This window comes from Pseudomonas sp. efr-133-TYG-5, assembly GCF_030209175.1.
Lineage (GTDB): Bacteria > Pseudomonadota > Gammaproteobacteria > Pseudomonadales > Pseudomonadaceae > Aquipseudomonas.
Window position 1 is genome coordinate 55456 of the sequence record NZ_JARVSM010000008.1, and the last position, 57671, is coordinate 113126.

The window sequence follows — 57671 nt, forward strand, 5'->3', positions numbered from 1 at the left end:
ACTGCCGCACTCGGCGATTTCCACGAAGTAGCGCAGTTGACGGGTCGAGAGCACCAGGTATGCCTTTTTCAGATGGGTGAGCGGCTTTGAACATATTAGTCGCAACGCTGGCCGCTGGCTAAAGTCATCACAGGCTTATAGAGGGAGCGGATTGATGAGTGTGCTGGGGTTGTTGAGTGAATGGTCGTGGGGGCCGGGTGGCTGGGCGCTGGTCGGGCTGGGTATTGTGCTGGCCTATATCGTGTTCGGCATTGCCGGGTTCGGCACGGCGCTGGTGGCGGGGCCGATGCTGATTGTGTTCATGCCGTTGTCGAAGATCGTGCCGTTGCTGGTGCTGCTGGATTTCGTCGCCGCGTTCGGCAACCTGTTGCCGTCGCGGCGAGACGTGGCCCGGCCCGAGTTGCTGCGGCTGCTGCCGTGCATGGCGGTGGGCTGCACGCTGGGGGTGATATTCCTGCTCAACCTCAAATCCGATCTGTTGCTGCTGTTGATGGGGCTGTTCATCAGCGCCTACGCGGTCTACAGCCTGTGGGTGAAAACCCGGCCGGCACAGCTGTCCGCCGCCTGGGCGGTGCCGATGGGCACCGTGGGCGGTTTGTTCGGCGCGTTGTTCGGCAGCGGCGGCTTTCTATATGCGATCTACCTCAACAGCCGCCTGCCGAAGGAGGCGGCCCGGGCCACGCAAAGTGCCCTGATCAGTTGCAGTACCGTGGTGCGCCTGAGCCTGTTCGCCCTCGCCGGCGTGTATGCCGAGCTACCCTTGTTGATGCTCGCGCTGTGCCTGCTGCCAGCCATGGCGCTGGGCCTGTGGATCGGCCGGCGGCTGACCCTGCGCCTGTCCCGCGAGGCCTTCGTGCGGCTGGTGACCTGGCTGGTGCTGGCCAGCGGCATCGCGTTGATAGTCCGCTACCTGAGCACTTGACCGGATTTCGTCAGGGATTAAGCTGCCGGCCGCAATTCCTTTTGCAGCTCACTTCTGCAAAGGTTTATCTCGGTATTTGCAGCAGGCTTGCACCATGAACTCGCAAAGCATCATCGTCCCGAAAATCTCCACCCTGCCGGTCCACGAGCCCCGGGCCCGGGCGATCGTGCGCTGGCTGGTGCGCAAGAACATCGTCGAGGAAGAACTGACCACCTGCGGCCGCACCGGCAATCGCATGGCGCATGCCCTGGCGGACGGTGCGCGGGCGGTGGTGTTGCATCCCGAGGCGCTGCCGTTCGGTGAACCGGTCAATGGCCTGGAGATCATCACCAAACGCTGCATCTATACCCCGGCCAAGGGGTTTCTCGAAGAGGCCGGTTGCGCCGAGTGCCGCCGCGAAGTCGGCGAGGCGCTGTTCGAAAGCCTGGAAGACTGGATGCCGGGGCGTACCGATAACTTCACCTGCCCAGAGTGCGGCCACGAAGACGACATCAACGGCTTTCTGTATTTGCAGGAGTGTGCGTTTTCCAACCTGGGATTCATCTTCAACAACTGGCTGGAAGCCGGCTTCAAGCAGAGTTTTATCGACGAGTTCGCCGATTGGCTGGATCAACCTGTCTCCTGGGTCAAGGTGGAGCTGTAGCGGCCGCGGTTCCCGTACATCAGCAACATCGATAATAGACAGAGTTTTACATTGAACAGCAGGGGGTGTCTGACTATAATGGCGCGCTTCCATTTTCCCGCTCGGGAGCCCCCGCGATGCTGCGTATCAGCCAAGAAGCTCTGACCTTCGACGACATTCTTTTAGTGCCCGGTTATTCCGAGGTTCTTCCTAACGAAGTCAGTCTCAAGACCCGCCTTACCCGTGGCATCGAGCTGAACATTCCTCTGGTTTCTGCCGCCATGGACACCGTTACCGAAGCCCGTCTGGCAATCGCCATGGCTCAGGAAGGTGGCATCGGCATTATCCACAAGAACATGACCATCGAGCAGCAAGCTGCCGAAGTGCGCAAGGTCAAGAAGTTCGAAGCCGGTGTGGTCAAGGACCCTATCACCATCGAGGCCGATGCCACGGTGCGTGATCTGTTCGAATTGACCCGCATGCACAATATTTCCGGCGTTCCGGTGCTGCACGATGGCGACCTGGTCGGCATCGTCACCTCCCGTGACGTACGTTTCGAAAGCCGTCTGGACGCCAGTGTGCGTGAAGTGATGACGCCCAAAGAGCGTCTGGTCACGGTCAAGGAAGGCGCCGACAAGAACGACGTCCGCGAACTGCTGCACAAGCACCGCATCGAGCGCGTGCTGATCGTCGACGACAAATTCGCCCTCAAGGGCATGATGACCGTAAACGACATCGAAAAAGCCAAGGCTTATCCGCTGGCCAGCAAGGACGATCAAGGTCGCCTGCGCGTGGGCGCCGCCGTCGGTACCGGTAAAGACACCGGTGACCGCGTTGCCGCCCTGGTCAATGCCGGTGTGGACGTGGTGGTGGTCGACACCGCCCACGGTCACTCCAAGGGTGTGATCGACCGCGTTCGCTGGGTCAAGGAGAACTTCCCGGAAGTGCAGGTGATCGGCGGCAACATCGCCACCGGCGCAGCCGCCAAGGCCCTGGCCGAAGCCGGCGCCGATGCCGTCAAGGTCGGTATCGGTCCTGGCTCGATCTGCACCACCCGTATCGTCGCCGGTGTCGGCGTGCCGCAAATCAGCGCCATCGCCAACGTCGCCGCCGCCCTTGAAGGCACCGGCGTACCGTTGATCGCCGACGGCGGTATCCGTTTCTCCGGTGACCTGTCCAAGGCCATCGTGGCCGGTGCCTCCTGCGTGATGATGGGCTCGATGTTCGCCGGTACCGAAGAGGCCCCGGGCGAGATCGAACTGTTCCAGGGCCGTTCGTACAAGGCTTACCGCGGCATGGGTTCGCTGGGTGCGATGTCCCAGGCGCAGGGTTCCTCCGACCGCTACTTCCAGGACTCCTCGGCAGGCGCCGAGAAACTGGTTCCGGAAGGCATCGAAGGCCGTGTGCCGTACAAGGGCACCCTGAGCGCGATCATCCACCAGCTGATGGGCGGCCTGCGTTCCTCGATGGGTTACACCGGCAGCGCCAACATCGAAGAAATGCGCACCAAGCCTGAGTTCGTGCGGATCACCGGTGCCGGCATGGCCGAATCCCACGTCCACGACGTACAGATCACCAAGGAAGCGCCAAACTACCGCGTAGGTTGAGGCTTCAAGCAAATCATCAAGCAACCGGGGCTGTTTTATTCAGCCCCGAGTTGTTTCTGAATCAAGACTGTTTCTGAATTACTTAGACGAGACTGAATCATGGCCCTCGACATTCACGCTCACCGCATCCTGATCCTCGACTTCGGTTCCCAGTACACCCAGCTGATCGCCCGCCGCGTGCGCGAGATCGGCGTGTACTGCGAACTGCACCCGTTCGACATGGACGAAGATGCGATCCGCGAATTCGCTCCGAAAGGCGTCATCCTCGCCGGCGGTCCCGAGTCCGTGCATGAAGCCAACAGCCCTCGCTGCCCGCAAGCCGTGTTTGACCTCGGCGTGCCGGTCTTCGGTATCTGCTACGGTATGCAGACCATGGCCGAGCAACTGGGCGGCAAGGTCGAAGGTTCCGAGCTGCGTGAGTTCGGTTACGCCCGTGTCGACGTGGTCGGCAAGAGCCGCCTGCTCGACGGCATCGAAGACCACATCGACGCCGACGGCCTGTTCGGTCTCGACGTGTGGATGAGCCACGGTGACAAGGTCACCAAGATGCCGGAAGACTTCCACATCCTGGCCAGTACCCCGAGCTGCCCGATCGCTGGCATGTTCAACGACGAGCGTGCCTACTACGGCGTGCAGTTCCACCCGGAAGTGACCCACACCAAGCAGGGCGGTCGCATCCTGTCGCGCTTCATCCTCGACATCTGCGGCTGCGAAGCGCTGTGGACCCCGTCGAAGATTGCCGAAGACGCCATCGCCAACATCCGCGCCCAGGTCGGCACCGACAACGTGCTGCTGGGCCTGTCCGGCGGTGTCGATTCCTCGGTGGTTGCGGCGCTGCTGCACAAGGCCATCGGCGATCAGCTGACGTGCGTATTCGTCGACAACGGCCTGCTGCGCCTGCACGAAGGTGAGCAAGTGATGGCCATGTTCGCCGAGAACATGGGCGTCAAAGTGATCCGCGCCAACGCCGAAGAGCAGTTCCTCAGCAACCTGGCCGGCGAAGCCGACCCGGAGAAGAAGCGCAAGATCATCGGGCGTACCTTCATCGACGTGTTCGATGCCGAATCCTGCAAGCTGGAAAACATCAAGTACCTGGCCCAAGGCACGATCTACCCGGACGTGATCGAGTCGGCTGGCGCGAAAAGCGGCAAGGCGCACGTGATCAAGTCGCACCACAACGTGGGCGGCCTGCCGGAAGAAATGAACCTGAAACTGGTCGAGCCACTGCGCGAACTGTTCAAGGACGAAGTCCGTCGTCTCGGCCTGGAGCTGGGCCTGCCGTACGACATGGTCTACCGTCACCCGTTCCCGGGCCCGGGCCTGGGCGTGCGCATCCTCGGTGAAGTGAAGAAGGAATACGCCGACCTGCTGCGTCGTGCCGACCACATCTTCATCGAAGAACTGCGCAAGGCCGACTGGTACCACAAGGTCAGCCAGGCTTTCGTGGTGTTCCAGCCAGTGAAATCGGTGGGCGTGGTCGGCGACGGCCGTCGTTACGCCTGGGTCGTGGCCCTGCGTGCCGTGGAAACCATCGACTTCATGACCGCGCGTTGGGCACACCTGCCTTACGAACTGCTGGAAACCGTTTCCGGCCGCATCATCAATGAAATCGAAGGCATCTCCCGCGTCACCTACGACGTGTCGAGCAAGCCGCCGGCGACCATTGAGTGGGAATGATCCCGCGCCAGCCCTGATGGCTTGAGCGTCTGCTCTGCAAAAGGCCGCGTGAACAGTGTTGTTCACGCGGCCTTTTTGTTGGTGCTTACAGCGCGCCTTTCCAGCCGGCCAGGGTCATTCCCCGGTCATTCAGCGCCTTGAGCAGGGCTTCGAGGCTGGTGAAGCGTTTCTGGTGCAGCGTCGGCCAGGCGGGGCGTTCGATGAAGTAGCGCCCGGATTCAAAGCGAATCGCCGTATCCGCCAGCAGATTGTCACGCCCGCGATGCACCAGCGACAGTGCGCCGGGATCGTTGCGCAAGGTGTACATCCCCGGGCGAGCCAGCAATTGCTCGATTTCCTGCCGCGAGCGGCTGTTCCACGGTGTTTCCACCTGCAGGCGCAGATCGCTCCTGACCGTACCTGTAGGCTTGCCACTGTCGCTGACGAACGTTCTGCCGGGGTCGGGCTCGAAGCCGTGCGCCTGGCCCTGGTGCACGTCCTCGACGCGCAACCCAACGGCGTCCTCCAGCTCACTGACCCCCGTGACACCCTCATAGGTATTGGCGTGGGAATTGCCCATCAGCGACACCCATTTGTGCGGCCCGCGTGCCGCCTGGTCGGCCTCGATAATGGTGTGGGCGAAGTAGTTCATCATCTTCTGCCGGACCGTGGGATCGATTGTCGACATGCCTTCGATGCGGTAACTGGCCATGCAGTCGATCGCCTGGATGCGGATGCCGTTGCGATTGGCTTCCTTCACCAGTTCGAGAAAGTTGTAGCGCTGCAAAGGGTCGGTGACGTGGCCCTGATCGAGCTGTTGCAGGTACAACTCCAGATCCCGCGGCATCACGCCGGTCCTGGCGAAATTGTCCAGGGCGGCCTGATGGAAGTCGGTGAGCAGATGCTCCATGTACAGGGTTTTCACGCCTTTGCGCGCCAGCGTCGGCAGCTGTTCGATGAGCCAGCGCTTGCTGCCGATTTCGGCATGGCTTTCGCCGATCACCAGGCCGTTGAAATGCTCCAGCCACCAGTCGATGAACGATTCGGCGCTCGCCGCCGGATCGATGGGCGCCACGGCCGGACGTTGCACTGCCGGTCGTTCGGCAAAAAAACGCGTCGCGGCGTCGCGCAGTTGGCGGCGCAGGTCCTTGAAGGTTTCCAGTGGCGAATCGCCGTCGAGCTTGACGATATGATCGGCCAGCGAGCGACCGTCAGGGTTCATGGCGGCAGTTTTCAGTTTTGCCCGCAGCGGCCGGGGAATTTCATACGGCGAACTGATGGGCGAGGTATCGGCTAGCGGCAATTCTGCAGTGCTCACCGCGACGGTGCCGGACGCGGCGGGTGGCGCGGTAATCAGCGGCGTTTCTCCGGCGTGCGGATCGATGCGCACGCGCCGCAAGGTCAGGCCTTCTTCTTCGATGGCCAGGGTCAGCTCATGAACGCTGTCGAAGTGCCGTCCGCTGACCATGGTCCAGCGTGGGCGCACAATGAAATAGCCGCCGGCGTCATGCTGGATCGGCGTCTGTACCAGATGCCCGTCGCCACCGCGGTGAACCAGCGTCTGCGGCTCCTGGATCATGAACATGCCGCGCTTGGGCAGGGCCTCCTCAAGGGAGCGGGCGCTGAGAGCTGGCGGTTCGGCGTCCAGTTGCAGGCGCAGATCGCTCTTGAGCAGGTCGATGGTTTTGCCCAGCAGGTCCTTGACCTTCTTGCCCGGATCGGCCGACAGACCTGCGACCTTGCCCACGGGCACTTCCTCCACGCGCAACGCCACGGCTCCTTGCAGTTCGCTGATGCCGGCGACTTTCTCGAACGTACTGGCACGCACGTCGTCCACCAGGGCTATCCAGCGATGGGCGCCGCGTGCGGCCTGGTCGGCGCGGATCGCGGTGTCGGAAAAGTAGTTCATCATCTTGCGGCTGCTGGTCTGCGTCGTGTTTTCCATCCGCGGAAAGCGCCGGCTGGCCATGCAGTCGATGGCCTGGACGCGGATGTGATTCTTCTGCGCCGCTTTCACCAGCGCGGTGTAACTGTGAGGACCGGCCGGATCGCCGCCCAGGCGGATATCCAGGTTCTGCAGGGTGTCTTCGAGGGTTGGCGGCATTCTCCCGCTGCGGTGGAAAAGGTCGAGGTCGGCCTGATGGAAGTCGCTCAGCAAATGGTCCAGGTACAACGTCCTGACTTTCTGTTTGTTCAGCACCTTGAAGTTGTCGATCAGCACTTGCCGGGCACCGGAGCTGGCGCTGTCCTGGCCGATCACCAGGCCGGAGCTTTCCTTGAGCAGGCGCTTGCTCATGTCGGCGAACGGTGTCGAGGGCTTGAGCAGCGGCACCGCCGGGCGTGGCGGCACGTTCGGCGCGGTGTAGAAATCGATGGCGTCGTCGTACAGGCTGCGGCGCAAGGTCTTGAAGTCCTGGTACAGGCGGTCGCTGCCCTGCACGCTGTCCAGCGGGAAGTCATCGACGCTGGCCTCTGCTACCGGGCGCAGTTCAGTGGCGGATGTCGGCGGCACGTCATACGGCATCGGTTGCGTGGCGAGCTCGGGCAGCGGGTCGGCGGTATGCCCCCAGGGCCAGTCGGCGAAGATTTTCATGCCGCCGCGCAGACCCGGACGGGCGACCGGCTCCCATTTCAGCGCCTCGTTCAGGCGTACGGGCACGTTGCGGTAGAACGAGTGCGGATGCAGCGGATCGACGATGACCCAGCTGCGCATCTGCTCGACGTAACGCACCTGATAGAAACCGTCACCGCTGACGCGGCGCATGTAGATGTAGGTTCGGCCGGACGCGGTCTGGATGATCTCCTGGAGTTTCGCGTCACCGGTTTCGATGCGCGTGCCTTCGCCAATGTGGGCCTTGAACGCCTGCAGAAAATCTTCTGGGGCGGCGGGCAGCACCTGTTTCGGGGCGATCTCTTCCAGGGGCGGCAGCGGTGAGCGGGCCAGCGCCGCTTCGGCAAGTTTCTCTTCTTCGGCAATCAGCATTTCGCCTTCGGCGATTTCTGGCAGCCCGCCGCTGCCCTTGAGGAAGGTCGCGTTGAACAGCGTATCGATGGCAGTGAAAATCGCCGCGGTCACTGCCGATTTGCGTGCGCCCGGGGTTTTGCCGTTCACCGCCTGATCGATCTGCAGGCCGACGTTGGCGATGCCGGCACCGACCACCGCCAGGGCGACCGGCCAGCCCACCGCCGCCATCGGCCCGAACATCTTGTTGAAGGCGTTGAGGTAGCCGATCCAGAGTTTTTTGCGCAGCTCGCCATTGGAATGCAGCATGTACTCGGCGTCGCTGATCATGCGCGCATGGGTGGCACTGGCCAGAAAGGTAAAGGCATCGCCGGTCAGGGCCTCGGCGCTGTGCTGCACCAGGCGATGATCGTTGCTGTGCCAGGTGCTCGTCAGCAGGTCGAGGACGTGACTGAGGCCGACGTTCTCGATGTGCGGTTCACGGAACAGCTTCGCGACCAGGCTGGCTACCGGATTGAGGACTTCGAGCCATTGGCGTTTGGCGCTCGCGCGCGCAGCGGTGTCTTCGAGGATGTCGTGGTCGGCGACCTGGAAGTGCGCCATGAAGCGTTTGCGGTCGTCAGCAGTTTTGATTTTCGACAGAACCCACCAGTGCACGTGACGATCGGACGGCAAGGCATGGACACCCCAGATTTCTCCCGGGGTATAGATCAGTTTCCGGCCCTGGGCATCGACGATGCAGAGGATGTCGGTGGCGATGAACCCGCCGATCTGCAACAGGCTGACACGCAGGCCGGGGGGCGGCGCGCTCTCGTCCTCGAGCATCTGGCGGGTTACCGGCCAGCGGATATTGCCGGCCACGGCGTTGACCACGAGGCGGAAGTTGGCGTCCGACAGCCGGCCGCTTTCCCGGTCCTCCATGGCCTTGGCCAGAAAGGTGCACTTGGCCAGCGCCCGGAAAGTCTTGCCGTGCTTGAACCAGAACGACTTGATCTGTTTGCGGTAGCGGTCGGCGAAATTGATGTCCCAAAACGCCTTCATCACCTCGTTGGCGTGCAGGCGCACTTCATTGCTGTGGTCGTAATGACCGGCATCCGGCCCGGCGGTGTAGAACCCCGCGTCGGCGTCGAGCAGGTCGGCGTTGTCCTGGTCGTGCACGCTGAATCGCTGGATCACCAGTTGCGGCAGGGTCATCGATTCGCGTGGGGTTTCGAAGCGGTGTTCCCAGCCCGTAAAGGTCTGCGGGTTGCTCTGGGCCGAGTGGAAACGATGGAAGTAAACCTGCTCGGGTTGCAGATGGGCGAGGCCGTGGCTGGCGAGAATGTCCCGGGCAATCGCGCAGGCCATTTCGTACATGTCGGGGCAGGCAGCGACCAGCGTTGGAACCAGCGCTTTGAGTGCCTCGCGGTCGGCGGTATTGGGCAGTGCGATGTCTTGCAGAGTGTCCACAGTCTTTCCTTGATCGTGGTGGTTTGTAAGAGGCCGCGATCATTTCAGGCTGGAGCGCGACTCGTCTGTCGGACCGCTGCACGAGGTGTTGTCGGAACGGTTGATTGCGCGCGCAGGAAAACGCCCCGACATACGGGCGAATCGTGAAGCGGGGCAGGCCTGCGGTGGCCTGCCCGGTGGCGGATCAGTCGGGAATACGGCTTTGCAGCATCAGGCCGTACTCCTGCGACAGGGCCTGGGCCAGCAGCTCGAGAGTGGCGTAGGCCTTGAGGTGCACCCGTTGCCAGGCCGGCCGCTCGATGAAGAAGTAACCGCTGCCCAATCGCTGCACCGCCGTGCGCACGATCTGCTCGGCCTGGCTTCTGTGCAGCAGCGCATAGCCTTGCCCGGAGTGCTCGAACGCAAACATCCCGGAACGGTAGAGCAGGCGGCTCATTTGTTGCGGATTGCGTACCACCGGGGCGGCCTCCATCTGCAGGCGCAGATCGGCGTAGAAGGTCTCCAGTACACCGCTCATTTGCCCGGCGTTGGCGAGTGGGCCGCGTGGAATGACGATGCCGGGGTCCAGGCTCAAGCGTTCACCCTGGCCGGGGTCGACTTCCGTTACTCGCAGGCCGATGCCGCCTTCCAGTTCGCTGAGGCCGGCGAACCCGCGAAACGTGTTGGTGTTCGGCGTTTCGGTGAGCACCACCCATTTGCCGGGGTCGTTGAGGCTGCGGTCAAGCAACATGATGTCGCTGGTCAGGTGGCTGGTCACTGCCTGCTGTTCCGGGCGTGGCATGGCCGCCGGTCTGCGGTAGAAGGCTGCGCAATCGGTGGCCTGCACCCGGATACCGTGGCGTCGTGCAGCCTTGACCAGCTCAAGTTCATTGAAACGCTCCAGCGGGTCGGTGCCCATGCGCGTCAGGTAGCGCTCGAGATCCCTGGACAGGCTGCCGGTACGGAAATACTGGTTCAGATCAAGCTGCACAAAGTCATTGAGCAGGCGATTGACGTAGAGGGTCCTGACGCCGCCGCGGGCGAAGGTCGCCATGTGTTCGATCATCAGGCGCATGCTGGTGATGCGCCCCGGTGTCTGCGCAATCACCAGGCCGGGCGCCAGATCGAGGGCGTCGATGATGAACTCGTCGATGGTCGTGGCGGCGTCGACTGCCGGGATACCCGGGCGCGGGGGCAGGGTGTCCCAGCGCAGGTTCCGATAGAAGCGTTTGGCCGAATTGACCAGGGCCCGGCACTTCGCACCGAAGTGAACGAAATGCCGATCGGGCGCGATCAGGTCGCCCAGGGGGCCGATCTCGAAATGCAGGTGAGTCTCGGGCAGGCGCATGGCCCAGTTTTTCAGGAGCGCGCGGTTGACCGGTTCGACGTCGTAGGGCGTTTGCACCAGGCCAATGGCTCTAGCAGTCGAAAGCTGTGGCTGTTCTGCTGGCGCTGGCGCTGGCGCAGGTTCAGGCGCTGGTGGCGGTGGCGGTTCGGCATGCTCGGGTGCGAAGGTGTCGAGTTCCAGGTCGGGCGCGCATTGCGTGCCCAGGCACTGGCCGCCAGCCTTCAATCCCAGGCGGCTGATGCGCTCCCAGGCGCCTTCGGCATTGAGGCGGACCGGCAGGGCATGGACGAATTGATTTGGCCGGGCCGGGTCGACGATGGCCCAGAAACCACCGCCTCGGGAGTCGACGAAATAACGTACGTAGTACGCCTGGTCGTCCAGGAGGATGGCGTAGGGCGGCTCGGAGTCGAGGCGGTAGATGCCCTGGAATTTTCCTTCTGCGCTGATCGGCGTCAGGCCATCGAGCACTTCATTGCATTGATACGTCTGTGCAATGGCGGCTGGTGGTGCCGCGTCGACGGGCACCGGCAGATGTTCGGCGGGCGGCGGCAGGGTGCCTTCCGGTTCGTCGACAACATAGGCGGATTCTTCGGGCGTGCGCGTGGCGTCGGCATATTGCGACCATTCAGCGGCTTCTGCCTCGGCGCTGATTTCCGCCATCGAGCCGACCCCCCTGAGGAACGGCAGGTCGAACAGCATGTCGATGCCGCTGAGGATTGCACCGATCACGCCTTCCTTGCGCTCGGCGGCGGTCCTGCCGCTGACCGCCTGATCGATGTTCAGGCCCATGCTGGCGAGGCTGGCGCCGATCACCGGCAGCGCCACCGGCCAACCCACGACGGCCATCGGACCGAAGACCTTGAGGCCGGCGCTCAGGTAACCGATCCACAGTTTCTTGCGCAGGTCGCTATTGGCGGTCAGGGACAGCTCGGCTTCGGCAAACATTGCGCTGCGGGTCGAGTCGCGCAGCCAGGCGAAGGCGTCGCCGCTGATCATCTGCGGGTGCTGATTGATCAGTTGATGGTCACTTTGCCCCCACGTGCTGACCAGTCGATTCATCAGATTGCTGAGGCCGGCGGTGATGGCTTGCCGTTCGGCCAGCGGGAAATGCTCGAGCAGGCGCCGACGCTGGCCTGGCCGGTTCATGTGCTGCAAGACCCACCAGTGCAGCTCCGCCGCGGTGGCGCAGATGACGAAGGCGTCGGCCTCGCCGGGCAGATAGAGAATCTGTCGGCCGCCCGCAGCGCTGATGCACAGCACATTGCTGGCCGCGTGACCGGCGATGTCCAGTGCACGCACCGTATAACCGGCACCGATGGCGCTGTCGGCGCGCAGCGTTGGCAGGCTGACAGGCCAGGTCAACGGGCCGATGACCGCGTCCAGCAGCGTTTGCAAGTCGTGCTCGGACAACTGCCGGTTTTCCCGGGCCTCGATCGCCTGGACGAGGAAGTTGCATTTGGCCAGGGTGCGGAAATCCTCGGCGCATTCATTCCAGAACGCCTGCAATTGCTGGCGATAGCGCTCGCTGAAATCGATGGCCCAGAAGTCCTTCAGGACCTCTCGGCCATGCAGACGCACTTCGTTGGTTTCGTTGAAGTCGCCGGCGTCGGGGCCCGCCGAATAGAAACCGCCGTACAGATCGAGCAGGTCGGCGTTGTCGACGTCGGTGGCGCGGAAGCGATGGATCACCAGTTGGGTCAGGGTCAGCGACTCATAGGGCGTTTCACCCATGTGCTGCCAGCCGGTGAACGAGGTCGCACTGCTCTGCGCGCTTCTGAAACGATGGAAATAGACGTGGTCGGGGTCGTGGTTGCCGATGGCGTATTTGCGCAATAGCTCGTTGGCGACCAGGCGCGCGGCGTCGTTCAGGCTGGGGCAGGTGCTGATCACACGAGCGGCGATGGCCTTGAGGGTGGCTTTGTCCGCTGCATTGGGCAACGGCCGGGGTTGGGTCGGGGGCATGGGGTCTCGGTCCTTGAGAGTCAGGGGCCAAGCATCACTCAAACCAGCACGTCGCATGCACTGCATATCTACCACCTGCTGCCTGCCGCGATGTTGTACGGCACAGGCGCTGCGGCCATCCGCCGCGCTGCCCTTACTGTTTCGCAGTTGCAGGTGTATCGTATTCGCCTTTTGCAGGCGCCCAGGCCTGCGGCAGATACGTGAGGTAGTTGAGTTCATGTCCTTTACCCGTCGCCAAATCCTCGGTGGCCTGGCCGGTCTTGTTGTCGTTGGCGTGGGCGCGGGGGGCGCGTCGCGTTACTGGCTCGGCAAGATGGCCGACGCTGATGCGGGCCACGACTACGAGTTGATCGCCGCCCCGCTGGATGTCGAACTGGTGTCGGGGCACAAGACCGAGGCCTGGGCGTTCGGCCCGTCGGCGCCCGGCACCGAGTTGCGTGTGCGCCAGGGCGAATGGTTGCGGGTGCGGTTCATCAACCACTTGCCGGTGGCCACGACGATTCACTGGCACGGTATCCGCCTGCCGCTGGAAATGGACGGCGTACCCTACGTATCGCAGCTGCCGGTGTTGCCCGGCGAATACTTCGATTACAAATTCCGCGTGCCGGATGCCGGCAGCTACTGGTATCACCCGCACGTCAGCAGCAGCGAGGAACTGGGGCGCGGGCTGGTCGGGCCGCTGATCGTCGAAGAGCGTGATCCCACCGGCTTCAAGTATGAAAAGACCCTGAGCCTGAAGAACTGGCACATTGACGACGAGGGCAATTTCGTCGAATTCAGCATTCCCCGGGAAGCCGCCCGTGGCGGAACGGCGGGGCGCCTGTCGACCATCAACGGCGTTCCGGCGCCAGTGATCGAGCTGCCGGCCGGGCAGATCACCCGGGTGCGCCTGCTCAACCTCGACAACACCCTGACCTATCGCATCAATATCCCCGGGGTCGAAGCGCAGATCTATGCGCTGGACGGCAACCCGGTCGAACCGCGCCCGCTGGGCAAGGAATACTGGCTCGGCCCGGGCATGCGCATCTGCCTGGCGATCAAGGCGCCGCCGGCCGGTGAGGAGCTGTCGCTGCGCAACGGCCCGGTACGTCTGGGCACGCTGCGTTCGGTGGTCAATACCGACGCGCCGACGGACTGGCCAAAAGCGCTGCCGGCCAACCCGGTGGCCGAGCCGGACCTGGCCAATGCCGAGAAACTCAACTTCAATTTCGAATGGGTCGGTTCGGTGTCGGTCAACGTCGACAACGGCAAGCCGCCAAGCCTGTGGCAGATCAACGGCAAGGCCTGGGACATCACCGACAAGACCTGCGCCGACCGCCCGATCGCCAGTCTGAAGCTGGGCCAGAGCTATATTTTCGAATTGAAGAACATGACCCAGTACCAGCACCCGATCCACCTGCACGGCATGAGTTTCAAGGTGATCGCTTCGAACCGGCACAAGATCGTCCCGTACTTCACCGACACTTATCTGCTGGGCAAGAACGAGCGTGCGCAAGTGGCGCTGGTGGCGGATAACCCGGGGGTGTGGATGTTCCATTGCCACGTGATCGACCACATGGAAACCGGCCTGATGGCCGCCATCGAGGTGAAGTGATGCGCCAGATTCGCCCCGCGGCGATCATCGACCGCAGCCGTGACCGCGATTTCATGCGCGAAGCCCTGGCCCTCGCCGCGCAAGGCGCCGCACTTGGGGAAGTGCCGGTGGGCGCGGTGCTGGTGCAGGATGGCGAGATCATCGGCCGTGGCTTCAATTGCCCGATCAGCGCCAGCGATCCCAGCGCCCATGCGGAAATGGTCGCGATCCGCGCCGCTGCCCAGGCCGTGAACAACTATCGCCTGCCCGGCAGCACCCTCTACGTGACGCTGGAGCCGTGCAGCATGTGCGCCGGGCTGATCGTCCATTCGCGGGTGGCGCGGGTGGTGTACGGCGCGCTGGAGCCGAAAGCCGGAATCGTACAGAGCCAGGGGCAGTTCTTTACCCAGGGCTTCCTGAATCATCGGGTGTTGTATGAGGGCGGGGTGCTGGCGGAGGAGTGTGGGGCGGTGTTGACTGAGTTCTTCAGAGCGCGGCGGGCAAAACCCGCAGACTGAAGAACAGCATCAAACCCTGTTGGAGCTGGCTTGCCGGCGATGGCGTCGGCACATCAAGCATTGATGTCGACTGATCCACCGTTATCGCTGGCAAGCCAGCTCCCACAATTTTTTGCAGTGTCTGGAAGGGATCGTTACTTTTTCGCGACGATCACCGCGCGCATCGGCGCCGGCAGGCCTTCGATGGTCTTGCTGTGGTCTTCGGGATCGAGGAAGTCGCTCAGCGACTGATACTTCATCCACTCGGTGCTGCGCTGTTCCTCGACCGTGGTGGTGCTGACGTCCACGCAGCGAATGTCGCTGAAACCGGCACGCCGCAGCCACAATTCCAGCGCCGGCACGGACGGCAGGAACCACACGTTGCGCATCTGCGCGTAGCGGTCTTCCGGCACCAGCACCTGGTGCTTGTCACCTTCGACCACCAACGTCTCCAGGACCAGCTCGCCACCCTTGACCAGGCAGTCCTTGAGCGCCAGCAGATGCTCGATCGGCGAGCGGCGGTGGTAGAACACGCCCATCGAAAACACCGTGTCGAAACCTTCGAGGTTTGGCGGTAGGTCTTCGAACGGGAACGGCAGATGCCAGGCATTGGGTTGCGACAGGTAGCGTTGCACGGCCTGGAACTGGCAGAAGAACAGCCAGTTCGGGTCGACGCCGATCACGCTGTCGGCCCCGGCACCGAGCATGCGCCACATGTAGTAGCCGTTACCGCAACCGACATCGAGGATGCGTTTGCCCTTCAGATCCAGGTGCGGGGCGACCCGCGACCATTTCCAGTCCGAGCGCCATTCGGTGTCGACGTGCACGCCGAACAGATCGAACGGGCCCTTGCGCCACGGCGACAGTCCCATCAGCGCGCTGCGCATCTGCGCGCGGGTAGCGTCGTCGCAAGCGGTGTCGAGCTTGAGGCCTTCGAGCAGGTCGACTTCGCTCGGCTGCAGCTTCGGCAACGCATCCAGCGCACTTTGCCAGCGCTCCAGGTCGCCGTGGCCCTTCTCCATTTTCTTGTCGAGCTGCACTTGCAGGGTGTTGGCCCAGTCGGCCAGCGGTGTACCGGCCAGACGGCGGGCGAGGGGGGACAGATCAATCATGGCAAGGCAATCAACGAGGCAAAGTTAAGACACTGGAACCACGGCACGACTTTCGAGAACCCGGCGGCCAGCAGGCGCTCGCGGTGTTCTTCGAGGCTGTCGGGCTTCATGACGTTTTCGATGGCGCTGCGTTTCTGGGCGATTTCCAGTTCGCTGTAGCCGTTGGCGCGTTTGAACGCGACGTGCAGATCGGTGAGCAGCGCGTGTTCTTCGGCATCGTTGAAACGCAGCTTCTCCGAGAGAATCAGCGCGCCGCCGGGCAGCAGCGATTGGCGAATGCGCGCCAGCAACGCGGTGCGCTGATCCGGGGCGATGAATTGCAGGGTGAAGTTCAGCGCCACCACCGAGGCCGGTTTGAACTCGAGGGCAAGGATGTCGCCTTCGATCACCTCGACCGGCAGCAGCTCCTGGAACATCGAATCCTGACCGTTGAGGTATTCGCGGCAGCGCTCGACCATCGCCGCCGAGTTATCCACCGCGATGACCCGACAACCGTCGGTGCGCACGTGACGGCGCAGGGCCTGGGTCACCGCACCGAGCGAGGCGCCGAGGTCGTACAGCACGCTGTTGGGCTGAGCGAATTGCGCCGCGAGCACGCCGAGGTTTTCGACGATGGTCGGGTAACCCGGCACCGAGCGCTTGATCATGTCCGGGAACACCCGCACCACGTCTTCGTTGAAGGCGAAGTCAGGCACCTGGGCCATCGGCTGGGCGAAAATGCGATCGGGTTCTTTGCTCACGGCGGTTCCGGCGGTGTCGGTGGAAAAGGCCGGCATTTTAGCCAAAGTGGCGCGGGGATGCTTGGGTTGTCTGATAAACCGCTTGGCAGCGGGTGATCGTTCCCACGCTCCGCGTGGGAATGCATCCTCTGACGCTCTGCGTCACTTGCGCAAGGACGCGGAACGTCCGGGGCGGCATTGCCACGCAGACGGTTCGACGCCTCGATGTGGCAACGATCGCTTTCAGAGGTCGGGGCGTTGGGTTTGGGAGAAGGCCGAGGCGGCAATCCCCCACTGTCCCAGCCAGTAACTGAGGATGATGATGTAGGGCGCTGCATTGAACGGTGAGACAAACCGGTTGATGCCGATCACGCTGTCGGAGAACACGAACGCCACTGCGCCCCCTGCCGCCAACAGCGCTGAACGTTGCGGTACGCCGCTGCCGAGACGGGCGAGGGCGCGCCAGAGCATGGCGCTGATGGCCGTGCCGTAGACGATCACCGGCACCAGCAGCGGGCCCAGGCCATGGCTGATGAGGAGCCCCAGCAGTACCGCTCCGACCGCGAGGGCAACCATCAGTGGCAACACCGCCAGACGCTTGCAGTCGCTGAGGTAGGCCTTGAGATAGGCCAGATGCGCGAGCAGAAACGCGCCGAGGCCGAACACGAACAGATCGCCGGGCCACGCCAGCAGCACATCGCCGAGCAACGAGAAAATCAGCCCGAGGCTGATCCAGCGCCGATAGTCACTCGGCGGCGCATCGTGCAACCAGCCGAGCAGCGCCAGCACCGGCAACGGTTTGACCAACAGGCACAGCAACGCGGCGTGCGTGCTCAGCCCGTAGAGAAACGTCACCGCGCCCATCAGCGCCAGAATCAGCCAGCCCACGTTCAGTTCACCGAAATCGCGCAGTCAAAGGTTTCCACCGGCAGCACTTCCGGCGCCCAGGGTTGTTGCGAAGTCAGGCGCAGGCGCCCGGTGCCATTGGCGAATGCCTGGAAGCGCCAGGTCGAAACGCCCGCCGCACCGACCACGCCGGCGTCTTCGGGGTTGCTGTAGACCTCGGGGCTGAGGGCGCGCAACACGCCGCCCGCGGAGTCCTGGATGGCCCAGCGATAGCCGGTGGTGGGATTGCTCGGCAGGCTGAGGATCAGGTTCTGCCCGTTGACCAGGCGCACCGGACATTCGCTTTGTTTTTCCACCGTCACGTTGGTTTTCGGTTGCGTGGCGCAGGCGGCCAGCAGGGCGAGGGACAGGGGGACAAACAGGCGAATGGGGGACATGGGGTCAGTGGCTCCGGTGTTCACGACGAACGGCGAGCATAACTGAAGATGAGACAAAGTGTGACAGTGCGGGAGTTGGTGCTGTCTTGGCTAACGCCATCGCTGGCAAGCCAGCTCCCACAGGTTTCTCGGTTGAACACAAGATTCGTGAGCACCATTGAACTTGTGCAGCTGGCAAGCCAGCTCCCACAGGTTTCTCGGCTGAACACAAGATTCGTGAGCAGCATTGAACTTGTGCAGCTGGCAAGCCAGCTCCCACAGGTTTCTTGGTTGAACACAAGATTCGTGAGCACCATTGAACGTGTGGAGGTGGCAAGCCAGCTCCCACAGGCTTCTCGGCTGAACACAAGATGCGTGAGCACCACTGAACTTGTGCAGCTGGCAAGCCAGCCCCCACAGGTTTCTCGGCTGGACACAAGGTTCGTGAGCACCATTGAACTTGTGCAGCTGGTAAGCCAGCTCCCACAGGTTTCTCGGTTGAGCGCAAAATTCGTGAGCAACATTGAACTTGTGCAGCTGGCAAGCCAGCTCCCACAGGTTTCTCGGTTGAACACAGGATTCGTGAGCACCATTGAACTTGTGGGAGCTGGCTTGCCAGCGAAGGCGGCCGTGCAGGCACTACATCATTGTCAGAAAAGCACCTTCGCCACATCCGCAAACTTCTTGGCGAAATGTACGGTGAGGCCTTCCTTCAGGTAGTCCGGCAGTTCCTCGAAGTTGCCCCGATTCGGTTCCGGCAGGATCAGTTCGAAGATCTTCTGCCGCCGCGCCGCAATCACCTTCTCGCGCACCCCGCCAATCGGCAGCACATGCCCGGTCAGCGTCAGTTCGCCAGTCATCGCCACTCCCTTTTTCGGCGGCTGGTTGCGTGCGAGCGAGAGCAGGGCGCTGGCCATGGTCACGCCGGCGCTGGGGCCGTCCTTCGGTGTCGCGCCTTCCGGCACGTGCAGGTGGACGAAGGCTTCGTCGAAGAATTTCGGATCACCGCCGAACGCCTTGAGGTGCGAGCTGACGTAGCTGTAGGCGATCTCCGCCGACTCCTTCATCACATCGCCCAGTTGCCCGGTGAGTTTGAAGCCGCGATTGAGCGTGTGAATCCGCGTCGCTTCGATAGGCAACGTGGCGCCGCCCATGCTGGTCCAGGCCAGGCCGGTGATGACGCCGGTCCCGGACAGCACCTGCTCGTTGCGGAACACCGGATGGCCGAGTGACGCTTCGAGGTCTTTCGGCCCGAGCTTGATCACCGCTTTCGGCTCTTCGATCAGCTTCATCACGGCCTTGCGCACCAGTTTGCCCAGTTGTTTCTCCAACTGGCGCACCCCGGCTTCACGCGCGTAGCCGTCGATCAGGGCCTTGAGTGCACTGTCGCTGATGCTCAGGCTGCCCTTGGACACGCCAGCCTTTTCCAGCAGTTTCGGCCACAGGTGACGCTTGGCGATGGCGACTTTTTCTTCGGTGATATAGCCCGACAGGCGAATCACTTCCATGCGGTCGAGCAACGGCCCGGGAATCGAATCGAGGGTGTTGGCGGTGCACACGAACAGCACTTTCGACAGGTCCATGCGCAGGTCGAGGTAGTGGTCGAGGAATTCGACGTTCTGCTCCGGATCGAGGGTTTCCAGCAGCGCCGAGGCCGGATCGCCCTGGTAGCTCTGGCCCATCTTGTCGATCTCGTCGAGCATGATCACCGGGTTCATCACTTCGACGTCTTTCAGCGCCTGCACCAGTTTGCCCGGCTGCGCGCCGATGTAGGTGCGGCGGTGGCCCTTGATTTCGGCCTCGTCGCGCATGCCGCCGACGCTGAAGCGGTAGAACGGCCGGCCGAGGGATTCGGCGATGGATTTGCCGACGCTGGTTTTGCCCACGCCAGGCGGGCCGACCAGCAGCACGATGGAGCCGCTGATCTCGCCTTTATAGGCACCGACCGCGAGGAATTCGAGGATGCGGTCCTTGATGTCGTCGAGGCCGGCGTGGTGCCGGTCAAGGACCTTGCGCGCGTGCTTGAGGTCGAGTTTGTCCTCGCCATACACGCCCCACGGTACCGAGGTCGCCCAGTCGAGGTAATTACGGGTGACCGCATACTCGGGCGAGCCGGTTTCGAGGATCGACAGCTTGTTCATTTCTTCTTCGAGGCGTTTCTGCACCTGCGTCGGCAGGACCTTGCCTTCCAGACGCTGCTCGAACTGTTCGAGATCGGCGCTGCGGTCGTCCTTGGTCAGGCCGAGTTCCTGCTGGATCACCTTGAGCTGTTCCTTGAGGAAGAACTCACGCTGATGCTCGCCGATCTTGCGGTTGACTTCGGCGGAAATCTCTTTCTGCAGGCGCGCGACCTCGACTTCCTTGCGCAGCATCGGCAGGACTTTTTCCATGCGCTTGAGCATCGGCACGCAGTCGAGCACTTCCTGCAGTTCCGGGCCGGTGGCCGAGGTCAGGGCGGCGGCGAAGTCGGTCAGTGGCGACGGATCGTTGGGGCTGAAGCGGTTGAGGTAGTTCTTCAGCTCTTCGCTGTACAGCGGGTTGAGCGGCAGCAGTTCCTTGATCGCGTTGATCAGCGCCATGCCGTAGGCCTTGACCTCGTCGGTCGGCTCGGTCGGCTGGTGCGGGTATTCGACTTCCACCAGGTATGGCGGGCGATGGTGCTTGAGCCAGGTCTTGATGCGTACGCGGCTCAGGCCCTGGGCGACGAATTGCAGCTTGCCGTTTTCGCGGCTGGCGTGGTGCACCTTGACCAGCGTGCCGTACTCCGGCAGGGCCTTGGTGTTGAAGTGGCGCGGGTCTTCCTGGGGCGTGTCCATGAAGAACAGGGCCAGGGAATGGTGTTCGGATTTGCTCACCAGCTCCAGGGTTTCGGCCCACGGCTCTTCGTTGACGATGACGGGCAGGACCTGGGCCGGGAAGAACGGCCGGTTGTGGATCGGGATGACGTAGACCTTGTCTGGCAGGTTCTGCCCGGGCAGGGCCAGGCCTTTGCCGGTGGAGTGGTGTTCGATGTGGTCGGTTTCGGTGTATTCGTCGGGGTTGTCTGGGAATTCTTGCTGGTCGCTCATGGGGCACCTGCGCAATGGGATATGGGTCTTAGATGGGGCAGGCTTTGGGTGGTTTCAATGGGGCTGGATGTTTCTGCTTGTGTGTTCAGGGTTTTGACAGGGGGGTGGGCTTTTTTGACTTGGCGGCCTTTGGGCCGACCATGCTGTGGTGGTTTTGGGTGTATATCCGTTTCTTCGGGTGTGGCCGCTGGCGGTTCCGCTCTTACAGCGGGTCACTTTGGCAAACGCCCCAAAGTAACCAAAGGTCTGGGCCCCGGCGTTCGGCCCCTCGCTGAGGCTCGGGGTCCCTTCGCTGCGGGATTCATCCGGGGGCATCGCCTCCGGTTTGCTGCGCTGCACCTCCTCTCGATGTGTTCGACTTCGTCGAACGGTCGCTGCGCTCCCACCCCCGGATGAACCCCTCCACTCAGCCTGCCGATGGGGCCGGCACGTCAAAAGCGGTACTCGAGCTAACGCTCATTGTGGGGAGTGGTGGGAGGCGGAAGGTGAAGGGTGAAAGGTGAGAGCTGAGAGCTGAGAGCTGAGAGCTGAGAGCTGAAAGGTGAAAGGTGAAAGGTGAAAGGTGAAAGGTGAAAGGTGAGAGGTGAGAGGCGGATGCTGATTGTTTTTGCTTTGATCGTTCCCACGCTCCGCGTGGGAATGCAGCCCGGGACGCTCCGCGTCCCAATCGAGCTGCCAGCGAATGCAGTCGGTCGCTGGCAGGTCGGTTTCGTCAGGGCGTCTTAGCGGTGTGTTGGGGAGCTGTGTACTTCGACGTTATCGAGCACCCGATTCACTGCCAGCTCAGCCAGCATGATGATTTGCTGAATGGCCAGGATCGTGCGCCGCTGCGGAAGGTCGATGTGTGAGGCAATATCGCTGGTCATGAGGCTGGCCTGGGCCAGTGATTCGCAGGCGTGGACCAGCAGGCTCTCGCTGTCCTGATCGGGGGCGACCTGGAACATCGTGCTGGGTTTGTGAAAGCGCAGGGTGGTGACGTTGGGTTTGAGGTAATGGTCGAGGGCGCGTTCGGCGGCGTCGTGGAATTTCTTCGAATCGGTGGATTCGTAGGGGGAGATGTCGTCGGGGCCGGGGGGATTGGGTGTCGGTTTTTTCATGGTGTAACTCCGAATGAGAAGTGGAGCTACCACGCTCCATCACCGCGACGTGATAAAGGAGGCAGCTGTGCGCAGGTTCGCGGACCGAGCCATTCGGCAATCTCGGCATACCCGAAGGTATCCCGCGCACAGCCACCATCAAACCAGACAAAGAGCACCTGAGCGCTTCAGTTTGGGCCGGCGATTATGCATCAAATCGAATGAACTGCTCGGGCCGCGACGCCCGTTCGCTGAATTTGCAGCGACCCCCAAAGCCTATCCACCCTATTTCTGAGCGACAACCGACGCGATGTGTCGGAAATGTCCTCGAGCCTATTTGAGGCTGTAGGAACCGACGGTTATTAGCTGTGCGATAGATTGTTTTTAAGGTGCAGATATTAGCTAATTCTTATTTTTTCCGATTTCACCTAATCTCTGTTGCCACTCAAGCCCCAAAACTGGCTGCGTTGTCATACCTTTACAAAAACCTTCTAGACCAGGGTAAAGATTTGATGACGTGATATTCATCTGCATTAATTTTCGCAGTCCTGAGTAACGCAGTCTTTTGGGGATTATGAACTTTGTCATGCTTGCTCTTACGTTTGTATAGTCTTCAAGTATCTCTTCGTGAGTCGAGGATAAGGTATTGGTTGCTACTAGTAGTCCTTGTTGTGCCATTAGTCTTTGGTTGGTGAATCTTGGTTCGAATGCGAGCATGCAAAAATCATCCGTGTGCTCATCTTTCTTTAGAAATCTTGAATAAACTTCATCAGTGTCTGGTCCGAAATAAGATGTGTCATCTCGTTTCATTTCTTTGTGATCGATACAGTATAAAGAGGCATCCTCTGAACCAGATTCTAGTGCAAAAAAAAGCGCTACGTAGGGTGAGAAGGTGAAGTCAAGAAGTCGTGTTGGAGCTCCGTGGTGCTGCATCAAGGCTAGCCAGCTTAGGTCGTCTGAGGGTTCTGGGAGATGAGGTAGGTATAAATGGGCATTCGATTTAAAGCGTTCTAACATGATTTTTTCGTGTTCATTTCTATTTATTGGCCTTGGACTGCTTTGGCCTGATTCACGAATCTTGCTTGCGTGATTGAATGAACGATGTAATGAGCTTTCTAAAAGCCAGCTTGCATCTGAGTGACCACGATATATCCACTTTCTGTAGTGTTTTGGTGTTACCCATTTGTCGAATTCTGCCCAGCTAATAAGTTGGATGGTTTCCATGGTTTGTTCCAGCTTTTTGGTGGTTTTTTATATTTTGTTAATTGCTACTTTGAATGTTGTTTCTAAGTGGGTTGAGGGTGTTTCGAAAGTATAGGGTGTTTTGAATGAAGATTTAAGCCCACAAAAAAAGGCGATGTCCTTTGCGGGGCATCGCCTTTCATTTACTGCCGGTAAAGCTTATTCCGGCAGTTTGTACGCAATCACATAGTCACCCATCTTGGTGCCCAGCGAGCCGTGACCGCCGACAACCAGCAGCACGTATTGCTTGCCGTCCTTGCCGGTGTACGTCATCGGGGTGGCCTGGCCGCCAGCCGGCAGACGCGATTTCCACAGCTCTTTACCGCTGTTCACGTCGTAGGCACGCAGGTACTGGTCGAGGGTGCCGCTGAGGAAGCCGACGCCGCCGGCGGTGACCATCGAGCCGCCCATGCTCGGCACGCCGAGGGTGAAGCCGATCGGGATCGGCGAGCTGTCGCGGCTGGTGCCGTTCTTGCGTTTCCACACGACTTTGCCGGTGGTCAGGTCGATACCGGCGACGTAGCCCCAGGCCGGGGCCTGGCACGGTACGCCGAACGGCGACATGAACGGGTGCATGATCACCGCGTATGGCGCGCCGGTGTTCGGTTGCACACCCGCGGTTTCGCTCTCGCGCTTGCTGCCGGCGGCGACTTTCTCGCGTGGCACCATTTTCGAGACGAAGGCCATGTAGTTCGGGCTGGTGAAGAGCATCTGGCGCACCGGATCGACCGAGACGCCGCCCCAGTTGAACACGCCGACGTTACCCGGGTAGATCAGGCTGCCCTGTTCCGACGGCGGGGTGTACTGGCCTTCATAGCGCAGTTCCTTGAACTGGATGCGGCACAGCATCTGGTCGAACGGGCTCGCGCCCCACATGGCTTTTTCGGTCAGTTCCGGGGCCAGCAGGTTGAGGTCCGAACGGGCCTGGGTCGGTGCGGTGTGGTCGCCTTTCACCGCGCCTTGCGGAACCGGGATTTCCTGGATCGGGATGATCGGCGTGCCGTCACGACGGTCGAGGACGTACAGGCTGCCCTGTTTGGTCGGGGCGATCAGTGCCGGTTTCACGCCGTCGGCGGTTTTCATGTCGAGCAGGGTTGGCTGGCTGCCAACGTCCATGTCCCACAGGTCGTGGTGGGTGAACTGGTAGTTCCAGCGCACTTTACCGGTGGCCAGATCCAGCGCAACCACACCGGCGCTGAATTTCTCGGCGCCTGGGGTGCGGTCGGCGCCCCACTGGTCAGGGGTCTGGTTGCCCAGTGGCAGGTAAACCATGCCGAGTTTTTCGTCGACACTGGCCAGCGACCACATGTTCGCCGAGTTGCGGCTGTAGGTTTCGCCCGGGGCCAGCGGTTCGGTGGCGTCCGGCTTGTCGCTGTCCCAGTTCCACACCAGGTGGCCGTCGTGCACGTCGAAGGCGCGGATCACGCCCGATGGCTCGTTGGTCGACTCGTTGTCGGTAACGTGACCGCCCATGATCACCAGATCACGGGTAATCGCCGCTGGCGAGGTGGAGTAGTAGCCACCGGCGGTGAACGGGCCGATGCCCTGGGTCAGGTCGACCACGCCGTTGCTGCCGAAGCCTTCGCAGATCTTGCCGGTGTCGGCGTTCAATGCGATCAGGCGGGCGTCAGCGGTTGGCAGGTAGAGGCGGCGCGGGCAGGCTTGCGCCACGGCTTTGCCGGCCTCGGAGATGACTGCCGATGCGGCGTTTTCCGACTTGGCATAGGCGGCTTCGTCGTAGTACGACACGCCACGGCAGGTCATGTGGGCGAAGCCCTTGAAGCCGACCGGGCTCTTGATCTGCGGGTCGAAGCGCCACAGTTCCTTGCCGGTGTCCGGATCCAGCGCCAGCACTTTGCTGTGGGCGGTGCACGCATAGAGCATGCCGTTGGCCTTGAGCGGGGTGTTTTCGTTGGTCAGTTCCACCGGGTCATCGGCGGTCGGCAGGTCGCCGGTCTGGATGCGCCAGGCTTCCTGCAGTTTGCCGACGTTGGCCGGGGTGATCTGCTTGAGCGGCGAGTAGCGGTCACCGAACTCGGTGCGGCCATAGGCCTGCCAGTCGCCGTCCGGCATCTGCGGGGCGGTGCTGGTCATGTCCGCGCTGTCGCGGCCCAGTTCGCCGAAGGTTTCGCCCGGGTGGGTGAACAGGCTGGCCAGGGCAGTGACGCCGGCCAGGATCACCGCCACGCTCAAGCCGCCGGTGCCCAGCGGGGCAGGGCCGTCGAGCAGCAGCGGACGGCGGAACCACGGCAGCAGCATGACGAAGCCGAGGACGAACCACAGGGCCAGGCGCGGCACCAGTTGCCACCAGTCCAGGCCGACTTCCCACAGGGCCCACACGGTGCTGGCGAACAGCACGATGGCGTACAGGCCCAATGCCGCGCGACGGCGCAGCAGCAACAGAATACCGGTCAGCGCAATACCGATACCGGCCAGCAGGTAGTACAGCGAGCCGCCGAGCATGCTCAGCTTGACTCCCCCGGCCAGCATGGCCAGGCCCATTAGCAGAAGCAGAATGCCGAGCAGGCTCGGTAGCAGACGGCCTCGACTCGAAGCACTTTCGGTGCTCATAGTGTGGTTCTCCGTGACGTTTCAAATTGTTTCGCGCAGTAGTCACTGTAGATGACGATTGGGCGCGGGCATGGTTCAGATAAAACTTGTCTAGCTAACGAAATTTTCCTTTATCCCTGTGGGAGCTGGCTTGCCAGCGATGGCGGAGTGACAGCCGACGATCAATGTCGAATGTGCAATCGCGTCGCTGGCAAGCCAGCTCCCACAGCTTTTTCGTGTCGTTGTTCAGAACGACGACTGGATCTTGATCCCCGCGATCAGTGCGTCATCGACCTGGTCCACGCCGCCCGGATGGCGGATGTACTGCAGGTTCGGGCGCACGGTCAGCCAGTTGCTCACGTGCACGCCGTAATACAGCTCGGCGCTGTATTCGGTGTCCTGCGGCGGCAGGTAGGACGGATCGTCATAGGCGTAGACCGCGTGGGCCTGATTGCTCGCTTCCGCGTTCTTGCGATAGGCCGGGTTGACGTGGACGCGGGCCAGGGCGAAACCGATGTCGTCCTTGGCGCGCGCATCGAGCGGGCCTTTGTAGACGACACCGGCCTGCACGTAGTTGTCGATGGCGTTGGTTTTCTTGTCGTGCAGCGTTGCGTTGGCGAACACGCTCAGGCCGCGCGAGTGGTCGCTGGCGAGGCTGGTGAGCTGTTGCTGCGCGCCGAACCACACGCCGTGCTTGCTCGACGCGCTGCGGTAGCCTTCGCCGCTGAGGGCGGCAGGCTGGCCGTTCTGGTCTTTATAGACGTCAGAGGCCTTGGCGCTGCTGTAGTAGTAACCGGCGCGGTATTCACCCGGCAGGCCGTTGAGCTTCGGCGTCCACACAAGTTCGACCGGCAGTACGGCGCCCTGGGTGCCACTGCCGCTGAGCTTGAAGCCGTTGCCGCGATCGAGGTTCGACGGGTTCTGTTCATAGGCGCCGACCTGGGCGTACAGCTCTGCGCTCAGGTGATATTTGACCCGCAGCGCCCACTGGCTGACCGGCCAGTTGTACCAGATGCCGCCAACCCAGTTGCCGACCTGCGAGCCGCAGAACGCCAGGTTCTGGAAGTCGCAGGGGAAGCTGTTGAAGTCTTCGCCTTCGCCGAAACGGCCGAGCTTGATGTCGAGCTTCTGCTCGAAGAATTTCTGCTGGTACCACATCTGTGTCAGGCGGGTGGTCTGGCCACGGCCCCAGACTTCCTGGGCGGAGGTGAAGCCACCGACGCGCGGGTCGTTGATGCGGTCGTTGCTGATGTTGTTGCCGCTGCGCTTGGTCACGGTCAACTGGAACTCGGCGTCGTCCCAGCCGAGCAGTTTTTCCAGGTTCAGGTGCGTGCCGAGGCCGAACTGGTCGCTGTAGCGCGCGGTGCGGTCGTGGTCGTAGCCGCCGTGCAGGTTGCTGCCCATTTCGCCGGTGTAATCGAGCTTGAAGTCGATCCCTTTTGCCGCGAGTTCGCTGCGGGTGCCGTTCCAGTCACCGAGCATCCACGGTGAGTCACTGTCGAAGGCGGGGGTCGCCTGGGCGTAGGTGGCGAAGCCGAGCGCGGTGCAGCTGCCGAGCAGGCGTAGGGCTGAGATAGCGCTGTCTCGGGAGAAGGAAAAATCAGGCATGGGTCAGTCTTTTTTGGTGTTTTACGGGGGTAAACCGAGCGCTTCAATTTGACGCAGGCAGTGAAGCGATTCAGCTGAAGGGCGGCAGGATAATGATCTGTAACAAAAAGACAAAGGGCTTTTGCCGACATGCAGCATTTCTGATTCGGTAACAGTGCGGCAAACGGGCGCATTGTGGCGATGGCCGCAGGCTGCGATCTTCTTCGGTTGGCCTACATTTGATGCAAGGCCTTCCACCTGACCGGCCCCTCGGCTAAGGTGCGCGGCTTGTGCATTTTCACTCCGTCCAAAGGCCTGGCATGAACGACCACACTCCCGATCCGCTGCATGGCGTAACCCTCGAACAGATCCTCAATGCGCTGGTGGCGCATTACGAGTGGTCGGGGTTGGCCGAGCGCATCGATATCCGTTGCTTCAAGAGCGATCCGAGCATCAAGTCGAGCCTGACGTTCTTGCGCAAGACGCCGTGGGCGCGGGAGAAGGTCGAGCGCCTGTACGTGAAGCTGATGCGCACCAAGCGTCCGCTCTGAAATGGACGCCGGTTGTTGGCGCCGTCGCCTGATCACCCTTGCCGCCGTATTGGGCTGGGCGGGATTGGGCATTCAGCTTTATCTGATCTTCTTCGCCCGTTTGAGCGTCGATGCCAGCCTGTTGGGCGGGCTGGTGAGCTTTTTCAGTTACTTCACGATTCTGACCAACACGCTGGTGGCGACCGTGCTGACCTGTGCTGTGACCACGCGTGAATCCGCGGCGCGTCGCTGGTTTTTGCAGCCGTGGATCAGCAGTGGCATTGCCGTGAGCATCGCGGTGGTCGGTCTGGCCTACAGCATTCTGCTGCGGCATTTATGGCACCCCGAAGGCTGGCAGTTTATTGCCGACGAATTACTCCACGACGTGATGCCGCTGCTGTTTCTCGGTTATTGGTGGTGCTGCGTGCCTAAAGGTACGTTGCGCCTTCGGCATCTGCCGCTGTGGCTGATCTATCCGCTGGTGTACTTCGCCTATGCGCTGCTGCGCGGGCATCTGCTCGGTGCGTATGCGTATCCGTTCATCGATGTGGCGATGCTCGGTTATCCACAGGTGTTCATCAATGCCGGCGGGATATTGGTGGGGTTTGTGCTGATTGGCTTGCTGGTGATCGGGATCGACCGCTGGCAGTCAGTACGACGTTGAAAGGTCAATGTGCGAGCGGGCTCGCTCGCGAAGGCGTCAGGTCAGTCAACGTCATGGTTGATTGATTGCGCGCATTCGCGAGCAAGCCCGCTCCCACAAGGGCAAGTCACTCTTCTGCAGAGCCCTCGGCCCGCCAGTAGCCGACGGCTTTGACGAACTGCTCGTCCAGCCCGTGTTCGTCGAGCAGCACCCGGCGAATCTGCCGCGACACTTTGGTCTCGGTCGCCACCCACGCATACAGATTGCCCGTGGGCACCTGCAACTGTCTGACCGTGGTCAGCAGGTTGTCCTTGCCGCCCTCGCGCAGCACCCAGATCACATTGACCTGCGCCGCGCTCTCCAGCACCTGCTGCTCGCCGCCGTTCTCCACTTCGATCACCACCAGTGCCTTGCGATGGGCGGCCAGGCCTTCGAGGCGGCGGGCGATGGCGGGCAGGGCGGTTTCGTCGCCGATCAGCAGGTAGCTGTCGAAGATGTCCGGCACGATCATCGAACCCCGCGGGCCACCGATGTGCAGGAACTGGCCCGGCTGCGCCTGCTCGGCCCAGGTCGAGGCAGGGCCGTCGCCGTGCAGGACGAAATCGATGTCCAGTTCCAGTTTGTCGAGGTCGTAGCGGCGCGGGGTGTAGTCGCGCATTTCCGGCATCGGGCCGTCGCTCTTGCCGGCGCCGAGCACCAGGTTATCGAGGGCGGCCGCCTGTTCGGCGTTCTGCGGGAACAGCAGTTTGACGTGATCGTCGCTGCCAAGGCTGATGAAGCCGGCCAGTTCCGGCCCGCCGAGGGTGATGCGGCGCATGCGCGGGGTCAGGTCGACCACCCGCAGCACTTGCAGGCGGCGGCGTTTGATTTCGTGCATGACGCGGTGAATGGTCTGGGTATCGACGGCGCTCATTCGGCGTTCTCCGGGGCAGGTTGTTCAACGGCAGGGCCGTCGACGATGGCTTTCGCGGTGTCATTGAGCAGGTCGCGCACCCGCAGGATCTCCTGCGGGCTCCAGCGCCCGTGGTGCATTTGCAGGGCGTGGCGCAGGTTGTGCACCGCTTCATGGATTTCCGGCGGCCGGTCGTGGCCGCGCAGCGAGCGTTTGCTGACGTCGATGCGCATGCGCACGCCGTCGAGGGCGATCGCCTGTTCGCTGAGCGAGGCGCGCCCGGCATCGGTCACCGCATAGCGCTTCTTGCCGCCCGCGGCATCGCCGCAAATCATTTCGCTTTCTTCGAGAAAGGTCAGGGTGGGGTAGATCACCCCGGGGCTCGGGCTGTAGGCGCCGTCGAACATGCCTTCGATCTGGCGGATCAGGTCGTAGCCGTGGCACGGCTGTTCGGCGATCAGCGCGAGCAGCAGCAGCTTCAGATCACCGGGGGCGAACACCCGTGGGCCACGGCCGCCGCGTTCGCGTCCGGGGCGTTTTTCGAAGCCGTCGCGGCCGTCGGCGTGTTCGCGGTGGGGGGCATGATGGTCTCTCATTGCAGTCTTCTCTCGTCGTGTTTAGATACAACTTAAGATATATCTTTAGATGTCGGCAAGGGCTTTTTGCCTTGGGCCGAGGTGCCCCGACGAGCGGTGGAGCGCGGGAAAATGCTGTTTGGCAACTGTGTAAAAGGTGCTCGGTTCTTTACGCAAGTGGGCAGAACAGTGACCCGGAAGTTAAAGCGGTGACTCTATTAAACTTGAGTATATATTCTAGAAAGTTGCAATATTCCCGCCCTGTCTGCTTGTAACTGCTGTATGGTTTTTTACCTGAAACTGTATGTAGGGCATAACTTACAGCTACTGTTTTGAATATTGTTATTTCGGTATTTTTTCTTTCTGGTCATAGGGTTGATGAACTACGTGGTTGTGGGAAGTTGCCTGCTTACATTCCAGAGGTAACAGTCGATCATGCCCCGGCGTTGAAACTTCAACACAACACGTTTTATTCCCCCGTGTTGTTTTGAACGTGGCAGCGACTCGACCCTTTAAAAGAAAACAAGGTACTGACCGATGTTCAAGAAAATCGCTTTCGCTGCTCCCCTGGCTGTCCTGGCCCTGAGCTCTTCCGTGGTCTTCGCTGCCGGTGAAGCCCGTCACTCCATCAGCCTGGTGGCGCACGTGCCAACCAACGGTTTCTACGTCGTGCCGACCGATTCCGATCTGGTCAACAAGGACCAGGACATGAGCTTCAGCCCGGTCACCGGTGCGATGAAACCGGTCGAAGGTTTCTTCGACGTGCGCAACAACAACGGTTCGGTGCACGGATCGCTGGAAGGCATCCCGAAACTGGTCGGTGGCTCGAACACCATCGATCTGAAGGTCGAGTTCAACGGCAAGGAACTGACCCAGACCCCGCAAATGGTCGTCGGCGAAGCCGAGTCCGATGTGAACTACCGCGCTCCGCTGCGCATCAGCGCCAAGGGCAGCAACTTCAATCCGGGCGACTACACCGGCTCCGTCACCATGATGTTCGACGCGGTTCCACCGGTCGGCGGCGCGCTCTAACCCGTGAAGTAACAAAAGCCGGCTGGCCGACGTACGTGTCGGCGGGCCGGACTTTTTCCGTTCGCAATCAGAGTCCGTTTTCATGTTCCCGATGACCCCCATCGCGGCTGCGCTTGCGTTGTTGTTATGTGCTGGCGCCGTTGCGGCTGCTGAACCAGCCGGTACCACACCACGCAGCCTGCTGGCACAGGCCAAGGGCCTGCCGAAAGATTTCGAGGAGCACTTTTTCGATGTCCCTCTGGCTGTTCGGGTGGAACTCGACCAGCAACCGCTGGGCGAGGCGATGATCGTCCTGTCGCGCGATGACCGCCTCACCCTGCTCGAATTCACCGACACCAGTGACAACCGTTTCGGTGCCGCCGAGCGCGAGAAATGGGCCAGCTACCTCAAGCCCGGCGTGGCACTGGGGGCGTGCACCAGTCAATGCCCCGAGCAGATGCTGGCCGTGCACTACAACCTGGAGAATTCCCTGGTCTCGATCGTCACCGAAAATGCCGAGCGCAATGCCGAGATCAAGCGCTACTACGACCAGCCCGAAAATGGCAGCACCGGACTGATCGTGCGCAATCAGCTCAATCTCAATGGTGGCCAGGATCAGGACCTGGGTGGCCGGTTCGGCCTGGAGGCCAATGGCAGCCTGGGCAACTGGAGCCAGACCTTCAACATGCAACTGGCCCGCCTCGGTGGCCCGGACGACCAGCTCTACCACGCCGTGTACGAACTGCACACCCAGCGCGAGCTGCAGGGCCGGTTCCTGCGCATGGGCTATTTCACGCCAGCCTCCGAAGGCCTGACGCGCCAGCCGCGCTCGTTCGGCGCGAGTCCCGATACCACGGTCGGGGTGATGTTCGGCAGCTCCGACAGCCTGGCCATCGACCTGCAGAATCCCAGCATCTACCCGATCTATGTCACGGCCAACCGCCAGGCGTCGGTGGAGATCTACCGCGACGGCCTGCTGCTCAACACGCAATCGGTGCCCGCCGGTTTGCAGACGCTCGATACCCGGCCGTTGCCCGGTGGCATTTATGAAGTGGAGGTGCGCCTGATCGAGGATGGCCAGACCACCTCGACCACCCAGGAGCTGGTCTACAAGCCGAACAACTGGCGCAATCATGACGAGCGCTGGCGCTACAACGTGTTTGCCGGACAGGAAACCAAACTGTTGAGCAACTGGGACAAACAGGCCAGCGGCGACGTCACGGCAGGTGCCTCGCTCAACTACCTGCTGCACCCGCGGGTCATCCTCGGCCTGTCGACGCGCCAGGTCCGGGAGAAACTGCAGTACGGCACCTCCGTCGACTGGAACCCGCTCGACAATTTCAGTCTGTTCGGCAACTTCTACCAGACCGAAGACCACGGCACCGGTGTCGATCTGCAGGGCCTCTACAACTATGGCGCCGGCAGCCTGGTGGTCAGCCACAACCGCAGCTGGCTGGACACCACCAATACCTACGACACGTTGCCCGACGGCACGCGGATTCGCCAACGCAACGTGTTCGTCGGCCAGACCAGCAACTCATCGCTGGCCTTGAACCATCGCCTGACGCGCAACAGTTCGCTGAATGTGCGCGTCGCCCACAGCGAGGGCAATGTCGAGGGCGTCGGTGTCGACCTCGGCTGGACCCAGCGCACCACGCTGTTTGGCAGTGATTCGAACTGGCGCCTGTCGCTGTTCGACCGGCCCGGCAGCTACAGCAGCGGCGATGCGCGCAACCGCGGTGTCGACCTGAGTCTCAACGTCGCGCTGGGCGGGCCCGGCCAGCAGATTTCCGGGAGTATCGGCACGCGCACCGCGCGTGACGGCAGTCGCGACAACAACGCCTCGATCGGCTATCGGAAAAACTTCGACGACCATGTCCTGCAGAGCGTGTCGGCGACCATGATCACCGACACCTACGGCGTCGGCTTGAACGGTCAGGCCAACTTCCGCACCGACACCGTCAACGGCGACGGCTTCCTGCAACGCTCGTCCTACAACGGCAATTACACCGGCGGCCTCAACCTCGACAGCACCGTGGCCATCGGCGGCGAGCAGATCGTGATGACCAGCCAGCACCAGGGTCGCGGGGCCGGGATGATCGTCGATGTCGAATCCGATATCGAAGGCATTGCCTTGCGTGCCGACGACCTGAGCGGCGGCAGTGCGGCCTTGCGGCAGGGCCGCAATTTCATCCCGATTACCGCTTACCGGAACAGCTCGGTGAGTTTCGACTTCGAGGGCAACCATGTGCCGGCGGCCACCATCGAGCCGGCGCGAACCCGCTATCACCTGAACAAGGGCGGCGTTGACTATCGCAAGGTGCGGGTGATGCGCACGCTGACGGTACTCGGTCGGCTGCTCGATCCGCAGGGACGGCCGCTCAAGGGGCACCACGTGATCAATCACGCCAGTCGCGGGGTCAGCGAAGTGGACGGCTTCTTCTCCATGGAAATGAACGCCGGCTCGCCGACGCTGGAAGTGCGCCACGCCGACCAGTTGTTGTGTCAGTTCCGCCTCGATCCGGAGCAGGGCCGTGTCGAAAACAACGTCCTGATGATCGGTGATCTGCGGTGCAGCCCCGACACCCTGGCCGACGCCACATTCACCGAGCAGAAGGCGGGTTGAATCATGAAGAAAACCTCCTGTTGGCTGGCGTTGCTGGCCGTACTGGGCCTGCCGACGGCGCAGGCCGCGAACCAGGAAATCCGTGCGCTGTTTCAGCCGGATCCGGCGCAGCCGTGGAAAAACGTGTTTATCAACAAAACGCCGAACAGCGGCTATTGCGCGACTTTTCCGAGTGAGTGCGTCGACAACAATATGTTCAGCATTCAGGTGCCGATCCGTTTCAGCTCGATCAGCCCGCTGTTCGCCGGCAATGGCGTGTGGGTGATCGCGCCCACGGACTGGCGGCGGTTGACGGTCACCAACCATGAGACGCAGGAAGTCAGCACGGTGGAAGTGCGGATCACCGGCCTCGGCTCGCGTTTCGTGCTCAGCCGGCCGGTCACCGAGCTGGCGGGTGACCCGGACGTGCTGGAAGCGCACCGCAAACTGTGGACCAGCAGCTCGTGGGTGTATGCACCGCCGCCGTGCCTGTACAGCGGCGTCGGCGCCTACAGCCCGACCACCTACCGGTTTTTCTGGAAAACCCCGCAACAGGGCAACTGCATCAAAGTCGCGGCGCGGGATGTCGGTCATCTGTATTTCGAGTCGCTCGACATCGCCTACGAACTGCGCACGCCGAATCCGCTGGCGATGTCGTCCGGGCTGTACACCGGTTCCCTGACCTACAGCGTCGGCCGCGGTGGCGCCGACTTCAACATGGGACCGTTCATGGACGCTGACGACAACAGCCTGACCCTGGATTTCGTGCTGGACGTGCAACACACCTTGAAGGTCGATATGCCGCCCGGGGGCGAGCGGGTTTCCCTGCAACCGGAGGGTGGCTGGCAGCGCTGGTTGAGCACCCGCCAGGTGCCGAACCGGATCTTCCGCGACCAGACCTTCCATATCTCGGCCAGCTCGCGCTTCAAGATGTTCCTGGAGTGCGAAAGGGGCACGCTCAGTGCCTGTTATCTGTTCAACCGTGACAGCACCTCGGCGGCAAAACTGGATATCAAGGTCAGCCTGCCCAACGGCCTGACCGACACCGCCGGGCGCCCGGTCAATCACCAGCTACTGCTGCCGGGCGAATCCAGTGCGGTGGTGTTTCAACCCGGGATCTATGTCGATCGCCAACAGGGAACGTTGCATTTCGATGTCGCCAGCACCGCCATCGAACCCCTTCTGACGGCGAACAAAGGCAACAACTATTCCTCCACGGTGGTGGTGATTTTCGATTCGGAAATATGAGCGTTCCTTTCCAACAGAGGTTTGTCTAGATGAAATACGTGATGGTGTTCGTCGGTATTTGTATGGTCTGCCTGAATGTCCAGGCCGGGCCGAACATCAATATCGGCGTGGTGTATGACTACCTGGCCGGCGATAAAAGTACCTATCTCAAACGCGTCTACAACAGCGGTGACAGCACGGCGTTCGTCAAGATCAACGTGCTCGAGATCATTTACAACAGCGACGGCACGTCCAGCGAAGTACCGGTCAAGGTGCAGGCCGATGCCAGTGCGCGCGATGGCCTGATGGCCAGCCCGGCGCGGTTGATCATCCCGGCCCAGGGCATGCAGGGCACCCGCCTGCTGTTCATGGGCGAGCGTGACCGGGAGCGTTATTTCCGCGTGCGTTTCGTGCCGGTGGTGCCGGAAAAGGAAGACGAGTTCGCCGTGTCCAGCGAAGAGCGCGAGGATTACAGAAAATCCCTGACCGCAGGCGTCAACGTGATGGCCGGGTTCGGCACGATTTTCTTCGTGCGGCCCAAGGACGCCCGTTTCGACAGTGTCATCGAGGACGGGCCGACCACTTACCGCGTGCGCAACAACGGCAATACGGTGGTGGTGGTCGACGAGTTCAAGAACTGCTCGAAGGCCGATGAGGCGGACTGTGAACCGACTACCAAGCACCACGTCATGGCCGGTCGGGCATTTGAATTCGAAAAGCAGGCCGGGCGCGAATACCGCTTCATCCTGGTCGAAGGTGACGCCAGGAAGAACCTGCGTATCGCCGGTTGAGACCGATCGCCACGCCGCTCTTTCCTGCACGCAACGGGTAACTGAACATGATCAAGCAATGCATCGCTCTGACGTCGGCTGCTGGCCTGGCGTTGCTGAGCAACTGGGCATTCGCTGCCCGGGAAACCCTGGAGTTCTACGTCTCCGTGGACATCCCGACCCTGGATTTCTACGTCATTCCCAGCGAGTCCGACTGGATTCATCGCGAGCAGATTCTGCACTGGGATGTCAGCACTGACCGGCTCGGAGGGTTGCGCAGGAATTTCGACGTCAGGCACGACAGCGGCGCGGTTGAAGCGCGGCTGGAAAGTTACCCGTACCTGACCAATGGCCGGGACTCGCGCGAGAACATCAACCTGCGCGTGCTGTTCAATGGCAAAGAGCTCAGCCACAACCCGCAGCCCGTGCAGGTGGTGACGGCCGAGGAGGCCCGGGTCGGTGTGCGCGTGCCCCTGGAAATCGAGCCCCGCGAGCAGGTGGGGGGGTATAAGCCGGGTGACTACTACGGCTCGGTCAGCATCATTTTCAACGCCGCGGCTCCGGGGGGCTGAGCCAGGATTTCTCCGCGGCGAAAACAAAGCGTTCAGCGCAAGGAAGTGTCAATGAAGTTCAGCTTTCGACCACTCACCCAAGCTGCCAGGGGATCGGTGTTGGTTTATCTGGTGGGCGGCCTGCACGCCTTGTCCGCCCAAGCGATAACCCAGGAAATTCGCGCCAGTTTTGTTCCCGATCCGGCCAATCCGCAACAAAACCGCTTCATCGACCGCACCCCGCAAAGCGGTTACTGCGGCATGTACCCCAATGACTGCAATCATTACAACCTGTACGGCGTGCGGCTGCCGCTGAGCTTTGCCTCGATGCGCTCGATCGAGCCGGGCGCTGCGCAGCGCCAGGGGGCGATGTTCAAGATGCCCGCGCAGTGGCGCAGCCTCGCGGTGCAAAACGTCGTCACCGGCGAAGCCGAGACGGTGCAGATCCGCCTCGGCGGCGTCGGCTCGCAATATGTGCTCAGTGACACCGCGGTCAACCTGACCGGGGCCGCGACCGATCAGGAAGCCCACCACAAGCTGTGGGGCACCAGTTGGCTGTTTGCACCGAGGCCCTGCGAGAGCGGGGCGATGGGCTCCCATGGGCCGGACGCCTATCGGTTCTTCTGGCGTACCCCCAGCGAAGCGGTCTGCAGCAAACAGGCGGCGTTCAGCATTCCGTGGATGTCCTACGATTACCTGGACGTGGGCTATGAATTGCGCATGCCCAACCCGCTGGGCATGTCCTCGGGCCTGTACACCGGGGAGCTGACCTACACCGTGGGCCCGGGCGGCGACCTGGACATGGGCGACAACATGTTGCCGGACAACTCGAGCCTGAGCTTCCGCTTCGTCCTCGATGTCCAGCACGTGCTCAAAGTCGATCTGCCGCCCGGCGGCCACCGCATCGAATTGCTGCCCCAGGGTGGCTGGCAGGCCTGGCTCCAGGAAGGCCGCCGACCCACTCGGCTGTTCCGCGACCAGACCTTCAATATTTCCGCTTCTTCACGCTTTCGCATGTTCATCGAGTGTGAGCACGCCGGCATCGGTGGCTGCAGTTTGCGCGACGCGCAGAGCGGGAGCATTTTTCCCCAGGTCAACATGAGTGTCAGCCTGCCCGCCGGCATTACCGACAGTGCCGGCCAACCGGTGAAGAACCGCCAACTGACGGAATCCGCCAGCGACACCCTGTTCCAGCCGGGCGTGTATGTGGACCGGGCCCCGGGAGTGCTGCACTTCGAGGTGCCGAGCTACTACATGGAGTTCATGCTGCAACACGGCCAGGCGAAGCGGTTTGCCGGCAACGTCACGGTGATCTGGGATTCGGAGGTCTAGCGCTGGCGCCAGGTGCGAGCCACCTGGCGCCTCAGTCCCGAGCCGTTGCGCCAGCGTCGAGCGACGCCACGGTCGGCGCTGGCGCCGGCACGCATTGCGAATGGCTGCCCGGTTGCAGGTAGTTGTTGAGGATCGGCGCCATGCCCTTGAGCACCTGGACGGGCAGGGCCGAGGTGAACTTGAAGTTTTCCGCCGAGCGCCCGGGGACGTACGCGGTCAATGTGCCGAAGTGGCTGTCGCCGATGTAGAACACGAAGGTCGCCGTGCGGTTGATCGACTTGGAGCTGAGAATCCGCCCGCCGGAGCCGATCGCCTCGATGCGGTTGTCACCGGTGCCGGTCTTGCCGCCCATGGCCAGAGGCGTGCCATCGGCCAGTTTGAAACTGCCCGCCACCCGTTTCGCCGTACCGGCATCGACCACTTGCGACAGCGCTTCGCGCATTGCCCGGGCGACCTCCGACGGCATGACCCGTTTGCCCACGTGCGGGTCGTTGACCAGACGGGTTTCGTACGGCGTGCCTGCGGCGAAGTGCAGGCTGTCGATGCGCAGCGTCGGCATGCGCACGCCGTCGTTGAGAATGGTGCCGATCAGCTCGGCCAGCGCGGCAGGGCGGTCGCCGGAGCTGCCGATGGCGGTCGCCAGCGACGGCACCAGGTGATCGAACGGGTAACCGACCTTCTGCCAGCGCTGGTGGATCTCGAGGAAGGCCTCGATCTCGAGCATGGTGCGGATACGACTGTCGCGCGCACCCTTGTGCTTGCTCTTGAACAGCCAGCTGTAGACTTCCTGACGCTCGAATTCGCTGGCCTTGACGATCTGGCTGAAGGTCGCGTCCGGGTGATTGAGCAGGTAGCCGATCAGCCACAGGTCGAGCGGGTGGACCTTGGCGATGAAGCCCTGGTCGGGCAGGTCATAGGTGCCGGGACCGTAGGCCAAGTACAGGCGTTCGAGGCGCTCGTCGGTGAGTTTTTCCGTGATCTTCACGCCTTTGAGGTGCGAGCGGACAAAGCTGTTGAAGTCTTCCTGGCTGGCGTTGGGCAGCAGGTAGCGGTGCACGGCGGCCATGCGGATCGGGGTCGGGCGCATGCTGTCGAGGAAGGTTTCCAGGCGCGCCTGGGTGTCCTTGTTCCTGTACTTCTTCCAGAACTTGAGCAGGAACGAGGTGCCTTCGCGGTCGGCGAACGAGGCGAGGTATTCCTGACGACGCGGGTCGCGGTCGTCCTTGAGCAACTCGGCGCTGTTGTTCGGCCCGGAGTAGGTGGTGTAGCGCACCAGGTCGCGCATCAGGCGGATGAACGGCAGGTTGATCGATTCGCGCAAGGCATCGCGCAGGGTCGGCATGCGCCCGTTGTCTTCCTTGCGAAAGTTGTGGAACACATGCAGGCCGCCACCGGTGAAGAACGCCTCGCCCGGGCTGGCGGAATATTTGCGGTCGAGCGCTGCACCGAGCATTTTCGACAGGTCGCGATCCTTGTTCTGGATCAGGTAGTCGATGACCCACTGGCTCAGGCGATCCTGTTCCGGCACCTCGACTTTCTTCAGCTCCGGCACCGCCATGCCGGCGTACTTGTCGTGCAGTTCGGCAATGATCTGCAGGTAGGTGGTCAGCACGCGCATTTTCGCCGTCGAGCCGAGTTCCAGTTTGCTGCCCTCGTTGATGTCGAACGGCTGGTCGGTGCTGTCGGTCTGCACCCGCACCCGCGAGCCGTCCGGGGTCAGCTCGAACAGGGTGAAGCTGTAGCGCACCTGGGTGGTGCTGGTCGGGGTCAGCAGGCGCTCGCCGAGCAGGCCGACTTCGCTGGCGTAGGCCGGGTCGGCAAGCTTCTTCAGGTAGGCGGTGGCCTGGGTCTGCAGGTCACCCTGCAGGGTGCTGGTGGCCGACAGGTCGAGGCGGTCGAGGTCGTACAGCGGCCGGTTGAGCATCGAGGCCAGGCGACTGCGGGCGACACTGATGCCCTTGTTGGTTTCGATTGGCTGAATGGTCGGCTGCGTCTGCCAGTCGCGATAAGTGACCTTGCTGGCCAGCGCGGCATCGGCCAGGGCGGTGTCGATCACGCCGTTCTGCTTGAGCAGGCGCAGGTGGCTGTCGGTGAGGTCGGCCAGCTCGTCGTGGCCCTTGGACAGGTAATGCGAAGGGCGGCGCTGGGCGATCATCAGCGAGAGCATTTCGCGCAGCGCCAGGCCCTTGGCCGCCATGGTTTTCGCGTCGGTGGCGGGGCTGGCCAGGGTTTCATTGGCCTGATTGAAATCGGCGCCGTACCAGACCCGCAAGCCCTCGGCCATGCCGTGCACTTCGCCATGCCCGGGGACGGCCGACAGCGGCACGCTGTTGAGGTAGTCGCGAATGATGTTCTGCCGCGCCGCCAGGGTTTGCGGGCCGTTCTGATAGGCGCGCACGCTGGCGGAAATCATCTGGCGGATTTTCTCCGCGCCGGACACCGTCAGGCCGTCCGGTGAGTGGCGGTATTTTTCCAGTTGCGTGGCCAGGGTACTGCCGCCGGCCGATTGCCCCGGCAGGTGCAGCAGCTTGGCCACCTGCGACCAGGCGGCCATGCCGAAGCGTGGCCAGTCCACCGCAGGGTTGGCCAGCGGTTGCTTGGGATCGAGCAGGAAGCGGTTCTCGATGAACAGCAGGCTGTTGACCACCACCGGCGGAATCGCCGCGAAACTGGCGTACAGCTGTTGCGGGTATTGGTACTGATAGAGCGGCGCGGCGCGGCAGTCGGTGATCGACAGCCCGGCCTGGATCTTTTCCGAGTAGGGCACGAACAGGCCCTTGTCGGTGTAGCCGAGCAGGGCCGCGGAGAAGCGTGTCTGCTCGGTGATCACATAATTGCGCTTGAGCAGCCGCGGTAGAAACTCATCCAGCGAGCTGTAGCCCAGGCGCAGGTCGAACGGCCCGTTGCCCGGGTAGCGGATCGCTTCGCTCGGGCCCGGTTGCAGCTCGTACTTCAACGTTGCCGCGTACTGGCTGACCTCCCGCGCCTGGAAACGCGAGGTGCGCATTTCCTTGGCCGCAGCCAGGCCCACGACTATCGCAATAATCAGCAACAGGAGCCAGAAAGCCTTCCACCCGTGCCGGCTGCGGCGGGGTTTTTCAGGTATAGGCGCTTCATCCACACGTTCAGTCGGAACCACGGTTTTACTCGAATCGGTTTGCCACAAAGCGCCCATAGTCGATTGATCCATTCACGCAGATTGATCGGACTTGTCTGAAGCTTAGTCGGTGGTTGGCGCTGGTGAAAAAATTGTGAAGGTCGAAGAGAGGCCTGCCATCTGAACAATTCTGCCCGCGCCAGGCTCAAGCGCCGGCCCGCCCCCGCGGGGCCGCCAAACCGTTGAAAACCTCAGGGAGCGCAGCCCAGTCCAAAACCGGCAACTTCCCTCGTCACAACACTCACAAGCGTTGCAAACGCCGGACTAGAGCCTTGGCCCGTTTGAGCGAAGCGCAGCCGGGGCATGACCGTGCACCATTGCTGTGCAATACTCGCCAGCCGCTTCGACAGTGGATTTTTCTGACATTGGCAGACAAAGTTTCTCCGTGAATGGCTAAATCCACCAGAGTTCTCTCTGAATCTTGGGTCTTATAGAGTGAATTGCCCTGTCGCAAGCTTTTTATACTGCACGCCCCGCTGATCCTGCAGGTCGCTCCTGCAAGACGCCTCTGCCCACGAAGCAGGCGCGGTCTGGCGAGGTGACGGCTTATCGGCCGGCGCCTCGACACTCGGTGGTCAAATCCAATAACAAGACGAGGTTGTCCCCCATGCCCGTAGGCAATCACCTGCCCCATGGCGAAACCGCTCAGGGCGGTCCGCTCAAACGCGAACTCGGCGAACGGCATATCCGCCTGATGGCACTCGGCGCCTGCATCGGCGTCGGCCTGTTCCTCGGCTCCGCCAAGGCCATCGAAATGGCCGGCCCGGCCATCATGCTGTCCTACATCATCGGCGGTCTGGCGATCCTGGTGATCATGCGCGCCCTCGGCGAAATGGCCGTGCACAACCCGGTGGCCGGCTCCTTCAGCCGCTACGCCCAGGACTACCTCGGCCCGTTGGCGGGGTTCCTCACCGGCTGGAACTACTGGTTCCTGTGGCTGGTGACGTGCGTGGCGGAAATCACCGCCGTGGCGGTGTACATGGGCATCTGGTTCCCCGACGTCCCGCGCTGGATCTGGGCCCTGGCGGCACTGGTCAGCATGGGCTCGATCAATCTGATCGCCGTGAAGGCCTTCGGTGAATTCGAATTCTGGTTCGCCCTGATCAAGATCGTCACGATCATCGCCATGGTGCTCGGCGGCGTCGGCATCATCGCGTTCGGCTTCGGCAACGATGGCGTGGCTCTGGGCATTTCCAACCTGTGGAGCCACGGCGGCTTCATGCCCAACGGCGTGCAGGGCGTGCTGATGTCGCTGCAGATGGTCATGTTCGCCTACCTCGGCGTGGAAATGATCGGCCTCACCGCCGGTGAAGCGAAGAACCCGCAAAAGACCATTCCCAATGCGATCGGCTCGGTGTTCTGGCGGATCCTGCTGTTCTACGTCGGCGCGCTGTTCGTGATCCTGTCGATCTACCCGTGGAATGAAATCGGCACCCAGGGCAGTCCGTTCGTGATGACCTTCGAACGCCTGGGGATCAAGACGGCGGCCGGCATCATCAACTTCGTGGTGATCACGGCGGCGCTGTCGTCGTGCAACGGCGGCATCTTCAGCACCGGGCGCATGCTCTACAGCCTGGCGCAGAACGGTCAGGCTCCGGCCGGGTTCGCCAAGACCTCGAACAACGGCGTACCGCGTCGCGCCTTGCTGCTGTCGATTTTCGCCTTGCTGCTGGGCGTGCTGCTCAACTATCTGGTGCCGGAAAAAGTCTTTGTCTGGGTCACCGCGATTGCCACCTTCGGCGCGATCTGGACCTGGGTGATGATCCTCCTGGCCCAGCTGAAATTCCGCCAAGGCCTGAGCGCCAGCGAACGGGCCGGGCTCAAATACAAGATGTGGCTGTACCCGGTCAGCTCCTACCTGGCGCTGACGTTCCTGGTGCTGGTGGTGGGCCTGATGGCGTACTTCCCGGACACCCGCGTGGCGTTGTATGTCGGCCCGGCGTTCCTGGTGCTGCTGACGGTGCTGTTCTACGTGTTCAAGCTGCAACCGCGGGATGCGGCGCAGGGCGCGGTGCGTTCGGCGTCCTGACCCGGCATCCGCCCCTCAGAAAAGCCTCGGTCGATTGATCGGGGCTTTTTTTTACACGCGCGTCGACCACTAGTCCGAAAGGTGCAGCGGGCAACGACTTCTGGCGCCGGGTGAACTCCAATGCACAGGCATCCCCCGAACTCCTCCACGGCAGTGATCAGAGGCGCAGACATGAGGGCCAGGGCGTTTCTCGAACGAGAGCTCAGTCAGCGTCAGGTCGTGCTGTTCTTTCTGCTCGCCGGCGGCTTGTTCATCCTGCCGCTGATCCTTGCCGACTTCCCCTACATCGACGACAACTGGCGCACGCTCGCCGCCGGCAATGCCTGGGCCGGGCAAGGCCGGTTGTTCGCCGACTGGCTGTATCAGGCGCTGACCTTCACTGGCGCTGCACCGAACATTTTTCCACTGCCGCTGTTGCTCGCTTGCGTAGCGATGTCGTTCGCTCTGACCCGGCTGACCTTTCACTACTTCCCCGAACCGAGCCTGGCCTGTTGCCTGGTGGTCCTGCCGCTCTGGTACAACCCGTTCCTGCTGCAGAACCTGTCCTACCAGTACGACGGTCCGGGCATGCTCCTGAGTCTGGTTGCGGTGGTTTACGCCATCACCTTCCAGGCCGCGTCCCGGGTCCGCCAATGGCTGGTACCGGCGCTGTTGCTGGCATTGGCGATCGGGCTGTACCAGATCAGCGTCAATGTGTTTCTCGGCTTGTGTTGCGTCGAGCTGGTCAGGGCCGTCGAGCAGCGACGGCCGGCGGCAGAGCTGGGCAACCTGCTCGCCGGCAAACTGGCGCAACTGGGCCTCGGCGTCCTGATCTACAGCGTCACGGCGTACCCGTTCATGACGGTCACGGCGCGCGGCGATCTGCTCGATTGGAGCCGCCAGCCGCTGCTGCAGATCGGCAGCAATCTGAGCCGGACAGGGGCCAACGTGGCGTTGCTGTGGCATGGCGGATACGCCTGGCTACTCGTGGCGCTGGGGCTGTGTGCCGCCTGGGCTATCGCGCGCTGCGGCCGCTGGCCGTGGCAACTGGTCTGTCTGGCGGCGCTGGCCGTGACCGCGCTGCTGGTGCCGGGCATCACCCTGGTGTTTCGCGACTTCAACGACGGCGCACGGACGTTGATGGGCTACGGCGTATGGCTGCTGTTGCTGTGCTATCTGGCGTATCGGGCGCTGGCGTCGGTGCACCGCCGGTTGCCGCTGCTGCTGATCGTGCCGCTGCTGGCGACGCTGTCGTTGGCGTTTGCCTACGGGCGGGTGCTGACGCTGCAGAAAACCTTTGCATCGGCAATCGTGTTCAGCCTGGGCCACGACATTGCCGCCCATCGCGAACTGTACGCGGCGAAACGCATTTACCTGTCGGTGACCTACTCCGATCGCTGGCTGCTGGGCGCGAGCGGTTCGTTCGAACAGTTGCCGGTGTTGCATTACCTGCTCAATGTCGACTACGCCGTGCTCGCCGAAAACCTGCCCGGTGTGGGCATCGGCAACGTGGTTGCCGAACGTGAGCGGCGCAACGCCACCCGCGTCGGCTATCGCGGCTATCCCGCGCTGCTGGAGACCCGCTTCTATCGGATTTACCTGCTCGGCGACTACGGCTTCATCGTGCTCAAGGAGCCCGCGCCGATCGACCACCTGCGCTGGTGAGGCCTGACCGTTGGTCCGGATCTGCCGTAGACCTGTAATTTCTGACAGTAGACCGTTGCCCGCGCCTGACATAGCTTGGAAACCTCCCCTACCGGGCACTGGCCAGGCTGCGCGATGAAGCGATTTTCCGCATTGCTGATCATCGGACTCGCCGATGGATTGATCCATTGGCAGGTGTTTTTCGTCCTGTGCACGGCCCTCGGGTTGACGCAGGCGACGAGCAATTTTTTCGCCTATTGCGTGGCGGCCGGGTTTTCGCTGTATGTGAATACGCTGTACAAATTCGAGGCGGCGAACTCGGTGTTCGCGTACCTGCTGTTCAGCGTGTCGATGGGCGGATTGAGTTACGCCATCGGCGCGCTCGCCGACGCGCGTGATTGGCAGGGGCTGCTGACGGTCGCGCTGTTCACCCTGTTGAATCTGGCGCTGGGCTACGGCTTTTTTCGCTGCGTGGTCTGCCGCGGGGAGCGGCAATGAAAGCGTTGCCGGCGGCCGCGGCGGGCAACGTTGCACCCGGCGCAGTGCTGATCGAGCGGCTCGCGCTGATGGGGCTTGTGCTGCTGGCGCTGGGCGTGCGCTGCTACTCGATCAGTGTGCCAGCGATCTGGTATGACGAGGCTTACAGCCTGCTGCTGGCGCGGGAAACACCCGCGCGGATCTGGGCGTTGACCGCGCTGGATGTGCATCCGCCGCTGTATTACGTGCTGCTGCATTACTGGGGCATGGCCTGGGGCGATTCCGCCGGGGCGGCACGGGGCTTGAGCGTGTTGGCGGACGTTGGCAGCGTGTTGCTCGGCATCAGGCTGATGCGTCTGGTGGCCACGCGGCGGGCGACCTGGATGGCGGCACTGTTGCTGGCGCTGCTGCCCGTTTCGGTGCGCTACAGCCAGGAAGTGCGGATGTACACCCTGCTCGGATTCTGGCTGATGGCCGCGACCGTGGCGCTGGTCTGCTGGGCGCGCACACCCGGGCAAAAACGCTGGCCGTGCCTGTACGTGTTGCTGATGAGCGCGGCGTTTTACACGCATTATTTCGCCGCTGGCTGCGTGCTGGTGCATTGGCTGTTCTGGTGGCGGGCGCGAGCGGATCACGCCGCGAGCCTTTCACTCTGCGCATGGTGCCTGGCCAACGCGGCGATTGTGCTGTTGTTTGTGCCGTGGCTGCCGAATCTGCTTGAACAGTTGTCCGCCGGTGTCGCGGCGTGGATCGAGCCTGTGACCGTGCAGGCCGCGCTGGGGCTGCCCTGGCAATTCATGTTGATGGAGCCGCGTGTGGCACCCGCGTCGTGGTGGCGGCTGGCGCCTTTGCTGCTGGTCGTGCTCTGCGCAGCGCTGATCGTGGCGCAGGGCACCGGCGAACGGCGCTACCGGCCGCTGCTGCTCGGCTATTTTTTTGTTCCGACGATCTCGCTGTTTGCCCTGGCGCTGTTCATGCCGCTGTTTCTCGCGCGCTACCTGGTGTTCGCGGCCCCCGGCGTTCCCCTGCTTATCGCCGTGGCACTGGACTCGTTGGCACGCCGATACCCGCGCCCGGCCATGGCGCTGTTCGTGCTGGTGGTCGCCGGACAGTGCTACGGCCTGGCGATGGTCTATCGCCAGGCCGATGGCATGAATGGCACCGAGATGCGCCGGGACTTCCGGTTGGATGGGCTGGCCAGCCAGATCGAACGCGAGGCCCAGCCCGGCGATGACATCGTCCTCGACTCGCTGATTTCGTACTTGCCGTTTCTCTACTACAACACCAGCGCCATTGAGCCGCGGTTTCATGTGCGCACGGCGTTCCCGGCGTTCCTCGCCTCATCGGTTCGCGGTGGCTACGCGCTGATCCCGCCCGCCAGGCGCTGGATCTATTTCCATGACCCGGCGCTGGTGCAATGCCGCCGGCACCGAGTCTGGTGGATACCGCTGGAATCGCCCGATCACTTCCGCACCCTGTTCAGCGGCGATTGGCAAACGCGGCAGACGCTGTGGAGCGGTTCGGCGGCGGCCTACCTGTTCAGCGTCGACACTGCGTCAGCCGCGATCACGGTCGACGCGGCGCGAGGCCTCACGCCGCCGCCACCTCCTGCGGCTCGAAACTGTCAGCCCGGGCCATCTGCCACATCCGCGAGTAGAACTCGCCATTGACCTCGCCCGTGAGCAACTCACCTGGTTTGAGGAACACATGCAGCTGCGAGAACAGTTTGATCTCGGTCGCCGACATGCGTCGCACCAGATGCTTGGCCGAGAGCTGCGAGGGGTGTTCGAGGCCGGCGGCCGCGAGCATTTCCGCCAACGCCTTGAGGGTATTGCGATGGAAGTTGTAAACGCGCTGGGCCTTGTCCGGGACGACGAGGGCGCGTTGGCGCAGGGCGTCCTGGGTGGCGACACCGGTCGGGCATTTGTTGGTGTGGCAGCTTTGCGACTGGATGCAGCCGATGGCAAACATGAAGCCGCGCGCCGAGTTGGCCCAGTCGGCGCCGATGGCCAGCACGCTGGCGATGTCGAAGGCGCTGACGATCTTGCCGCTGGCGCCGAGCTTGATCTTGTCGCGCAGGTTCAGCCCGACCAGGGTGTTGTGCACGAACAGCAGGCCTTCGCGCATCGGCACGCCAATGTGGTCGGTGAACTCCACCGGGGCGGCGCCGGTGCCGCCCTCCTTGCCGTCGACGACGATGAAGTCCGGAAGAATCCCGGTCTCCAGCATGGCCTTGGCGATACCCATGAACTCCCACGGGTGGCCGAGGCAGAACTTGAAACCCACCGGTTTGCCGCCGGACAGCTCACGCAGTTGCTGGATGAACTGCATCATTTCGATCGGCGTGGAAAACGCGCTGTGACGCGACGGCGAGATACAGTCCTCGCCCATCAGGATGCCGCGCGTATCAGCGATTTCCCGGGTGACCTTGTGCTTGGGCAGGATCCCGCCGTGGCCGGGTTTGGCGCCCTGGCTCATCTTGATTTCGATCATCCGCACCTGCGGGTTCTGCGCCTGGGCGGCGAAACGCTCGGGGTCGAACCGACCGTCACTGGTACGGCAGCCGAAGTAGCCGCTGCCCAATTCCCAGGTCAGGTCCCCGCCGTGTTCGCGGTGATACGGGCTGATGCTGCCTTCGCCGGTGTCGTGGGCGAAGTTGCCGAGCTTGGCGCCCTGGTTCAGCGCACGAATGGCGTTGGCGCTGAGCGAGCCGAAGCTCATGGCGGAAATGTTGAACACCGAGGCCGAGTACGGCTGCGTGCACTGCGGGCCGCCGACGGTGACGCGGAAACTGCTCGGGTCGCTCAGCGGCGCCGGGCGCATCGAGTGGCCGATGAATTCGAAGCCGGACTGGTACACGTCAATCAGTGTCCCGAACGGTTTGTCGGCGGTTTCATTCTTCGCTCGAGAGTACACCAGCGAACGCTGGGCGCGGGAGAAGGGCAGGGCGTCGCTGTCGGACTCCAGCAAATACTGGCGGATCTCCGGGCGGATGCCTTCGACCAGGTAGCGGATGTTGCCCAGGATCGGGTAGTTGCGGCGCACCGCGTGCGGGCTCTGCAGCAGGTCGAACAGGCCGATCAGGCTGAGCACGCCGGTGACGGCGGTGATCGGCCACAGCCAGTCGTGGGCGAGAAAGGGCAGGCTGGCGAGGGTGAAAACCACGCAGACGGCAAAGAAGGCGTAGCGGCTCAGGAGTGACAGGCTCATACGGTTTCCTTGGTTCGGACTTGAATTGTTCAGCGCCGCAGATCCCTGTGGGAGCGAGCTTGCTCGCGATAGCGGTGGGCCAGTCAACGCATATGTCGGTCATGACGGCCTTTCGCGAGCAAGCTCGCTCCCACAGAAAAGCTCACAGCGCTGTATCAGGCGTTCTGGGCCTGCAGGAAAATCGAAAACAGCTCGGACTGGGACTTGATCCCCAGCTTGCTGTACATGTGTTTCTTATGGACTTTCACGGTTTCCACGGAGATTTCCAGCTTACGAGCGATTTCTTTACTGGAGCAACCGCTGAGCATCAGGCGCCCGACATCCAGTTCGCGGGCGGTCAGTTGCGCGCCCTTGAGCTGCTGCACCGACGCTTCCAGTTGCACCCGCCAGTCGGTGGGCGCGGGGGCGGTGGCCAGCGCCACGGTTTCGTTGATTTCATAGGGCAGGCGCTGCCGCAACAGGCCCAGCACCCAGGGCTGGATCAATGACAGCAAAGCAATCTGCTCGCCAGTGAAACGTTTTTCACTGCCCAGTGACAGGCACAGCGTGCGCTCGCCTTCGAGCTGGCAATTGAACTGGATTTCATCGGCGACCACATTCAGACGAAAGTAGCGCTGGTAGTACTCGGTCAGCTCGAAATGCTCCGGGGCCACTTCCGAGAGGCGATACAGGCCGGTGCGCGATTGCTCGCGGCAGGCGATGTAGAACGGGTCGAGCAGGTACAGGCCGCGCAGGTAATCCTGGAACAGCTGATCCGGCGCGCCGTCCGCGCCGGGGCATTCGGCGAACACCTGCGGGTGGCGGTCGGCGCTGAACAGCAGCGCGACCCAGCTATCGAAACTCACGTACTGATCGAGCAGGCGCACCAGTTGCGCCCAGAAATTCGGCTTGTCGAGGGCGTCGATCAGTTGCCCGACGGCCCGGTGCCAGGTGATGTCGTCAAACGAAACGCGCATGGTGCTACCCCTATCGGGTTACCCCGGCCGCGTAATTCCCTGGCCGGTCGGATGCCAAGCATACTGGCCCACAGACAGCCACCGGGCAATCTTTCCGCGTCCGGCGCTCATCACAAGGAATGCCCATGAAAGTCGAACTCGCCCAACTGGCGGGCCGTGACCATGCCACGGCCTATAACCTGGAACGCGCCCTCGCGGCGATTGCCGCCTGCGCGCCCGACACGCACTTGATCGTGTTTCCGGAGACCCACCTGATGGGCTTCCCCACCGCCGCGACGGTGGCGCAGGTCGCCGAGCCGCTGGACGGCCCGAGCGTGCGCGCGGTGCAGGCCGCCGCCCGCGAGCGCAACATCGCCGTGGTGATCGGCATGGCCGAGAACGACAACGGCCGCTTCTACAACACCACGCTGTTGATCACCCCCGAGGGCATCGCCCTGAAATACCGCAAGACCCACCTCTGGGCTTCGGATCGCGGTGTGTTCGAGGCCGGTGACCGTTACGCCACCTGCCTGTGGAACGGCGTGCGCGTCGGTCTGCTGATCTGCTACGACATCGAGTTCCCGGAAAGCGCCCGTGCCCTGGCGCAACTGGGCGCCGAGCTGCTGATCGTGACCAACGGCAACATGGACCCGTACGGCCCGACCCACCGCACCGCAATCATGGCCCGCGCCCAGGAAAACCAGGCGTTTGCGCTGATGGTCAACCGTGTGGAAGCGGGGGATGACGGCTTGATGTTCGCCGGCGGCAGTGCCCTGGTCGATCCGCTGGGCACGCTGTTGTTCGAGGCCGGGCGCGCAGAAGCGACGTTCAGCGTCGAGCTGGATTTCAGTCAGTTGCAGATTGCGCGCAAGGATTATCGCTATCTGGATGATCAGCGGTTGAAGCTGCCGGGGGAGGTGGTGGAGCACGCGTGCGGATTGCGTGAGTTGCTGATTCCTGCGCGCTGATCCGGGTTCTGTGTCGGTCGGGCTGACGCCTTCGCGAGCAAGCTCGCTCCCACAGGGGAGCGGGGTCACTGTGGGAGCGAGCTTGCTCGCGAAGAGGCCAGTCCAGACAACACACCTGCTGGATCGAAAAAAAAACAAAGCCACACCCGAAACCTTCGCCGAACTCGGCTCTGCCATAAATCCAATAACATTCGGAGTAAGTCGCCCATGGCTCGTTTGCAACGCACCCTTTCACTGGGGTCGGTGGTGCTGTTCGGCATCGCCTACATGACGCCGATCATTGTCCTCGGCACCTTCGGCATCCTCGCCCAGTCCACTGCCGGCAAGGTGCCTGCCGCCTATCTGGCGGCGCTGGTGGCGATGTTTTTCACCGCCATGAGTTACGGGCGCATGGCCGCCGCGTTCCCGGTGGCCGGTTCGGCCTACAGCTACGTGCGCAAGGCGATCAGCCCGAAACTCGGCTTCATCGCCGGTTGGGCGGTGCTGCTCGATTACCTGTTCCTGCCCATGGCGATCTGGCTGATCGGCGCGGCGTATCTGGCCTCGGCCTTCCCGGCGGTGCCGCAATGGATCTGGGTGCTGGCGTTCATCGGCATCACCAGCGCGATCAACATCGTCGGGCTGAAGCTGGCCAACGGCATCAACGCCTTGCTGATGCTGGTGCAATTTCTGGTGTTGAGCGCTTTTGTCGCGCTGTGCGTGCATTACGTCGGCGGCGATGCCAGCAAGCCACTGTGGTCGCTCACGCCGTTCTTCAACGGCGACATGCAGCTGCCGCTGATCATGAGCGGCGCGGCCATCGCCTGTTACTCGTTCCTCGGTTTCGACGCGGTCAGTACGCTCACCGAAGAAACCCGCGATCCACGCCGAACCATTCCGCGGGCGATCATGCTGATCACACTGATCGGCGGGCTGATCTTCGTCGGCGTGTCGTACTTCGTGCAGATCGCCCACCCCTCGGTGCAGTTCGACAGCGTCGACTCGGCGGCCTATGAAATCGCGCGCAACATCGGTGGCGACCTGTTCGTGTCGATCTTCCTCATCGGCCTGATCGTCGGCCAGTTCGCCTCGGGCCTGTCCGCCCAGGCGAGCGGGTCGCGGCTGCTGTTCGCCATGGGCCGTGACGGCGTGCTGCCCAAGTCGTTCTTCGGCACCCTGCACGCGCGCTTCGGCACGCCGGTCAACAGCATCCTGCTGTGCGCCGTGGTCGCGCTGCTGGCGCTGAAACTGGATGTGACCACCTCGACCTCGTTTATCAATTTCGGCGCGTTCCTCGCGTTCAGCCTGGTCAACCTGTCGGTGATTTTTCACTACTGGATCGGCGGTGAGAAAAAGGGCCCGCGCGAGTTGCTGCTGTTCCTGGTCTTTCCGTTCATCGGTCTGGTCGCGGACTTGTGGCTGATGGTCAGCCTCGATCACCTGGCGGTGTATCTGGGCCTGAGCTGGCTGGCGATCGGCGTGGTCTACCTGGCGGTGCTGACCGGCGGCTTCCGCCGCCAGCCGCCGGAAATGGACTTCCAGGAAGCTGCCTGACGTGCCGCGCAGCCTTTGCTCACGAACGGCAAGCGTGTGATCCTTGCCGTTTTTCAGTCACAGGCTTTCCGTTCATGTCGATGCCGTCCCCCGAAGCGACCTCCATCATCCGCATCGCCGCTGCGCTGTTGCTCAACCGCGACGGCCAAACCCTGCTGGTGCGCAAGCGCGGCACCACGGCGTTCATGCAGCCGGGGGGCAAGATCGAGGCGCATGAGTTGCCGGTGCACGCCCTGGCCCGCGAACTGGAAGAGGAACTGGGGCTGGTCATCGATCCGGCGCGGGCGACGTTCCTCGGCCAGTTCTCGGCGCCGGCCGCCAACGAGCCGGGATTTGTCGTCGAGGCCGAGATCTTTCAGCTGACCATCGCCTCTGACGTGACCCCGGCGGCGGAAATCGAAGAGGTGCGCTGGATCGATCCGGCCACCGATGGCGATGTCGTCCTCGCACCCTTGACACGTGACTTGATCCTGCCGTTTTATCGAGCCTCGCTGACCGCGCTCGCCTGACTATCCCGCACAGGACGCCACCATGATTCCGCTCCAGGACCTGCTGATCTTTGCCGCCGCCGCGTTGCTCATGGTGCTGACGCCGGGGCCGAACATGATCTACCTGATCTCCCGTTCGATCTGCCAGGGACGCAAGGCCGGGGTGACCTCGTTGCTCGGCGTGGTAGCGGGATTCTTCGTGCACCTGTTTGCCGCGGCCGCCGGTTTGACCGCCGTGTTTCTCGCCGTGCCGATGGCTTATGAAGTGTTGAAGTGGGCCGGTGCGCTGTACCTGCTGTGGCTGGCCTGGCAGGCAGTAAAACCCGGCGCCCGCTCGCCGTTCGAGGCGCAGCAATTGCCGGCGGATTCCGCGCGCAGACTGGTCACCATGGGCTTTCTGACCAGCGCCCTGAATCCGAAAATCGCGGTGTTCTACCTCTCGGTATTTCCGCAGTTCATCAGCCCGGAACACGGCTCGGTGTTCGCCCAGAGCATCATCCTCGGCCTGACGCAGATCAGCGTCAGTTTCTGCGTCAACCTGTTGATTGCGCTGTTCGCCGCGGGCATCGCCGCGTGGTTCGTCAATAACCCCACCTGGCTGGCGGCGCAGCGTTATTTCATGGGGTTTGTGCTCGGCGGCCTGGCCGTGCGGCTGATGCTTGAACAGCGCAAGGCAGGTTGAACATGTGGATCGAACGGCTGGACGCCAGTCATGCGCTGGCCTACCGCGAGTTGATGCTGGAAGCGTATGACCGCCATCCGCAGGCATTCACCTCCAGCGTGCGCGAGCGCGCAGCGATGCCGCTGAGCTGGTGGGAATCACGCCTGACCAGCAAGCTCGACGCGGTGTTCGGCGCGTTCGAAGACGGTCGGCTGGCGGGCATCGTCGGCCTGGCGTTCGAGCCTCGGGAAAAGGCCCGGCACAAGGCAACGGTATTCGGCATGTACGTGTCGGCTGAATTTCGTCAGCGCGGGCTGGGGCTGAAATTGATGGAGGCGGTGCTGAGTGAAGCGCAGCGGCATCCGGTGCTGACAGTCATTCAATTGACCGTCACCGCCGGCAATGACGCGGCGCTTCGTCTTTACCAGCGCTGCGGCTTCGTCCAGTTCGGCCTCGAGCCGATGGCGGTGCGGGTCGGCGAGGACTACTTCGACAAGATCCACATGTGGTCCGCACCGGATTTGCCAACCGCCCGCCTCAACGCACCGCGCTGACCCCATCCAGCGTCGAGAACGAGGTGTCCTTGGCCGTCAGGAGGAAGTCGCGCATGTACGGCGCATCCAGCATGTCGGCGCGGATCGCCGCGTACAGCGTGGCGAACAGGCCTTTTTCGCCGAGCCGCTTGCCCTTGACGTAACCGCGCGAGCTGTATTCATGCAGCGCCCAGTGCGGCATGCCACACACGCCACGGCCGCTGGCGACCAGTTGCATCATCATCACCGTCAGCTCCGAGGTGCGTACCTGCGCCGGCTCGATGTCGGCCGGTTCGAGGAAGCGGGTGAAGATGTCGAGGCGGTCGCGTTCCACCGGGTAGGTGATCAGGGTTTCCGTCAGCAGGTCTTCCGGGACGATGTACGGTTTGCTCGCCAGCGCGTGCTGGTTGGCCACGGCGAGCATCGCTTCGTAGGTGAACAGCGGCACATAGGTGATGCCGGCGATTTCCAGCGGATCGGAGGTCACCACCAGATCGAGGTCGCCCCGGGCCAGGGCCGGCAGCGGCGCGAAGGAGAAGCCCGAGGCGAGGTCGAGTTCGACTTCCGGCCAGGCATCGCGGAACTGGTCGATGGTCGGCATCAGCCACTGGAAGCAGCTGTGGCATTCGATTGCCATGTGCAGGCGCCCGGCGGTGCCACCGGCCAGGCGGCCGATGTCGCGTTCGGCGGCGCGCAGCAGCGGCAGGGTGGCATCGGCCAGTTGCAGCAGGCGCAGGCCGGCGCTGGTGAAGCGCACCGGTTTGGTCTTGCGCACGAACAGCGGCATGCCCATGCGCTCCTCCAGTTCCTTGAACTGGTGGGACAGCGCCGATTGGGTCAGGTGCAGGCGGTCGGCGGCATCGACCAGGCTGTCGGCCTCGCGCAAGGCGTGCAGGGTTTTCAGGTGACGGATTTCAAGCACCGGCAGGCTCCATGAGAAAAACTTGTGATCAACACGAAAATGTTGAGTTTGTCTCATGTTGGTCCGACTGTCGACAATGGCGCCATCTTTTACTCATGGAGCACTTTCGACATGGCCGTGGCCCACACCCTTGGTTTCCCGCGCATCGGCGCCGACCGCGAACTGAAAAAAGCCCTCGAAGCCTACTGGAAAGGCGACCTCGACCAGGCAGCCCTGCATCAGGTCGGGCGTGAACTGCGCGCCAGCCACTGGCAGTTGCAGAAAGACGCCGGCATCGATCTGCTGCCGGTCGGTGACTTCGCCTGGTACGACCAGGTGCTGAGCCACTCGCTGACCTTCGGCGTGATTCCCGAGCGCTTTGCCGGCACCCGTGACGAGCACGGCCAGTCCACCCTCGATACTCTGTTCGCCATGGCCCGCGGTGCCACGACGTCCTGCTGCGGCACTGCGCACGAGCAGCCGCAGTACGCGCAGGAGCTGACCAAGTGGTTCGACACCAACTACCACTACCTGGTCCCGGAATTCAGCGCCGAGCAAGCCTTTCAGCTGAGCTGGGAACAACTGTTCGACGAGGTCGAAGAAGCCCAGGCGCTCGGCCACCAGGTCAAGCCGGTGATCATCGGCCCGCTGACTTACCTGTGGCTGGGCAAGGCCAAGGGTGATGCCTTCGACAAGCTCGACCTGCTCGAACGCCTGCTGCCGGTGTACAACCAGATCCTCGTGCGCCTCGCCGAACAGGGCGTGGAGTGGGTGCAGATCGACGAACCGATCCTCACCCTCGACCTGCCCCAGGCGTGGAAAAGCGCCTTCGAACGCGCCTATCACATCCTCCAGTATTCGCCGCTGAAAAAACTCGTGGCGACCTACTTCAGCGGCCTGCAGGACAACCTCGGCCTGGCCGTGGGCCTGCCGGTGCAGGGCCTGCACATCGATGCGGTGCGTGCGCCGGAGCAGCTTGGCCAGGTGCTCGATCGCCTGCCGACCTACAAGATTCTCTCCGTCGGCCTGGTCAATGGCCGCAATGTCTGGCGCTGCGAACTGGAGCAGGCACTGGCCCAGTTGCAACCGGCCCAGGAGCGCTTCGGCGACAATTTGTGGGTCAGCAGTTCCTGCTCGCTGCTGCACTGTCCGGTGGATGTGCGCCGCGAAGACCAGCTCGATCCGGAGCTCAAGAGCTGGCTGGCCTTTGCCGTGCAGAAATGCGGTGAAATCGCCGTGCTGCGCGATGCGCTGAACGACCCGCAGGCGCCGCACGTGCGCGCCGCGCTGGCCGCCAGTCAGGCCGTTACGCAAAGCCGCGCGCAATCGCCGCGTATCCATAAACCCGAAGTGCAGGCACGGGTCGCGGCCATCAATGCTTCGCACAGCCAGCGCCATTCGCCGTTCGCCAAACGCAGCGTGGCCCAACGCGCGCGTCTGCGCTTGCCGACGTTCCCGACCACCACCATCGGTTCGTTTCCCCAGACCGCCGCGATCCGCCTGGCCCGTCAGGCATTCAGGCAGGGCAAGCTGTCGGCCAGCGATTACACCGACGCCATGCACAGCGAAATCCGCCACGCCGTCGAAGTTCAGGAACGCCTGGGGCTGGACGTACTGGTGCACGGTGAAGCCGAGCGCAACGACATGGTCGAGTACTTCGCCGAGCAGCTCGACGGTTACCTGTTCAGCCGTTTCGGCTGGGTCCAGAGCTACGGTTCGCGGTGCGTCAAACCGGCGGTGATCTACGGCGACCTGAGCCGCCCGCAGGCCATGACCGTGGACTGGATCCGCTACGCGCAGAGCCTCACCGACAAGGTCATGAAAGGCATGCTGACCGGTCCGGTGACCATGCTGATGTGGTCGTTCCCGCGCGAAGACGTGTCGCGCCAAGTGCAGGCGCAGCAACTGGCGCTGGCCTTGCGTGACGAGGTGCAGGACCTGGAACGGGCCGGGATCAAAATCGTCCAGATCGACGAAGCGGCGTTTCGTGAAGGCCTGCCGCTGCGCCGTGCGCAATGGCAGGAATACCTCGACTGGGCGGTCGAAGCCTTTCGCCTGAGCGCGAGCGGCGTGCGCGACGAAACGCAGATTCACACCCACATGTGCTACAGCGAATTCAACGACGTGATCCAGGCGATTGCCGCCATGGACGTCGACGTGATCACCATCGAGACCTCGCGTTCGGACATGGAGCTGCTCGACGCCTTCGAAGCGTTCGACTATCCCAACGACATCGGCCCGGGCGTCTACGACATTCACTCGCCACGGGTGCCGGACACCGCCGAGATGGTCAACCTGATGACCAAGGCCGTGCGGCGCATCCCGGCCGAGCGGCTGTGGGTCAACCCTGATTGCGGCCTCAAGACCCGCGCCTGGCCGGAGACCGAAGCGGCGCTGATCAACATGGTCGCGGCGGCGCGGCAATTGCGCAGCCGGTTGGCGTAACGAACGGGGAGCGGCTCAGCCGCTCCCGGTTTTTTTGCCGGTCAGAGGTTTTCCAGGTGCGTCAGCAGCGCCGACTGCTTGCCGATATCGGCATAGGGCAGCGACGGATCGTCGGCATGGGTGATAGAGCGGTGCTCGGGCAACTTCAGATGAGCCTTCTCGAACTCGCGCAGGCCCGGGGTCGCTTTCGAATAGTGAAAGTGCGCGTACCAGAGCAGCTCGGCCGGCGTTTTCGTCAGGTCGAGAATCTCGTACTCCTGCAGATAGTCATTGCGCCCGTCGCGGCGTTTGCCGAGGTTTTTCAGTTCGCCGAGCTTGCGCGCTTGCACGGCATTCTGTTCCAGCAGGTCGGCGAGCATGCCGTCGGTGGGGTGGCGGCTTTTCAGCGCCTGCGCGGTACGCAACTGGCGCCCGCTGGCCTTGAGCTCGTCGGCCTTGTCGCGCAGGTTGCCGATCAGCGCGTTTTGCCCGTCGAGGGCTTCCAGATGCCGGGCGCGGCGCAGCAGCTCTTCGGCTTCACTGACCAGCATGTGCTCCAGGTCCACCGGCAACATGTCTTGCTCGGCGTAGGCTTTGACCTTGGCCTCGTAGGTCGGCACGAATGCCAGGCGCGAGCGGGTCTCGGCCAGCAGCGCGGTCAGTTCCTGGGCGGACGGCGCGGCGACCGGCGCCGGAGGGTTCAACAGGCGGAAGCTGCCGTTGCTGTCCTGTTCCCAGATTTCGTTGAGACCGCCCTTGCCGGTCAGGTGGTACTGGCGCTTCTGCGTGGTCGGTTCCCAGTGTTCGACGCCGATCAGCACTTGGCCGTCGTCGGTGGTGAAGACTTTTTTCCTGATCTCCCCGGCCAGCGGCTGCGTGGTTGGCAACTGGCGCATCTGCCGCGCGCGCTCGGCCATTTTTTCCACTCCGGCCAGCAGCGCAGGTACCTCGGCCATGTGGAAATGCTGCGGGGTACTGGTGGTCCACACGCGCATCTCGCGCAGGTACTGGGTGTAGGTAGCGAGGCAGTCCTGCAGGATCCGATTGCGTTGCGCCGCCGAAGCGACCGTCTCGTCCAGGCTGATGTGCACGTACAGCGCGCGATCGACTTTGGCGCGCAGGTCCTGCGCCTGGCGCTGGAGGAACAGCCATGACATGTCGTTGACGTTGTCATAGCGCTTGACGATTTCCAGCAGGTTACTGGTGCGCAGGTAGAGCAGGGTGTTGTCGCTCAGGCGGCGGCTCAGCGGCTCGACGCGCATCCTGATCTGCGCCTTGTGCGCAGCGACACCGATGCGCTCGTACCAGCGTTGCAGGTCGTGCATGAGCACTTCGGTCTGGTCGATGAACTGCATATTCTGCAGACGCAAAGTGCGGATCTCGCCCAAAAGGCTCAGGCGCTC

General features: G+C 62.6%; 43 protein-coding genes (2 of these 43 only partly in view). 24 read left to right on the plus strand and 19 right to left on the minus strand.

Annotated features, from left to right (window positions below):
• Positions 1-54, minus strand: the 5' end (the start) of a protein-coding gene (locus QRN70_RS24250) for a LysR family transcriptional regulator (RefSeq protein ID WP_285420416.1). The gene continues 837 nt to the left of window position 1, outside the view; only the first 54 of its 891 coding nucleotides appear in the window; the start codon lies at positions 52-54; the stop codon falls past the left edge of the window.
• Between the two features lie 100 nt (positions 55-154).
• On the opposite strand from QRN70_RS24250, the gene QRN70_RS24255 reads away from it, so the two are divergent.
• The 4 genes from QRN70_RS24255 to guaA all read left to right on the plus strand — a co-directional run bounded on the left by QRN70_RS24255 (position 155) and on the right by guaA (position 4828).
• A complete protein-coding gene (locus tag QRN70_RS24255; RefSeq protein ID WP_285420417.1) occupies positions 155-922 on the plus strand; it encodes a sulfite exporter TauE/SafE family protein in 768 nt (255 codons plus the stop codon).
• 94 nt (positions 923-1016) lie between these two features.
• Positions 1017-1565, plus strand: coding sequence for a sugar ABC transporter ATPase (locus QRN70_RS24260; protein ID WP_285420418.1), 549 nt, complete (start codon positions 1017-1019; stop codon positions 1563-1565).
• A gap of 116 nt (positions 1566-1681) precedes the next feature.
• Positions 1682-3151 carry an IMP dehydrogenase gene (gene guaB, locus QRN70_RS24265; protein WP_285420419.1) on the plus strand — a complete coding sequence of 490 codons (1470 nt, stop codon included), beginning with the start codon at positions 1682-1684 and terminating at the stop codon, positions 3149-3151.
• 99 nt (positions 3152-3250) lie between these two features.
• Entirely contained in the window at positions 3251-4828 is a 1578-nt protein-coding gene (guaA, locus tag QRN70_RS24270; protein WP_285420420.1) for a glutamine-hydrolyzing GMP synthase, read from the plus strand.
• A gap of 85 nt (positions 4829-4913) precedes the next feature.
• Here the strand turns inward: guaA and QRN70_RS24275 are convergent, their stop codons facing one another.
• Together QRN70_RS24275 and QRN70_RS24280 are read right to left on the minus strand one after the other, a co-directional pair.
• A complete protein-coding gene (locus QRN70_RS24275) occupies positions 4914-9218 on the minus strand; it encodes a membrane-targeted effector domain-containing toxin (RefSeq protein ID WP_285420421.1) in 4305 nt (1434 codons plus the stop codon).
• Positions 9219-9402: 184 nt separating this feature from the next.
• Positions 9403-12507 (minus strand): membrane-targeted effector domain-containing toxin, encoded by a 3105-nt coding sequence (locus tag QRN70_RS24280; RefSeq protein WP_285420422.1) that lies wholly within the window; start codon positions 12505-12507, stop codon positions 9403-9405.
• 217 nt (positions 12508-12724) lie between these two features.
• Here QRN70_RS24280 and QRN70_RS24285 point away from each other — a divergent pair, with 217 nt between their 5' ends.
• Both QRN70_RS24285 and tadA read left to right on the plus strand, forming a co-directional pair.
• Positions 12725-14101, plus strand: coding sequence for a multicopper oxidase family protein (locus QRN70_RS24285; protein ID WP_285420423.1), 1377 nt, complete (start codon positions 12725-12727; stop codon positions 14099-14101).
• The gene (gene tadA, locus QRN70_RS24290) at positions 14101-14598 is read left to right on the plus strand and encodes a tRNA adenosine(34) deaminase TadA (RefSeq protein ID WP_285420424.1); all 498 of its coding nucleotides are present in this window, start codon (positions 14101-14103) and stop codon (positions 14596-14598) included. The genes QRN70_RS24285 and tadA overlap by 1 nt, the downstream gene beginning before the upstream one ends.
• A 134-nt stretch (positions 14599-14732) precedes the next feature.
• Here tadA and cmoB read toward each other — a convergent pair whose 3' ends face one another.
• The 9 genes from cmoB to QRN70_RS24335 all read right to left on the minus strand — a co-directional run bounded on the left by cmoB (position 14733) and on the right by QRN70_RS24335 (position 27214).
• Positions 14733-15689 carry a tRNA 5-methoxyuridine(34)/uridine 5-oxyacetic acid(34) synthase CmoB gene (gene cmoB / locus QRN70_RS24295; protein WP_285420425.1) on the minus strand — a complete coding sequence of 319 codons (957 nt, stop codon included), beginning with the start codon at positions 15687-15689 and terminating at the stop codon, positions 14733-14735.
• Positions 15686-16465 carry a carboxy-S-adenosyl-L-methionine synthase CmoA gene (gene cmoA, locus QRN70_RS24300; protein WP_285420426.1) on the minus strand — a complete coding sequence of 260 codons (780 nt, stop codon included), beginning with the start codon at positions 16463-16465 and terminating at the stop codon, positions 15686-15688. Before cmoA ends, cmoB begins: the two co-directional genes overlap by 4 nt.
• Positions 16466-16651: 186 nt before the next feature.
• A complete protein-coding gene (locus QRN70_RS24305; protein ID WP_285420427.1) occupies positions 16652-17296 on the minus strand; it encodes a lysoplasmalogenase in 645 nt (214 codons plus the stop codon).
• A gap of 2 nt (positions 17297-17298) precedes the next feature.
• Positions 17299-17691 carry a protease inhibitor I42 family protein gene (locus QRN70_RS24310; protein WP_285420428.1) on the minus strand — a complete coding sequence of 131 codons (393 nt, stop codon included), beginning with the start codon at positions 17689-17691 and terminating at the stop codon, positions 17299-17301.
• A gap of 629 nt (positions 17692-18320) precedes the next feature.
• On the minus strand, positions 18321-20738 hold the full coding sequence (gene lon / locus QRN70_RS24315) for an endopeptidase La (protein ID WP_285420429.1): 2418 nt from the start codon (positions 20736-20738) through the stop codon (positions 18321-18323).
• A gap of 722 nt (positions 20739-21460) precedes the next feature.
• Complete coding sequence (locus QRN70_RS24320; RefSeq protein ID WP_285420430.1) at positions 21461-21835, minus strand: DUF6124 family protein; 375 nt, start codon at positions 21833-21835, stop codon at positions 21461-21463.
• Between the two features lie 381 nt (positions 21836-22216).
• Entirely contained in the window at positions 22217-23038 is an 822-nt protein-coding gene (locus QRN70_RS24325) for an FRG domain-containing protein (protein WP_285420431.1), read from the minus strand.
• Between the two features lie 177 nt (positions 23039-23215).
• Complete coding sequence (locus QRN70_RS24330; protein ID WP_285420432.1) at positions 23216-25627, minus strand: glucose/quinate/shikimate family membrane-bound PQQ-dependent dehydrogenase; 2412 nt, start codon at positions 25625-25627, stop codon at positions 23216-23218.
• 225 nt (positions 25628-25852) lie between these two features.
• Complete coding sequence (locus tag QRN70_RS24335) at positions 25853-27214, minus strand: carbohydrate porin (protein WP_285420433.1); 1362 nt, start codon at positions 27212-27214, stop codon at positions 25853-25855.
• Positions 27215-27513: 299 nt separating this feature from the next.
• On the opposite strand from QRN70_RS24335, the gene QRN70_RS24340 reads away from it, so the two are divergent.
• Positions 27514-27744 (plus strand): VF530 family protein, encoded by a 231-nt coding sequence (locus tag QRN70_RS24340; RefSeq protein ID WP_003227831.1) that lies wholly within the window; start codon positions 27514-27516, stop codon positions 27742-27744.
• A gap of 1 nt (position 27745) precedes the next feature.
• Complete coding sequence (locus QRN70_RS24345) at positions 27746-28387, plus strand: Pr6Pr family membrane protein (protein ID WP_285420434.1); 642 nt, start codon at positions 27746-27748, stop codon at positions 28385-28387.
• Positions 28388-28493: 106 nt separating this feature from the next.
• On the opposite strand, the gene QRN70_RS24350 is transcribed toward QRN70_RS24345, so the two are convergent.
• Complete coding sequence (locus QRN70_RS24350; RefSeq protein WP_285420435.1) at positions 28494-29279, minus strand: siderophore-interacting protein; 786 nt, start codon at positions 29277-29279, stop codon at positions 28494-28496.
• The gene (locus tag QRN70_RS24355; protein ID WP_285420436.1) at positions 29276-29854 is read right to left on the minus strand and encodes a PadR family transcriptional regulator; all 579 of its coding nucleotides are present in this window, start codon (positions 29852-29854) and stop codon (positions 29276-29278) included. Before QRN70_RS24355 ends, QRN70_RS24350 begins: the two co-directional genes overlap by 4 nt.
• A gap of 516 nt (positions 29855-30370) precedes the next feature.
• On the opposite strand from QRN70_RS24355, the gene QRN70_RS24360 reads away from it, so the two are divergent.
• The 6 genes from QRN70_RS24360 to QRN70_RS24385 all read left to right on the plus strand — a co-directional run bounded on the left by QRN70_RS24360 (position 30371) and on the right by QRN70_RS24385 (position 37329).
• Positions 30371-30865, plus strand: coding sequence for a CS1 type fimbrial major subunit (locus QRN70_RS24360; protein ID WP_285420437.1), 495 nt, complete (start codon positions 30371-30373; stop codon positions 30863-30865).
• A gap of 82 nt (positions 30866-30947) precedes the next feature.
• Positions 30948-33470, plus strand: a complete 2523-nt coding sequence (locus tag QRN70_RS24365; protein ID WP_285420438.1) for a CS1-pili formation C-terminal domain-containing protein — start codon at positions 30948-30950, stop codon at positions 33468-33470.
• Between the two features lie 3 nt (positions 33471-33473).
• A complete protein-coding gene (locus QRN70_RS24370; RefSeq protein ID WP_285420439.1) occupies positions 33474-34697 on the plus strand; it encodes a hypothetical protein in 1224 nt (407 codons plus the stop codon).
• Between the two features lie 29 nt (positions 34698-34726).
• Positions 34727-35467: a molecular chaperone gene (locus tag QRN70_RS24375; RefSeq protein ID WP_285420440.1), complete on the plus strand. Its 741-nt coding sequence runs from the start codon at positions 34727-34729 to the stop codon at positions 35465-35467.
• 47 nt (positions 35468-35514) lie between these two features.
• On the plus strand, positions 35515-36018 hold the full coding sequence (locus QRN70_RS24380; RefSeq protein ID WP_285420441.1) for a CS1 type fimbrial major subunit: 504 nt from the start codon (positions 35515-35517) through the stop codon (positions 36016-36018).
• Positions 36019-36069: 51 nt separating this feature from the next.
• Positions 36070-37329 carry a hypothetical protein gene (locus tag QRN70_RS24385; protein WP_285420442.1) on the plus strand — a complete coding sequence of 420 codons (1260 nt, stop codon included), beginning with the start codon at positions 36070-36072 and terminating at the stop codon, positions 37327-37329.
• A gap of 31 nt (positions 37330-37360) precedes the next feature.
• On the opposite strand, the gene QRN70_RS24390 is transcribed toward QRN70_RS24385, so the two are convergent.
• The gene (locus QRN70_RS24390) at positions 37361-40504 is read right to left on the minus strand and encodes a transglycosylase domain-containing protein (RefSeq protein ID WP_285420443.1); all 3144 of its coding nucleotides are present in this window, start codon (positions 40502-40504) and stop codon (positions 37361-37363) included.
• A 589-nt stretch (positions 40505-41093) separates the two neighbouring features.
• On the opposite strand from QRN70_RS24390, the gene QRN70_RS24395 reads away from it, so the two are divergent.
• From QRN70_RS24395 to QRN70_RS24410, 4 genes are all read left to right on the plus strand, one after another.
• Positions 41094-42515 (plus strand): amino acid permease, encoded by a 1422-nt coding sequence (locus tag QRN70_RS24395; protein ID WP_285420444.1) that lies wholly within the window; start codon positions 41094-41096, stop codon positions 42513-42515.
• 171 nt (positions 42516-42686) lie between these two features.
• Positions 42687-44159 carry a glucosyltransferase domain-containing protein gene (locus tag QRN70_RS24400; RefSeq protein ID WP_285420445.1) on the plus strand — a complete coding sequence of 491 codons (1473 nt, stop codon included), beginning with the start codon at positions 42687-42689 and terminating at the stop codon, positions 44157-44159.
• A gap of 114 nt (positions 44160-44273) precedes the next feature.
• Entirely contained in the window at positions 44274-44636 is a 363-nt protein-coding gene (locus QRN70_RS24405; protein WP_285420446.1) for a polysaccharide synthesis protein GtrA, read from the plus strand.
• Positions 44633-46285 (plus strand): glycosyltransferase family 39 protein, encoded by a 1653-nt coding sequence (locus QRN70_RS24410; protein WP_285420447.1) that lies wholly within the window; start codon positions 44633-44635, stop codon positions 46283-46285. The genes QRN70_RS24405 and QRN70_RS24410 overlap by 4 nt, the downstream gene beginning before the upstream one ends.
• Here QRN70_RS24410 and QRN70_RS24415 read toward each other — a convergent pair.
• Positions 46206-47825: an FMN-binding glutamate synthase family protein gene (locus QRN70_RS24415; protein ID WP_285420448.1), complete on the minus strand. Its 1620-nt coding sequence runs from the start codon at positions 47823-47825 to the stop codon at positions 46206-46208. The two genes, QRN70_RS24410 and QRN70_RS24415, sit on opposite strands and share 80 nt — an antisense overlap.
• A gap of 155 nt (positions 47826-47980) precedes the next feature.
• The gene (locus tag QRN70_RS24420) at positions 47981-48781 is read right to left on the minus strand and encodes a helix-turn-helix transcriptional regulator (protein WP_285420449.1); all 801 of its coding nucleotides are present in this window, start codon (positions 48779-48781) and stop codon (positions 47981-47983) included.
• 125 nt (positions 48782-48906) lie between these two features.
• On the opposite strand from QRN70_RS24420, the gene QRN70_RS24425 reads away from it, so the two are divergent.
• The 5 genes from QRN70_RS24425 (at position 48907) to QRN70_RS24445 (ending at position 52964) form a co-directional block, all read left to right on the plus strand.
• Entirely contained in the window at positions 48907-49728 is an 822-nt protein-coding gene (locus tag QRN70_RS24425; RefSeq protein WP_285420450.1) for a carbon-nitrogen hydrolase family protein, read from the plus strand.
• Between the two features lie 207 nt (positions 49729-49935).
• Positions 49936-51261 (plus strand): APC family permease, encoded by a 1326-nt coding sequence (locus tag QRN70_RS24430; protein WP_285420451.1) that lies wholly within the window; start codon positions 49936-49938, stop codon positions 51259-51261.
• Between the two features lie 74 nt (positions 51262-51335).
• On the plus strand, positions 51336-51770 hold the full coding sequence (locus QRN70_RS24435) for an NUDIX hydrolase (protein ID WP_285420452.1): 435 nt from the start codon (positions 51336-51338) through the stop codon (positions 51768-51770).
• Between the two features lie 22 nt (positions 51771-51792).
• Complete coding sequence (locus QRN70_RS24440; RefSeq protein WP_285420453.1) at positions 51793-52431, plus strand: LysE family translocator; 639 nt, start codon at positions 51793-51795, stop codon at positions 52429-52431.
• Between the two features lie 2 nt (positions 52432-52433).
• Positions 52434-52964 carry a GNAT family N-acetyltransferase gene (locus QRN70_RS24445; RefSeq protein WP_285420454.1) on the plus strand — a complete coding sequence of 177 codons (531 nt, stop codon included), beginning with the start codon at positions 52434-52436 and terminating at the stop codon, positions 52962-52964.
• On the opposite strand, the gene metR is transcribed toward QRN70_RS24445, so the two are convergent.
• The gene (gene metR / locus QRN70_RS24450; protein WP_007953158.1) at positions 52948-53865 is read right to left on the minus strand and encodes a transcriptional regulator MetR; all 918 of its coding nucleotides are present in this window, start codon (positions 53863-53865) and stop codon (positions 52948-52950) included. The genes QRN70_RS24445 and metR overlap by 17 nt on opposite strands.
• Before the next feature lie 111 nt (positions 53866-53976).
• On the opposite strand from metR, the gene metE reads away from it, so the two are divergent.
• Entirely contained in the window at positions 53977-56289 is a 2313-nt protein-coding gene (gene metE, locus QRN70_RS24455) for a 5-methyltetrahydropteroyltriglutamate--homocysteine S-methyltransferase (protein WP_285420455.1), read from the plus strand.
• A gap of 41 nt (positions 56290-56330) precedes the next feature.
• On the opposite strand, the gene QRN70_RS24460 is transcribed toward metE, so the two are convergent.
• On the minus strand, positions 56331-57671 hold the 3' end of the coding sequence (locus tag QRN70_RS24460; protein WP_285420456.1) for a dermonecrotic toxin domain-containing protein. Its footprint extends 4209 nt past the window's final position; 1341 of the gene's 5550 nt are visible here — the last part of the coding sequence; the start codon falls outside the window, past its right edge; it ends in the stop codon at positions 56331-56333.

Bases quoted from the DNA above. Each gene is read 5' to 3' on its own strand.
- QRN70_RS24255 (WP_285420417.1), top strand. From the start codon at position 155: ATGAGTGTGCTGGGGTTGTTGAGTGAATGGTCGTGGGGGCCGGGTGGC.
- QRN70_RS24260 (WP_285420418.1), top strand. From the start codon at position 1,017: ATGAACTCGCAAAGCATCATCGTCCCGAAAATCTCCACCCTGCCGGTC.
- guaB (WP_285420419.1), top strand. From the start codon at position 1,682: ATGCTGCGTATCAGCCAAGAAGCTCTGACCTTCGACGACATTCTTTTA.
- guaA (WP_285420420.1), top strand. From the start codon at position 3,251: ATGGCCCTCGACATTCACGCTCACCGCATCCTGATCCTCGACTTCGGT.
- QRN70_RS24280 (WP_285420422.1), bottom strand. From the start codon at position 12,507: ATGCCCCCGACCCAACCCCGGCCGTTGCCCAATGCAGCGGACAAAGCC.
- QRN70_RS24285 (WP_285420423.1), top strand. From the start codon at position 12,725: ATGTCCTTTACCCGTCGCCAAATCCTCGGTGGCCTGGCCGGTCTTGTT.
- tadA (WP_285420424.1), top strand. From the start codon at position 14,101: ATGCGCCAGATTCGCCCCGCGGCGATCATCGACCGCAGCCGTGACCGC.
- cmoB (WP_285420425.1), bottom strand. From the start codon at position 15,689: ATGATTGATCTGTCCCCCCTCGCCCGCCGTCTGGCCGGTACACCGCTG.
- cmoA (WP_285420426.1), bottom strand. From the start codon at position 16,465: ATGCCGGCCTTTTCCACCGACACCGCCGGAACCGCCGTGAGCAAAGAA.
- QRN70_RS24310 (WP_285420428.1), bottom strand. From the start codon at position 17,691: ATGTCCCCCATTCGCCTGTTTGTCCCCCTGTCCCTCGCCCTGCTGGCC.
- lon (WP_285420429.1), bottom strand. From the start codon at position 20,738: ATGAGCGACCAGCAAGAATTCCCAGACAACCCCGACGAATACACCGAA.
- QRN70_RS24320 (WP_285420430.1), bottom strand. From the start codon at position 21,835: ATGAAAAAACCGACACCCAATCCCCCCGGCCCCGACGACATCTCCCCC.
- QRN70_RS24325 (WP_285420431.1), bottom strand. From the start codon at position 23,038: ATGGAAACCATCCAACTTATTAGCTGGGCAGAATTCGACAAATGGGTA.
- QRN70_RS24330 (WP_285420432.1), bottom strand. From the start codon at position 25,627: ATGAGCACCGAAAGTGCTTCGAGTCGAGGCCGTCTGCTACCGAGCCTG.
- QRN70_RS24335 (WP_285420433.1), bottom strand. From the start codon at position 27,214: ATGCCTGATTTTTCCTTCTCCCGAGACAGCGCTATCTCAGCCCTACGC.
- QRN70_RS24340 (WP_003227831.1), top strand. From the start codon at position 27,514: ATGAACGACCACACTCCCGATCCGCTGCATGGCGTAACCCTCGAACAG.
- QRN70_RS24345 (WP_285420434.1), top strand. From the start codon at position 27,746: ATGGACGCCGGTTGTTGGCGCCGTCGCCTGATCACCCTTGCCGCCGTA.
- QRN70_RS24350 (WP_285420435.1), bottom strand. From the start codon at position 29,279: ATGAGCGCCGTCGATACCCAGACCATTCACCGCGTCATGCACGAAATC.
- QRN70_RS24355 (WP_285420436.1), bottom strand. From the start codon at position 29,854: ATGAGAGACCATCATGCCCCCCACCGCGAACACGCCGACGGCCGCGAC.
- QRN70_RS24360 (WP_285420437.1), top strand. From the start codon at position 30,371: ATGTTCAAGAAAATCGCTTTCGCTGCTCCCCTGGCTGTCCTGGCCCTG.
- QRN70_RS24365 (WP_285420438.1), top strand. From the start codon at position 30,948: ATGTTCCCGATGACCCCCATCGCGGCTGCGCTTGCGTTGTTGTTATGT.
- QRN70_RS24370 (WP_285420439.1), top strand. From the start codon at position 33,474: ATGAAGAAAACCTCCTGTTGGCTGGCGTTGCTGGCCGTACTGGGCCTG.
- QRN70_RS24375 (WP_285420440.1), top strand. From the start codon at position 34,727: ATGAAATACGTGATGGTGTTCGTCGGTATTTGTATGGTCTGCCTGAAT.
- QRN70_RS24380 (WP_285420441.1), top strand. From the start codon at position 35,515: ATGATCAAGCAATGCATCGCTCTGACGTCGGCTGCTGGCCTGGCGTTG.
- QRN70_RS24385 (WP_285420442.1), top strand. From the start codon at position 36,070: ATGAAGTTCAGCTTTCGACCACTCACCCAAGCTGCCAGGGGATCGGTG.
- QRN70_RS24390 (WP_285420443.1), bottom strand. From the start codon at position 40,504: ATGGGCGCTTTGTGGCAAACCGATTCGAGTAAAACCGTGGTTCCGACT.
- QRN70_RS24395 (WP_285420444.1), top strand. From the start codon at position 41,094: ATGCCCGTAGGCAATCACCTGCCCCATGGCGAAACCGCTCAGGGCGGT.
- QRN70_RS24400 (WP_285420445.1), top strand. From the start codon at position 42,687: ATGAGGGCCAGGGCGTTTCTCGAACGAGAGCTCAGTCAGCGTCAGGTC.
- QRN70_RS24405 (WP_285420446.1), top strand. From the start codon at position 44,274: ATGAAGCGATTTTCCGCATTGCTGATCATCGGACTCGCCGATGGATTG.
- QRN70_RS24410 (WP_285420447.1), top strand. From the start codon at position 44,633: ATGAAAGCGTTGCCGGCGGCCGCGGCGGGCAACGTTGCACCCGGCGCA.
- QRN70_RS24415 (WP_285420448.1), bottom strand. From the start codon at position 47,825: ATGAGCCTGTCACTCCTGAGCCGCTACGCCTTCTTTGCCGTCTGCGTG.
- QRN70_RS24420 (WP_285420449.1), bottom strand. From the start codon at position 48,781: ATGCGCGTTTCGTTTGACGACATCACCTGGCACCGGGCCGTCGGGCAA.
- QRN70_RS24425 (WP_285420450.1), top strand. From the start codon at position 48,907: ATGAAAGTCGAACTCGCCCAACTGGCGGGCCGTGACCATGCCACGGCC.
- QRN70_RS24430 (WP_285420451.1), top strand. From the start codon at position 49,936: ATGGCTCGTTTGCAACGCACCCTTTCACTGGGGTCGGTGGTGCTGTTC.
- QRN70_RS24435 (WP_285420452.1), top strand. From the start codon at position 51,336: ATGTCGATGCCGTCCCCCGAAGCGACCTCCATCATCCGCATCGCCGCT.
- QRN70_RS24440 (WP_285420453.1), top strand. From the start codon at position 51,793: ATGATTCCGCTCCAGGACCTGCTGATCTTTGCCGCCGCCGCGTTGCTC.
- QRN70_RS24445 (WP_285420454.1), top strand. From the start codon at position 52,434: ATGTGGATCGAACGGCTGGACGCCAGTCATGCGCTGGCCTACCGCGAG.
- metE (WP_285420455.1), top strand. From the start codon at position 53,977: ATGGCCGTGGCCCACACCCTTGGTTTCCCGCGCATCGGCGCCGACCGC.